The sequence below is a fragment of the Acinetobacter sp. NIPH 2100 genome, assembly GCF_000369805.1.
Classification (GTDB): domain Bacteria; phylum Pseudomonadota; class Gammaproteobacteria; order Pseudomonadales; family Moraxellaceae; genus Acinetobacter.
This window is the reverse complement of the sequence record NZ_KB850224.1, coordinates 519,042-576,712: the sequence shown is the minus strand read 5'-3', so window position 1 is coordinate 576,712 and position 57,671 is coordinate 519,042. Positions and strand designations below refer to the sequence as shown.

Annotated in this window: 54 protein-coding genes, 2 tRNA genes, 3 rRNA genes and 1 pseudogene (1 of these 60 only partly in view); 25 read left to right on the top strand and 35 right to left on the bottom strand. The window is 41.9% G+C overall.

The window, feature by feature from the left end:
- Nucleotides 1-174: 174 nt before the first annotated feature.
- The 8 genes from rrf to F887_RS15195 all read right to left on the bottom strand — a co-directional run bounded on the left by rrf (nt 175) and on the right by F887_RS15195 (nt 8,799).
- Nucleotides 175-289: ribosomal RNA gene (gene rrf, locus F887_RS15160) — 5S ribosomal RNA — on the bottom strand.
- Between the two features lie 205 nt (nt 290-494).
- A 23S ribosomal RNA gene (locus F887_RS15165) occupies nt 495-3,387 on the bottom strand.
- Nucleotides 3,388-3,777: 390 nt separating this feature from the next.
- A tRNA-Ala gene (locus tag F887_RS15170) sits at nt 3,778-3,853 on the bottom strand.
- Nucleotides 3,854-3,908: 55 nt separating this feature from the next.
- A tRNA-Ile gene (locus F887_RS15175) sits at nt 3,909-3,985 on the bottom strand.
- 59 nt (nt 3,986-4,044) lie between these two features.
- Nucleotides 4,045-5,582, bottom strand: a 16S ribosomal RNA gene (locus F887_RS15180).
- Together the 16S, 23S and 5S rRNA genes with 2 tRNA genes alongside form the textbook arrangement of a ribosomal RNA operon.
- A 409-nt stretch (nt 5,583-5,991) precedes the next feature.
- Nucleotides 5,992-7,053, bottom strand: a complete 1,062-nt coding sequence (locus tag F887_RS15185) for a DUF6670 family protein (RefSeq protein WP_005291653.1) — start codon at nt 7,051-7,053, stop codon at nt 5,992-5,994.
- 16 nt (nt 7,054-7,069) lie between these two features.
- Nucleotides 7,070-7,903 (bottom strand): CDP-diacylglycerol--serine O-phosphatidyltransferase, encoded by an 834-nt coding sequence (pssA, locus tag F887_RS15190; RefSeq protein WP_005291652.1) that lies wholly within the window; start codon nt 7,901-7,903, stop codon nt 7,070-7,072.
- A gap of 38 nt (nt 7,904-7,941) precedes the next feature.
- Nucleotides 7,942-8,799, bottom strand: coding sequence for a 23S rRNA (adenine(2030)-N(6))-methyltransferase RlmJ (locus F887_RS15195; protein ID WP_005291651.1), 858 nt, complete (start codon nt 8,797-8,799; stop codon nt 7,942-7,944).
- A gap of 442 nt (nt 8,800-9,241) precedes the next feature.
- Between F887_RS15195 and F887_RS15200 the strand changes: the two genes are divergently transcribed.
- Complete coding sequence (locus F887_RS15200) at nt 9,242-9,859, top strand: 2OG-Fe(II) oxygenase (RefSeq protein ID WP_005291650.1); 618 nt, start codon at nt 9,242-9,244, stop codon at nt 9,857-9,859.
- Between the two features lie 78 nt (nt 9,860-9,937).
- On the top strand, nt 9,938-10,465 hold the full coding sequence (locus F887_RS15205) for a hypothetical protein (protein WP_005291649.1): 528 nt from the start codon (nt 9,938-9,940) through the stop codon (nt 10,463-10,465).
- Nucleotides 10,466-10,488: 23 nt separating this feature from the next.
- On the opposite strand, the gene F887_RS15210 is transcribed toward F887_RS15205, so the two are convergent.
- The 4 genes from F887_RS15210 to F887_RS15225 form a co-directional block, all read right to left on the bottom strand.
- Nucleotides 10,489-10,731 (bottom strand): DUF2789 family protein, encoded by a 243-nt coding sequence (locus F887_RS15210; protein ID WP_005291648.1) that lies wholly within the window; start codon nt 10,729-10,731, stop codon nt 10,489-10,491.
- 156 nt (nt 10,732-10,887) lie between these two features.
- Nucleotides 10,888-11,874 carry a malate dehydrogenase gene (locus F887_RS15215; RefSeq protein WP_004668635.1) on the bottom strand — a complete coding sequence of 329 codons (987 nt, stop codon included), beginning with the start codon at nt 11,872-11,874 and terminating at the stop codon, nt 10,888-10,890.
- Between the two features lie 167 nt (nt 11,875-12,041).
- Nucleotides 12,042-12,710, bottom strand: a complete 669-nt coding sequence (locus tag F887_RS15220) for a ribonuclease T2 family protein (protein WP_032862737.1) — start codon at nt 12,708-12,710, stop codon at nt 12,042-12,044.
- Nucleotides 12,711-12,755: 45 nt separating this feature from the next.
- Nucleotides 12,756-14,663, bottom strand: coding sequence for a lytic transglycosylase domain-containing protein (locus tag F887_RS15225; protein ID WP_171067424.1), 1,908 nt, complete (start codon nt 14,661-14,663; stop codon nt 12,756-12,758).
- Between the two features lie 300 nt (nt 14,664-14,963).
- On the opposite strand from F887_RS15225, the gene miaB reads away from it, so the two are divergent.
- The 4 genes from miaB (at nt 14,964) to F887_RS15245 (ending at nt 18,398) form a co-directional block, all read left to right on the top strand.
- A complete protein-coding gene (miaB, locus tag F887_RS15230) occupies nt 14,964-16,415 on the top strand; it encodes a tRNA (N6-isopentenyl adenosine(37)-C2)-methylthiotransferase MiaB (protein WP_005291646.1) in 1,452 nt (483 codons plus the stop codon).
- Nucleotides 16,416-16,455: 40 nt separating this feature from the next.
- The gene (locus tag F887_RS15235) at nt 16,456-17,532 is read left to right on the top strand and encodes a PhoH family protein (protein ID WP_032857438.1); all 1,077 of its coding nucleotides are present in this window, start codon (nt 16,456-16,458) and stop codon (nt 17,530-17,532) included.
- Nucleotides 17,533-17,599: 67 nt separating this feature from the next.
- Entirely contained in the window at nt 17,600-18,085 is a 486-nt protein-coding gene (gene ybeY, locus F887_RS15240) for an rRNA maturation RNase YbeY (RefSeq protein WP_005291644.1), read from the top strand.
- 13 nt (nt 18,086-18,098) lie between these two features.
- Complete coding sequence (locus tag F887_RS15245; protein WP_005291642.1) at nt 18,099-18,398, top strand: antibiotic biosynthesis monooxygenase family protein; 300 nt, start codon at nt 18,099-18,101, stop codon at nt 18,396-18,398.
- Between the two features lie 70 nt (nt 18,399-18,468).
- Here F887_RS15245 and fhuE read toward each other — a convergent pair whose 3' ends face one another.
- Both fhuE and F887_RS15255 read right to left on the bottom strand, forming a co-directional pair.
- Nucleotides 18,469-20,628, bottom strand: a complete 2,160-nt coding sequence (gene fhuE / locus F887_RS15250; RefSeq protein WP_005291641.1) for a ferric-rhodotorulic acid/ferric-coprogen receptor FhuE — start codon at nt 20,626-20,628, stop codon at nt 18,469-18,471.
- Nucleotides 20,629-20,918: 290 nt separating this feature from the next.
- Entirely contained in the window at nt 20,919-21,806 is an 888-nt protein-coding gene (locus F887_RS15255; RefSeq protein ID WP_005291640.1) for an energy transducer TonB, read from the bottom strand.
- A 243-nt stretch (nt 21,807-22,049) separates the two neighbouring features.
- On the opposite strand from F887_RS15255, the gene F887_RS15260 reads away from it, so the two are divergent.
- The 3 genes from F887_RS15260 (at nt 22,050) to F887_RS15270 (ending at nt 24,288) form a co-directional block, all read left to right on the top strand.
- Nucleotides 22,050-22,730 (top strand): hypothetical protein, encoded by a 681-nt coding sequence (locus F887_RS15260; protein WP_005291638.1) that lies wholly within the window; start codon nt 22,050-22,052, stop codon nt 22,728-22,730.
- Between the two features lie 189 nt (nt 22,731-22,919).
- Nucleotides 22,920-23,624 (top strand): DUF3108 domain-containing protein, encoded by a 705-nt coding sequence (locus tag F887_RS15265; protein WP_005291637.1) that lies wholly within the window; start codon nt 22,920-22,922, stop codon nt 23,622-23,624.
- An 88-nt stretch (nt 23,625-23,712) separates the two neighbouring features.
- Nucleotides 23,713-24,288, top strand: coding sequence for a xanthine phosphoribosyltransferase (locus F887_RS15270; protein ID WP_005291636.1), 576 nt, complete (start codon nt 23,713-23,715; stop codon nt 24,286-24,288).
- Between the two features lie 49 nt (nt 24,289-24,337).
- Here the strand turns inward: F887_RS15270 and F887_RS15275 are convergent, their stop codons facing one another.
- Nucleotides 24,338-25,162: a YwqG family protein gene (locus tag F887_RS15275; protein ID WP_005291634.1), complete on the bottom strand. Its 825-nt coding sequence runs from the start codon at nt 25,160-25,162 to the stop codon at nt 24,338-24,340.
- Between the two features lie 171 nt (nt 25,163-25,333).
- Between F887_RS15275 and thyA the strand changes: the two genes are divergently transcribed.
- From thyA to msrA, 5 genes are all read left to right on the top strand, one after another.
- Nucleotides 25,334-26,176: a thymidylate synthase gene (gene thyA / locus F887_RS15280; protein WP_005291632.1), complete on the top strand. Its 843-nt coding sequence runs from the start codon at nt 25,334-25,336 to the stop codon at nt 26,174-26,176.
- A gap of 21 nt (nt 26,177-26,197) precedes the next feature.
- Nucleotides 26,198-26,707 (top strand): dihydrofolate reductase, encoded by a 510-nt coding sequence (locus F887_RS15285; RefSeq protein ID WP_005291631.1) that lies wholly within the window; start codon nt 26,198-26,200, stop codon nt 26,705-26,707.
- Between the two features lie 18 nt (nt 26,708-26,725).
- Nucleotides 26,726-27,781, top strand: a complete 1,056-nt coding sequence (locus F887_RS15290; protein ID WP_005291630.1) for an Lnb N-terminal periplasmic domain-containing protein — start codon at nt 26,726-26,728, stop codon at nt 27,779-27,781.
- Nucleotides 27,782-27,907: 126 nt separating this feature from the next.
- Nucleotides 27,908-28,384, top strand: coding sequence for an META domain-containing protein (locus F887_RS15295; protein WP_005291629.1), 477 nt, complete (start codon nt 27,908-27,910; stop codon nt 28,382-28,384).
- 106 nt (nt 28,385-28,490) lie between these two features.
- A complete protein-coding gene (gene msrA, locus F887_RS15300) occupies nt 28,491-29,015 on the top strand; it encodes a peptide-methionine (S)-S-oxide reductase MsrA (RefSeq protein ID WP_005291628.1) in 525 nt (174 codons plus the stop codon).
- Nucleotides 29,016-29,066: 51 nt separating this feature from the next.
- Here the strand turns inward: msrA and F887_RS15305 are convergent, their stop codons facing one another.
- The 5 genes from F887_RS15305 to F887_RS15325 all read right to left on the bottom strand — a co-directional run bounded on the left by F887_RS15305 (nt 29,067) and on the right by F887_RS15325 (nt 32,745).
- Entirely contained in the window at nt 29,067-29,471 is a 405-nt protein-coding gene (locus F887_RS15305; RefSeq protein ID WP_004802569.1) for an ExbD/TolR family protein, read from the bottom strand.
- 1 nt (nt 29,472) lies between these two features.
- Nucleotides 29,473-30,093: a MotA/TolQ/ExbB proton channel family protein gene (locus F887_RS15310; protein WP_005291627.1), complete on the bottom strand. Its 621-nt coding sequence runs from the start codon at nt 30,091-30,093 to the stop codon at nt 29,473-29,475.
- Nucleotides 30,094-30,135: 42 nt separating this feature from the next.
- On the bottom strand, nt 30,136-30,885 hold the full coding sequence (locus F887_RS15315; RefSeq protein WP_005291626.1) for an energy transducer TonB family protein: 750 nt from the start codon (nt 30,883-30,885) through the stop codon (nt 30,136-30,138).
- A 209-nt stretch (nt 30,886-31,094) separates the two neighbouring features.
- Complete coding sequence (gene purU, locus F887_RS15320) at nt 31,095-31,958, bottom strand: formyltetrahydrofolate deformylase (protein WP_004802565.1); 864 nt, start codon at nt 31,956-31,958, stop codon at nt 31,095-31,097.
- Between the two features lie 88 nt (nt 31,959-32,046).
- A complete protein-coding gene (locus F887_RS15325) occupies nt 32,047-32,745 on the bottom strand; it encodes a TetR/AcrR family transcriptional regulator (protein ID WP_004655980.1) in 699 nt (232 codons plus the stop codon).
- A gap of 121 nt (nt 32,746-32,866) precedes the next feature.
- Here F887_RS15325 and F887_RS15330 point away from each other — a divergent pair, with 121 nt between their 5' ends.
- From F887_RS15330 to F887_RS15345, 4 genes are all read left to right on the top strand, one after another.
- Nucleotides 32,867-34,321: a coniferyl aldehyde dehydrogenase gene (locus F887_RS15330; protein WP_005291624.1), complete on the top strand. Its 1,455-nt coding sequence runs from the start codon at nt 32,867-32,869 to the stop codon at nt 34,319-34,321.
- Nucleotides 34,322-34,521: 200 nt separating this feature from the next.
- The gene (rpmB, locus tag F887_RS15335) at nt 34,522-34,758 is read left to right on the top strand and encodes a 50S ribosomal protein L28 (RefSeq protein WP_004649871.1); all 237 of its coding nucleotides are present in this window, start codon (nt 34,522-34,524) and stop codon (nt 34,756-34,758) included.
- Nucleotides 34,759-34,770: 12 nt separating this feature from the next.
- On the top strand, nt 34,771-34,926 hold the full coding sequence (gene rpmG / locus F887_RS15340; RefSeq protein ID WP_003654787.1) for a 50S ribosomal protein L33: 156 nt from the start codon (nt 34,771-34,773) through the stop codon (nt 34,924-34,926).
- Nucleotides 34,927-35,149: 223 nt separating this feature from the next.
- Nucleotides 35,150-36,865 (top strand): cation:proton antiporter, encoded by a 1,716-nt coding sequence (locus tag F887_RS15345; RefSeq protein ID WP_005291622.1) that lies wholly within the window; start codon nt 35,150-35,152, stop codon nt 36,863-36,865.
- A gap of 55 nt (nt 36,866-36,920) precedes the next feature.
- On the opposite strand, the gene F887_RS15350 is transcribed toward F887_RS15345, so the two are convergent.
- Nucleotides 36,921-37,199 carry a hypothetical protein gene (locus F887_RS15350; protein ID WP_004802556.1) on the bottom strand — a complete coding sequence of 93 codons (279 nt, stop codon included), beginning with the start codon at nt 37,197-37,199 and terminating at the stop codon, nt 36,921-36,923.
- Between the two features lie 103 nt (nt 37,200-37,302).
- A complete protein-coding gene (locus F887_RS15355) occupies nt 37,303-37,806 on the bottom strand; it encodes a DUF6586 family protein (RefSeq protein WP_005291620.1) in 504 nt (167 codons plus the stop codon).
- Between the two features lie 84 nt (nt 37,807-37,890).
- Here F887_RS15355 and F887_RS15360 point away from each other — a divergent pair, with 84 nt between their 5' ends.
- The gene (locus F887_RS15360; protein WP_005291619.1) at nt 37,891-38,235 is read left to right on the top strand and encodes an EF-hand domain-containing protein; all 345 of its coding nucleotides are present in this window, start codon (nt 37,891-37,893) and stop codon (nt 38,233-38,235) included.
- A 12-nt stretch (nt 38,236-38,247) separates the two neighbouring features.
- Here the strand turns inward: F887_RS15360 and F887_RS0117880 are convergent.
- The 8 genes and pseudogenes from F887_RS0117880 to F887_RS15395 all read right to left on the bottom strand — a co-directional run bounded on the left by F887_RS0117880 (nt 38,248) and on the right by F887_RS15395 (nt 46,280).
- A pseudogene (locus F887_RS0117880) lies at nt 38,248-38,610 on the bottom strand (ASCH domain-containing protein).
- 6 nt (nt 38,611-38,616) lie between these two features.
- Nucleotides 38,617-38,862, bottom strand: a complete 246-nt coding sequence (locus F887_RS15365) for an RNA recognition motif domain-containing protein (RefSeq protein ID WP_004659070.1) — start codon at nt 38,860-38,862, stop codon at nt 38,617-38,619.
- Nucleotides 38,863-38,927: 65 nt separating this feature from the next.
- A complete protein-coding gene (locus F887_RS15370; protein WP_005291617.1) occupies nt 38,928-40,907 on the bottom strand; it encodes an ATP-dependent helicase in 1,980 nt (659 codons plus the stop codon).
- A 118-nt stretch (nt 40,908-41,025) separates the two neighbouring features.
- Entirely contained in the window at nt 41,026-41,598 is a 573-nt protein-coding gene (locus F887_RS15375; RefSeq protein ID WP_005291616.1) for an HdeD family acid-resistance protein, read from the bottom strand.
- 190 nt (nt 41,599-41,788) lie between these two features.
- The gene (locus tag F887_RS15380) at nt 41,789-42,547 is read right to left on the bottom strand and encodes a hypothetical protein (RefSeq protein ID WP_005291615.1); all 759 of its coding nucleotides are present in this window, start codon (nt 42,545-42,547) and stop codon (nt 41,789-41,791) included.
- An 89-nt stretch (nt 42,548-42,636) separates the two neighbouring features.
- Nucleotides 42,637-45,276, bottom strand: a complete 2,640-nt coding sequence (topA, locus tag F887_RS15385; RefSeq protein ID WP_005291614.1) for a type I DNA topoisomerase — start codon at nt 45,274-45,276, stop codon at nt 42,637-42,639.
- Nucleotides 45,277-45,309: 33 nt separating this feature from the next.
- A complete protein-coding gene (locus F887_RS15390; RefSeq protein WP_004802536.1) occupies nt 45,310-45,759 on the bottom strand; it encodes a hypothetical protein in 450 nt (149 codons plus the stop codon).
- Nucleotides 45,760-45,917: 158 nt separating this feature from the next.
- Nucleotides 45,918-46,280, bottom strand: coding sequence for a winged helix-turn-helix transcriptional regulator (locus F887_RS15395; protein ID WP_005291613.1), 363 nt, complete (start codon nt 46,278-46,280; stop codon nt 45,918-45,920).
- Nucleotides 46,281-46,379: 99 nt separating this feature from the next.
- On the opposite strand from F887_RS15395, the gene F887_RS15400 reads away from it, so the two are divergent.
- Nucleotides 46,380-47,390, top strand: coding sequence for a zinc-binding alcohol dehydrogenase family protein (locus F887_RS15400; protein WP_005291611.1), 1,011 nt, complete (start codon nt 46,380-46,382; stop codon nt 47,388-47,390).
- A gap of 58 nt (nt 47,391-47,448) precedes the next feature.
- On the opposite strand, the gene F887_RS15405 is transcribed toward F887_RS15400, so the two are convergent.
- Nucleotides 47,449-47,694, bottom strand: coding sequence for a SlyX family protein (locus tag F887_RS15405; RefSeq protein ID WP_005155133.1), 246 nt, complete (start codon nt 47,692-47,694; stop codon nt 47,449-47,451).
- Nucleotides 47,695-47,726: 32 nt separating this feature from the next.
- Between F887_RS15405 and F887_RS15410 the strand changes: the two genes are divergently transcribed.
- Nucleotides 47,727-49,622 (top strand): ATP-binding cassette domain-containing protein, encoded by a 1,896-nt coding sequence (locus F887_RS15410; RefSeq protein ID WP_005291610.1) that lies wholly within the window; start codon nt 47,727-47,729, stop codon nt 49,620-49,622.
- A 55-nt stretch (nt 49,623-49,677) separates the two neighbouring features.
- Here the strand turns inward: F887_RS15410 and F887_RS15415 are convergent, their stop codons facing one another.
- Together F887_RS15415 and F887_RS15420 are read right to left on the bottom strand one after the other, a co-directional pair.
- Nucleotides 49,678-50,208, bottom strand: coding sequence for an O-acetyl-ADP-ribose deacetylase (locus F887_RS15415; RefSeq protein ID WP_032863058.1), 531 nt, complete (start codon nt 50,206-50,208; stop codon nt 49,678-49,680).
- 102 nt (nt 50,209-50,310) lie between these two features.
- A complete protein-coding gene (locus F887_RS15420; protein WP_005291608.1) occupies nt 50,311-50,853 on the bottom strand; it encodes a DUF4334 domain-containing protein in 543 nt (180 codons plus the stop codon).
- 209 nt (nt 50,854-51,062) lie between these two features.
- Between F887_RS15420 and F887_RS15425 the strand changes: the two genes are divergently transcribed.
- Nucleotides 51,063-51,998: an LpxL/LpxP family acyltransferase gene (locus tag F887_RS15425; RefSeq protein WP_005291607.1), complete on the top strand. Its 936-nt coding sequence runs from the start codon at nt 51,063-51,065 to the stop codon at nt 51,996-51,998.
- A gap of 62 nt (nt 51,999-52,060) precedes the next feature.
- Here F887_RS15425 and F887_RS15430 read toward each other — a convergent pair whose 3' ends face one another.
- On the bottom strand, nt 52,061-53,572 hold the full coding sequence (locus F887_RS15430) for a PT dipeptide repeat lipoprotein (RefSeq protein WP_005291606.1): 1,512 nt from the start codon (nt 53,570-53,572) through the stop codon (nt 52,061-52,063).
- A 134-nt stretch (nt 53,573-53,706) separates the two neighbouring features.
- On the opposite strand from F887_RS15430, the gene F887_RS15435 reads away from it, so the two are divergent.
- Genes F887_RS15435 through F887_RS15445 form a run of 3 tightly spaced genes read left to right on the top strand, consistent with a single transcriptional unit; the run spans nt 53,707 to nt 56,579 of the window.
- Nucleotides 53,707-54,948, top strand: a complete 1,242-nt coding sequence (locus F887_RS15435; RefSeq protein WP_005291605.1) for a cupin-like domain-containing protein — start codon at nt 53,707-53,709, stop codon at nt 54,946-54,948.
- A gap of 36 nt (nt 54,949-54,984) precedes the next feature.
- Nucleotides 54,985-55,866: a DUF6502 family protein gene (locus F887_RS15440; protein ID WP_005291604.1), complete on the top strand. Its 882-nt coding sequence runs from the start codon at nt 54,985-54,987 to the stop codon at nt 55,864-55,866.
- 2 nt (nt 55,867-55,868) lie between these two features.
- Complete coding sequence (locus F887_RS15445) at nt 55,869-56,579, top strand: hypothetical protein (RefSeq protein ID WP_005291603.1); 711 nt, start codon at nt 55,869-55,871, stop codon at nt 56,577-56,579.
- A gap of 315 nt (nt 56,580-56,894) precedes the next feature.
- Here the strand turns inward: F887_RS15445 and F887_RS15450 are convergent, their stop codons facing one another.
- Nucleotides 56,895-57,671, bottom strand: the 3' portion of a protein-coding gene (locus F887_RS15450) for an endonuclease/exonuclease/phosphatase family protein (protein WP_005291602.1). It continues 348 nt past the right edge of the window; the window shows 777 of its 1,125 coding nt (coding positions 349-1,125); the start codon falls outside the window, past its right edge; the stop codon is at nt 56,895-56,897.

Genomic DNA, 57,671 nt, shown 5'->3' with positions numbered 1-57,671 from the left:
GAATAGGAAAAAGTTATTTATATAGAAATTTAAAACCAAGGAATTAAAAATAGATCTTAAAGAAATAAACCTATAGATCATTGTATTTTAATAATTAGTATTGAGATATAAAGTAAATATTACCCAATAAAAAACACCCCCTCTGCGTTAGCGGAGGGGGTGTTAGTATTTAAAAGCTGGCGATGACTTACTCTCACATGGCAAGTGCCACACTACCATCAGCGCTAAGAGGTTTCACTTCTGAGTTCGGGAAGGGATCAGGTGGTTCACTCTTGCTATTGTCGCCAGCAAACTGTTGTGGTGCTTTCGGGTCTTATTTGTAGTGTATTCACCACATGCCTTACTTACGATCCAAAGAGTTATTAACGGATTAGATTATTGAGTCGAAGTTTATTGCTTAGCAATCACTAAATCAAGTTCTTTGTTCAAGATCAGGTTCAACTGATCTTTTATGAATCGATTATCAGCTTTACATACAACTGCTTGGGTGTTGTATAGTCAAGCCTCACGAGCAATTAGTATTGGTCAGCTTCACACGTCACCGTGCTTCCACACCCAACCTATCAACGTCCTAGTCTCGAACGGCTCTTTAGAGGAATAAATTCCTAGGGAAATCTTATCTTGAGGTAGGCTTCCCGCTTAGATGCTTTCAGCGGTTATCCCTTCCGAACATAGCTACCCGGCGATGCGACTGGCGTCACAACCGGTACACCAGAGGTTCGTCCACTCTGGTCCTCTCGTACTAGGAGCAGATCCTCTCAAATTTCCAGCGCCCACGGTAGATAGGGACCGAACTGTCTCACGACGTTCTAAACCCAGCTCGCGTACCTCTTTAAATGGCGAACAGCCATACCCTTGGGACCTGCTTCAGCCCCAGGATGAGATGAGCCGACATCGAGGTGCCAAACACCGCCGTCGATATGAACTCTTGGGCGGTATCAGCCTGTTATCCCCAGAGTACCTTTTATCCGTTGAGCGATGGCCCTTCCATACAGAACCACCGGATCACTAAGACCTACTTTCGTACCTGCTCGACTTGTGGGTCTCGCAGTTAAGCGCGCTTTTGCCTTTATACTCTACGCGTGATTTCCGACCACGCTGAGCGCACCTTCGTACTCCTCCGTTACTCTTTAGGAGGAGACCGCCCCAGTCAAACTACCCACCAGACATGGTCCTCGCCCCGGATTACGGGGCAGAGTTAGAACCTCAACATTACCAGGGTGGTATTTCAAGGACGGCTCCATTGGAACTAGCGTTCCAACTTCAAAGCCTCCCACCTATCCTACACAAGTAAGGTCAAAGTTCAATGTCAAGCTGCAGTAAAGGTTCACGGGGTCTTTCCGTCTAGCCGCGGGTACACCGCATCTTCACGGCGAATTCGATTTCACTGAGCCTCTGCTGGAGACAGCGCCGCCATCATTATGCCATTCGTGCAGGTCGGAACTTACCCGACAAGGAATTTCGCTACCTTAGGACCGTTATAGTTACGGCCGCCGTTTACTGGGGCTTCGATCAAGAGCTTCGCTTACGCTAACCCCATCAATTAACCTTCCAGCACCGGGCAGGCATCACACCCTATACGTCCACTTTCGTGTTTGCAGAGTGCTATGTTTTTAATAAACAGTTGCAGCGGCCTGGTTTCTGTGGCTGCCAATAGCTCAGGGAGCAAGTCCCATCACCGTCAGCAGCGTACCTTCTCCCGAAGTTACGGTACCATTTTGCCTAGTTCCTTCAGCAGAGTTCTCTCAAGCGCTTTGGTCTACTCGACCTGACCACCTGTGTCGGTTTCGGGTACGATTCCTGTGTAACTGAAGCTTAGAGACTTTTCCTGGAAGCATGGTATCAGCCACTTCACTGTACAAGTACAGCTTGCTATCAGCTCTCAGCATAGAGCACCCCGGATTTGCCTAAGATGCATGCCTACTGCCTTCCACCTGGACAACCAACGCCAGGCTGACTTAACCTTCTCCGTCCTCTCATCGCATTACACAGAAGTATTGGAATATTAACCAATTTCCCATCGACTACGCCTCTCGGCCTCGCCTTAGGGGTCGACTCACCCAGCCCCGATTAACGTTGGACTGGAACCCTTGGTCTTTCAGCGAACGGGTTTTTCACCCGTTTTGTCGTTACTCACGTCAGCATTCGCACTTCTGATACCTCCAGCATACTTCTCAATACACCTTCATCGGCTTACAGAACGCTCCCCTACCACTTACGCTAATGCGTAAATCCGCAGCTTCGGCACATAGTTTTAGCCCCGTTACATCTTCCGCGCAGGCCGACTCGACTAGTGAGCTATTACGCTTTCTTTAAAGGGTGGCTGCTTCTAAGCCAACCTCCTAGCTGTCTATGCCTTCCCACATCGTTTCCCACTTAACTATGATTTTGGGGCCTTAGCTGGCGGTCTGGATTGTTTTCCTCTTGACTACGGACGTTAGCACCCGCAGTCTGTCTCCCGGATAGTACTCATTGGTATTCGGAGTTTGCATCGGTTTGGTAAGTCGGGATGACCCCCTAGCCGAAACAGTGCTCTACCCCCAATGGTATTCGTCCGAGGCGCTACCTAAATAGCTTTCGGGGAGAACCAGCTATCACCAGGCTTGATTAGCCTTTCACCCCTATCCACAAGTCATCCCCTGGCTTTTCAACGACAGTGGGTTCGGTCCTCCAGTTAGTGTTACCCAACCTTCAACCTGCTCATGGATAGATCGCCTGGTTTCGGGTCTATACCCAGCAACTAAACGCCCTATTAAGACTCGATTTCTCTACGGCTCCCCTATTCGGTTAACCTCGCTACTGAATATAAGTCGCTGACCCATTATACAAAAGGTACGCAGTCACCGAACAAGTCGGCTCCCACTGCTTGTATGCATGCGGTTTCAGGATCTATTTCACTCCCCTCACAGGGGTTCTTTTCGCCTTTCCCTCACGGTACTGGTTCACTATCGGTCAGTCAGGAGTATTTAGCCTTGGAGGATGGTCCCCCCATATTCAGACAAGGTTTCACGTGCCTCGCCCTACTCGTCATCATTGTGTGTGCCCTTTCGTGTACGGGAATATCACCCTCTACGTTCGCACTTCCCAGAGCGTTCCACTAGAACACACACAACTTAATGGGCTGCTCCCCGTTCGCTCGCCGCTACTAAGGGAATCTCAATTGATTTCTTTTCCTAAGGGTACTGAGATGTTTCACTTCCCCTCGTTCGCTTCATAAGCCTATGTATTCAGCTTATGATACCCGCCTTATAGCGGGTGGGTTCCCCCATTCAGAAATCTCCGGATCAAAGGATATTTGCCGCCTCCCCGGAGCTTATCGCAGGCTATTACGTCTTTCATCGCCTCTGACTGCCAAGGCATCCACCACATGCACTTAATTACTTGACTATACAACCCCAAACAGTCGTTAACACATACAAGTGAGTGTTATCGTTGCAAACTTAATTGCTACTATCTGTTGTCCTGTGAATTTAATCACCGTACAGCTTCAATCTAATTCATATACCAAAACGCTTGATTCAGTTAATTTGCTAGTTCTCAGATTAAATATGTTCTTAACAATTACTTGTTAAGCTTATATCTAATCGAGTTTGAACAATTTATTTCAGACTCAATTTTCTAATCTGTTAATGATTAACTACCACCTCGTCGGTGCGTAGTAAACTGTGATAAATCACAGAACTTAATAAACCAAGACCATGCGATCTTCTTGTTTACTAAATTCTATAAGCTATCTTTGGAATTTAACTTTAGTTTCTTACATTACTTCGTAATGTGTGGTGGAGACTAGGAGAGTCGAACTCCTGACCTCCTGCGTGCAAAGCAGGCGCTCTACCAACTAAGCTAAGTCCCCAGCTTATCATTTAATGAACGATATATCTTTCAATCTAAGCTACTGCAATCAGATTTGGTGGGTCTGACAAGACTTGAACTTGTGACCCCACGCTTATCAAGCGTGTGCTCTAACCAACTGAGCTACAGACCCTCAGATACATCTTCGAAGAACAACTTGTTGTGGATTCTTACCGGTCACCAATCTTTCGTTAAGGAGGTGATCCAGCCGCAGGTTCCCCTACGGCTACCTTGTTACGACTTCACCCCAGTCATCGGCCACACCGTGGTAAGCGTCCTCCTTGCGGTTAGACTACCTACTTCTGGTGCAACAAACTCCCATGGTGTGACGGGCGGTGTGTACAAGGCCCGGGAACGTATTCACCGCGGCATTCTGATCCGCGATTACTAGCGATTCCGACTTCATGGAGTCGAGTTGCAGACTCCAATCCGGACTACGATCGGCTTTTTGAGATTAGCATCCTATCGCTAGGTAGCAACCCTTTGTACCGACCATTGTAGCACGTGTGTAGCCCTGGCCGTAAGGGCCATGATGACTTGACGTCGTCCCCGCCTTCCTCCAGTTTGTCACTGGCAGTATCCTTAAAGTTCCCGACATTACTCGCTGGCAAATAAGGAAAAGGGTTGCGCTCGTTGCGGGACTTAACCCAACATCTCACGACACGAGCTGACGACAGCCATGCAGCACCTGTATCTAGATTCCCGAAGGCACCAATCCATCTCTGGAAAGTTTCTAGTATGTCAAGGCCAGGTAAGGTTCTTCGCGTTGCATCGAATTAAACCACATGCTCCACCGCTTGTGCGGGCCCCCGTCAATTCATTTGAGTTTTAGTCTTGCGACCGTACTCCCCAGGCGGTCTACTTATCGCGTTAGCTGCGCCACTAAAGCCTCAAAGGCCCCAACGGCTAGTAGACATCGTTTACGGCATGGACTACCAGGGTATCTAATCCTGTTTGCTCCCCATGCTTTCGTACCTCAGCGTCAGTATTAGGCCAGATGGCTGCCTTCGCCATCGGTATTCCTCCAGATCTCTACGCATTTCACCGCTACACCTGGAATTCTACCATCCTCTCCCATACTCTAGCTGACCAGTATCGAATGCAATTCCTAAGTTAAGCTCAGGGATTTCACATCCGACTTAATCAGCCGCCTACGCACGCTTTACGCCCAGTAAATCCGATTAACGCTCGCACCCTCTGTATTACCGCGGCTGCTGGCACAGAGTTAGCCGGTGCTTATTCTGCGAGTAACGTCCACTATCCTAGAGTATTAATCTAGGTAGCCTCCTCCTCGCTTAAAGTGCTTTACAACCAAAAGGCCTTCTTCACACACGCGGCATGGCTGGATCAGGCTTCCGCCCATTGTCCAATATTCCCCACTGCTGCCTCCCGTAGGAGTCTGGGCCGTGTCTCAGTCCCAGTGTGGCGGATCATCCTCTCAGACCCGCTACAGATCGTCGCCTTGGTAGGCCTTTACCCCACCAACTAGCTAATCCGACTTAGGCTCATCATTTAGCGCAAGGTCCGAAGATCCCCTGCTTTCTCCCGTAGGACGTATGCGGTATTAGCATTCCTTTCGGAATGTTGTCCCCCACTAAATGGCAGATTCCTAAGCATTACTCACCCGTCCGCCGCTAAGTGATAGTGCAAGCACCATCACTCCGCTCGACTTGCATGTGTTAAGCCTGCCGCCAGCGTTCAATCTGAGCCATGATCAAACTCTTCAGTTTAAAATCATTAGTAGCTTATGGCTACAAATCTTGGCTCATCAATTTTCTGACTAAAAATTCGCTCAAATAAACTTCGAGAAATTTCTACCATTCAATCAATGAAATATTTTCGATTGATCAACCAGTAAAAATCCACACAAGTTGTTCTTCTATTCTCTTAATGATCTTCTCGATGATTCGTCATCATCAAGCTAGGTCGGCTATATTACTCTAAATTTCTTTAAAGTCAACAGGTAATTTAGATATTTTCAAAACTTATTCTCAAACCCAAAAATTTAACCCTTAAGCCAAATCCTTGTTTCTCAACAAGTTTTTATCTGCATCACCGCCGATGGATGTGCATTCTACAGCATTTCCAACCAGACACAACCCCATTTTTCAAATAATCTTAAATTATTAATCCAAGCGACTATTTTTTACACAAATAAGGCTGAAAATGTGGTATTTGGTCCATTATTTGTTCAGTTTTACTTTTTTCTTGCCAATGAAGAGGTCGACAGTCGATATATTCACAATATCCAGAACCCTCATAGCTCTGGTTATTCCATAATAGCTGGTAGTTAAAACTCCCCACGTAACCTGCGGCTAAGCCAAATTTATAGTCACCGCGGCTTTGCGCCTGTAATTGGAAAACAACCTCATCATTTTCTTGATATTGCCAAACAAATGCCCGTGGCAAATACATTTCACGTCCATTAGGTGTCTGTACTTTCGGGTAAACACGGGTAACATCCAAAATTACTTGATGATCATAAAGAATCGATTGCTGTTCATTTGACTGAATTTCGATTCTAGAAAAAATAATGTTATTCCATTGATTTCTAAGTTCAGACAAAATGATCTGAAAGTCCGCATTAACCTGAATGATTTGATAAGTAAAAAAATGAAAAGCGATAAAAGGTAAATAGATGGCTCTGGCGTGTTTGAGTATCCCTTGCGCCTCGATTTGATATTTTTGTTTTTTATAAATGATTTCGCCTTCGCATTGGCAGCGAACATACCAATAATCCCCAACACCCCATTGTAAGGCTGAATGATTTTCTATTTCAGTCCCAATATTCACTTTGAGTTGGCAACTGAGTTCCTCATCATCACGCTTAAAATAATAGTTTGGGAAATCAACCTGGATCTGATCTATATCTAAAAACTGATAGCGGTCTTGCTCTAATTGACACTGCTCTTTGGCACTATAACTTTTGAGATGCCCGGTAGTTGAAACACTACTCCCTACCAAAACTGTCGCAGTATCAATTGCCGTCGTAGCAATAGCACTGGCGTTATAGCAAATAGGGATACGAGGTTGCCCAATCAGGCTGATGAAATTTAAATAATGAAAAGGTTCAGGCAAATTCGGCAGGATCAACGCCTGGTAAACAATTTTAAATAGACCTTTAGGTGGATGAAAAGTTAAAGCATCTGACTTATTGAGGTTCAGCTGCTTTAATTGATTGTTATTCATCAATATTGGCATACTGAACCTCCGTATTTTAAGTTGTTATTTTTGCATCATTCTTTTTGGCAAATAATGTCGTCACAAATCCTGAAAGTACATAGAGGATACAGACAATTAAGATCCCTACAGGAATGTTGTACGTGATTGCAGCAAAAATCAAGACTACAGGTAACATCACGACAAAAGGTACACGTTTGCGATCCATTTGTTTAAATGAATAGTATTTGATGTTGGAAATCATCAATAAACCAACCGCAACCATGACCACTGAATTGATCACTTGAATCACAATATCTTTTAAATCAAAGATAAATGGATAATCACGACCGACCCATACCAAGGAAATGACCGTCACCGCAGCGAGTGGGCTGGCAATACCAATAAAATAACGCTTATCCACAACACCAATTTGCACATTAAAACGTGCTAAACGGAAAGCTGCACAAGCGGTATAGATAAAACAACATGCCAAGCCAATACGACCCAAATCATGCAAACTCCAGCTATACATCAAGATTGCAGGCGCGACACCAAAAGCCAATAAGTCAGAAAGCGAATCGTATTGCTCACCAAATGCACTTTGTGCACCAATTGCACGTGCAACTCGCCCATCCAAACCATCAAGCAATGCCGCCAAGAAAATGGCATAAATCGCTTGATTAAAGTTGCCATTCATACTGGCAATAATGGAATAAAAACCAGAAAGAAGTGCAGCAGTTGTAATCAGGTTAGGCCACAAATAGATACCACGGCGTTTCACTTTTTGTCCTTCGTGCGTGTGTTCTTCTTCTTCTACTTCAAAAGTGATCCCGTCAAAAGAATGATCATCTTTATTTAAATCAGAATCAGGTTTAAGAGAATTTGTCATTATTTTCAATTCCTCGAGAATAGTTTGACATTGATGGGTTATTCACCCACCAACCAACGCACAGCAGCATGTCCACCATTTTCACTCATGCGTAAATGTGGAAATAACCATTGTAATGCTTGATCTGCATCTTCTGAGAATTTCCAAGGTGGGTTAATCACCAATAAACCACAACCATTCAATCCCATTGGCGTGTCATCGGGCCATACACAAATTTCACAGATGAGCTGACGACGAATACCCGTTTTAAACATTTTCTTTTCAAAACGTTCAATCATGGCGCGGTCTTTAATCGGATACCAAACGGCAAACACGCCTGTTGGCCATTTTTTATGGGCGGCTTGGAGTATTTCAACCAATTGCGGGAAATCTTTACGCTCAATTTCGTAAGGTGGATCAATCATGACCAATCCGCGCTTTTCTTTAGGTGGAATTACCCCCATCAGGCCTTCGTAAAAATCACGCTCATGCAGACCCGCACGTTTATCACGGATATTAAAATACAATTGTTGAAATACATCACGCTGCATTTCAAATATAGTCGCTTTATCAATATCACGCATGCCTTCAAGCGCAAACCAAGGTGAACCTGGATAAGCACCTTTACCAGAACCTGCACGCATATCTTCAACGATTTTAAGATATTGTTTTACACCTTCAGGTGCATTACGCTTAATCGAGTCGTCAAGCTTGACCAAACGATGGATACCCGTTAAGAATTCACCTGATTTTTGTGCTTCAGAAGTCGATAAATCATATTTACCTGCACCACCATGGGTATCTATATATCGATAAGGTTTATCTTTAGCATTTAAACGAGCGAGCAGTTGAAGCAAAAGTACATGCTTCATAACATCGGCAAAGTTACCCGCATGGAAATGGTGACGGTAATTCATGTTGACAATTATTCCTCAATTCAGCAGGTAGTTTAACATGAAAATAGGGGCCGATGACATTTCACCTTGCGAGCTCTAGCTCTCATTGCGACTGTTGACATTTTTTAGCTGATACAAGGCATGCTTTTCGAAATTTAGCATTCTAAATGAGAAAAGCATAACGCCGAAGCAGCAAAAAATGTCGTAGTCCTTGAGCTTCGCCTTGCGCTGCAACCAAAGCAATGCTTTGCTTTTGCTCAGGGTTATAGCTAAAACTACCCTAAACTTCGTTATGAAACTTGACAAGGGAATCGCCATTGCCTACGTTCCATGCCTCGTTTATGCCGTTTTAGCTTATAACGCAAGGCATGGTTAAAATATCAACGCCCCCTCAACTATTCTTTAGCCTTGATGTGATCGACTAAAATTGCACTGTAATCAAACCAATGTTCAATGGAGCGCTATGCAACAACCCTCTCAATCTTTAAATCTCCAATCATGGAATTTAGATAAAATTCTGGACGATTTAAATGAATTTGGCTTTGCTCTGATTGATGATGTCTATTCTATTGAGTATGTCCAATCACTGGTGCAGGAATGTAGCTCGCATTTGGCTGAGTTTAGAGCCGCAGGTGTGCAAAATGGTGTCGTCAGCCATATTCGTAGTGATCATATTTTATGGATTGATGGGCAACTGCCGATTGCACAACGACATATTCAAGCTTTGGAATACTTATCTCAGACCTTAAACCAAGCGTTTTATCTTGGGATAAAAGAAGTTGAAGCACATTTTGCCTGCTATAACGCAGGTGAATTTTATGCCTTGCACCGTGATAACCCTCAACAGAAAAATGATCGGATCATATCAACCGTTTTCTATCTACATGAGCACTGGCAAGAAGATTGGGGGGGCCAATTACGCTTACAAGACAAAAATAATCAATGGCATATCATCCAGCCTTTGTCGAACCGTCTCGCCATCTTTCAAAGTGATTTAATGCATGAGGTTCTTCTGTCAAAGCAACAGCGTTTATCCATTACCGCGTGGTTACGTGGCGGGAACTCGATCTGGAATAACTAGGCTCTATTTACTTTCCAGCCTTTAAATTCGTAAAAACAACCTTATATATCACGCATAACTGACGATTTTGGATCAATAATGTCGAATGAAACTCAACAAGTGATTGCTCGAATTGGTGAAACAGACCAACTCTATTTAGACAGCAATACCCCCGAACTTGCTTTAGAACGTGCTGACCTACGTTTGCAATTGGTGGTACTGAGCCATATTCGTCAGGAACAATTGCATTTCTTACAAGAAGCAATCGTACTGCTTGAACAAGCTCGTGTTGAATATGATGAAATGCCATTAAGCTTGTATTTGAATTTGTCTTTATGTTTAGCCAAAGCCTATATGATTTACTTTGAGCTCACTAAAGAGCAGCGTTTTGCTTTAATTACACAGCAAATTCTTAAACCTTTAGCATATACAGAACACTTAGAGATTTATTTCTTCTTGGCTTACGCTTCAGCTGCTAAGCAAGAACTAGCATTAACACGGCATTGGCTAACGAAATACGTATCTTGCTTGGATCATGATTTAGAGTTATTACAACTGCATCCTACTTTTAACTCTGTACGCCAAGAAGATTGGTTTAAAGCATTGATTCACAAAAAAGCTCACTGATGTGAGCTTTCTTTATCGCTTCATTACTTTGTACTGTCGAGATGTAATTGCTGATTAAGCTCATCGATCACAATGGCCCACTCATCATCTTTATCCCAATGACTTTTTAGAAAATCTCGCTGTCCCGCACTCCAAAACTCAGCTTCATGTAATTTTTGATCGGCAGGTAACTGATGGGCTTTGACAAAACTTTCAATTGCAGCATCATCAGCCCCAAGCCCGAGTTGCTCAAATAAAAGTTCCAGTGTCGGTTGCTGTTCAAACATTGTTATTCTCCAAATCATCTCTCTTATAAAAATAATTTAACAGTAAATACCATTATCATGCAGATGTATGTCTATATTTTCTTGTTGTTTTTTGTTCGTTATCTCATAAAAAAAGCACTCTCTAGGAGAGTGCTTTCAATTTATCAAAAAGATAAATTATTTTAACATGTCAGCAATCGCTGCACGCTCATCTTCAAGTTCTTGAAGCGTGATGTTCATGCGCTCACGGCTGAATTCATCAATTTCAAGACCTTCAACACGTGTGTATTCGCCATTTTCACAAGTCACTGGCACACCGTACATTACGCCTTCTGGAATACCATAAGAACCGTCAGATGGGATACCCATAGTTACCCATTTGCCGTTTGTACCCAACGCCCAGTCACGCATATGGTCGATTGCAGCATTCGCAGCTGAAGCAGCTGAAGACAAACCACGCGCTTCGATGATCGCAGCACCACGTTTACCAACAGTTGGAAGGAACGTATCTTTGTTCCATTCTGCATCGTTGATTTTGTCTTTTAAGCTTTCGCCATTTGCAGTTGCAAAACGGTAGTCAGCATACATTGTTGGAGAGTGGTTACCCCAAACCGTTAATTTCTCGATATCAGAAACTGCAACACCCGCTTTTTGAGCAATTTGAGTTAACGCACGGTTGTGGTCAAGACGTAACATTGCTGTAAAGTTTTTCGCTGGAAGATCTGGCGCAGATTTCATTGCGATATAGGCATTGGTATTTGCAGGGTTTCCTACAACCAATACTTTAACATCACGGCTAGCAACTTCGTTAAGTGCTTGGCCTTGACCAATGAAAATTTCACCGTTGACTTTCAACAAGTCAGCACGTTCCATACCAGGACCACGTGGACGTGAACCTACCAACAATGCATAGTCAGCATCTTTAAATGCAACTTTAGGATCATCAGTCCCGATCATACCTGCCAATAATGGGAAAGCACAGTCGTCAAGTTCCATCATTACGCCTTTAAGCGCTTGTTGAGCTTTCTCAAAAGGAACTTCAAGCAATTGTAAAATTACTGGTTGATCTTTACCGAGCATTTCACCGCTTGCGATACGGAATAATAAGCTATAACCAATTTGACCAGCAGCGCCTGTAACGGCTACACGAACGGGTTGCTTCATGTGATATTCTCCAATGAGATGCGTTTGCACGATTGAACGCTATTATTATTCAATCGAATTATCATAAACGGCAAAGATTGTACTCTAAAGCGAATACAGATGCATGTAAAAGAGAATGAATTTCAACAAAAGTCTAATAGAAAATACAAATCAAACTAGGTAAATCTCTAATAACTTCCTTTAATTGTAAACTCACTTGGGCAGCCCGTCACAATATGGCTTGCACATTGTTTATATTGACCATTTTTCTGATAACAGACGCGAATTTCAGTTAAAACCGTATCAAATCTTGATGACTGGCAAGTAAAGCGAATCCCGTTGGGCGGTAAAGATGGATTGAGCTTGGTAAATTGCTGTCTCAAATTTTCTTTTTGAACTTCAATCGTATTTGGACTGGTCAAATCGGCTGGTATTTTCAAACGCTCAGCGAAGTTAATCACTGTTCTAAAATATTGACTGGCATTCATGGGCATACATCCACCGACATCCTGCCACAGTTGCACACGTGCATTTTCATCAGGCATTACCCGCGCAACCACTTTGGCTTGTAATGGTGAGAGTTTGGCAGAGGTTTTGGTTGAACAATCCCGATTTAAAGGCACTTCAGGCAATAAGCTTGCAATGGTCAGTGAGTAACCTTCCAAACATTTACGTTGTTTTTGTCGTGATGAATCAAAGGCACACGCTGCTGGTGTCATTTGTACATGCATGACATATCCCGCCACATCTTGATCACTTGCAGCATGTAAGGGTGCAGTAAAAGACAAGACCGAATAACAGATCAACACCTGTAGAGATCTCATCAACTGCCCTTTGAGTAATTGGACGGGTTTCATCAAATGCAAAAACTTCATTGTTTCACTTAAACATCTTGCTGTGTCTTAAGGCCCACTGCGTACAGGAATCGTGCTCATTCGTTTTTCTAACGACTGCGCCCCTTGCCCTAATACCACACCATAATGCGTGGCATTGGTCATGACATGTTTTACATAGTCACGTGTTTCCAGTAACGGAATGGTTTCAGTGTATTGATCCGCTGCCATGGTCTGAACATCAGGCTGCCAACGGCGCGCACGATTCGGACCAGCGTTATAACCCGCAGTTGCCAATACAGAACTACCGCTCAATTGACTTTGGATCATTGAAAGGTAATAAGTCCCGTAACGAATATTGGTATTCATTTCACTTAATGCCGCAGGGTTATAAGTTTCACCCATTTGTCGTGCAATCAGTTTTGCTGTATTTGGCATGATCTGCATTAAGCCACCCGCCCCAACATGTGAACGTGCAGAAGTCACAAAACGGCTTTCTTGGCGCATTAAACCATACGCCCAAGCAGGATCAATACCAGCATTGTAACTATGGCTGGTTACATTGCTACGATGTGGTGTCGCATAACGGTAAGTATCATTATGGCGAGATGTGGTACGGTCCGCGGCATAAATAGCGCGATCATACCAACCTACATCATGGGCACGTTTTGCTGCTGCGAGAAGCAGACCATCGTCGTGTTGTAAATATGCTTGGCGAACTGCCCAGTTCCACTCACGATTAGTATAGTTGGCTGGGGCATTGACATCTCTTAATGCAAAAGCACGTCTAAAATGAATATTTTGATTGAGGCGCTGTGTATCTTGGGCACTTGGTTGTTCATTATAAGGCTGATGATTATAGCGTTCGCCTAAACGATCTTTGGCGAGCAGGTTGTGATAGTCATCACCACTTTGTGCAAGCTTGCGATAAATCTGCTGTGCTGCTTGTTTTGACCCGCTATCCGAACGTTGCTCCGATGCACGTGCTAACCAATACTGCCAACGATCTTCCTGTTTTTGGGTCACAGACATCGCATCAATGGCACGAACTAAACTTTCCCAAGCACCAAAACGAATCGCCTGACGGGCATAAATCTCTGCTTCTTCTGGACTCAATGGGTAACCATAGCTTTGATCAAAAGCATTTAAGACTTCACGATTAAAACCATTCTTCATCACGGTGGTACCACCCACATAACCAATGGTACGGTACAAATATTTCTGTACAGGTTGTGGCGTATCTTGTGCAACTCGCTGGATATTACCCAATGCATTGGTTAAATCGCTATCTGCAACACGCCCTAATGCAAAAATCAAATAAGCATAATCCGCATCATTTGCTTTTGGCGCACTCCACAAATACCCTAATGGATTGGCTTGAATTTGATTGAACTGCGCTAAAGAAAGGTTCAAACCCATGGTTTGAGCTGTCGCAATTGCGGGTCCAGATTGACCTGCACGGAGTTGCCCCCATAATCTTTGCTGGCGATCTTGAGCAGTCAGCAGTGGACTAGACAACATCAAACGGCCTAAACCATTACATGATTCAGGCTGAGAATTGGTGGTGAGCCAAATATCTTTATATTCGGCAAAAACCAGACTATCGCCTGTTTTTGCGCGTACCTGTGCCACAGCACAGCTTTCTTCTTGATCTGGATTGGTCACATAACTGAGGACAGGTTTCGCATCCGCGAAGCTACCCAGTTTTACTTTTTCTTCAACAAAATCGGCAGCCAGTTTTTCTGCCATCGCAGATTGAGGGTAGCGTTGTGCAAAACTAATAATTGAGGATGCAGGTTGAAATCCCAGATTGGTATTCAATTTCCAATACTCAGGATAATAACCCAGTGCATCATTTTGCATTTCAAATTGGTATTGATCGAGCAAAGCAGTATTACTTGCATTGGCAGCGCGCAACGCGTCATTAAATTGTTCATCTAAAGCATAGACAGCGGAGCAAGCAATCATGCCGCCCATTGCGATAAAACAACGGAGGCTGTTCTTGTTATTCAATTTATGACTTTCGGTTGTTCTAAAATCACGCTGCTTTTTCATCTTCATCAATATATATGCCCAATTTCGCCCTGCCATTATAGTGTAATAAGTCTAGCCTTCTACTATTGTTGTGTTATGTAAATTACTGATTCATATTCATTAAAATTCACGCAATTTTATTCACAAACTGTCCATTTTTGTCAGTTTTTTATTCTCTGCGTTCAGTCTAAAATACTGCTATAATCCGCCGTTTATTTAAATCCACCTTGTTTAGGAGCCTGCATGACGGTTCAAACATTCATTCCCAGTGCTGTAAAAGCTGCTTCAGAAAACACTGTTACCCAGCCAATGCACACCGCTGATGTTTCGATCAAGAAATTGTTTATTGAAACTCAAGGGTGTCAGATGAATGAGTATGACAGTCATCGTATGGCAGATTTGTTAGGTGATTCACACGGCTATGTGCTCACTGACAATCCGAATGAAGCAGATATCCTGCTCATGAATACCTGTTCAATTCGTGAAAAAGCACAAGAAAAAGTATTTAGTGGTTTAGGCCGCTGGCGCAAGCTTAAAGAAAAAAATCCTGATCTAGTGATTGGTGTAGGTGGTTGTGTCGCTTCTCAGGAAGGTGACAACATCCAAAAACGTGCACCTTATGTCGATATGGTATTTGGTCCGCAAACCTTGCACCGTTTGCCACAAATGTTAGATCAGCATAATGAGCAAGTGGAAAAGCCAAAGAAAGAAAAAATCAAATTGGTTGATATTTCTTTCCCAGATATCGAAAAGTTTGACTTTTTGCCAGAACCACGTGTGGAAGGCTTTAAAGCATTTGTTTCAATTATGGAAGGCTGCTCTAAATACTGTTCATTCTGTGTGGTTCCGTATACCCGTGGTGAGGAAGTCTCTCGTCCATTGGATGATGTATTGGCAGAAATTGCTGGCTTGGCTGAAAAAGGCGTACGTGAAATCAGCTTACTCGGTCAAAATGTGAATGGCTATCGTGGTGAAACCTTTGAAGGTGAGATTTGTACCTTCCCTGAGTTACTCCGTTTAGTCGCAGAAATCCCAGGCATCGGTCGTTTACGCTATACCACCTCTCACCCGCTTGAATTCTCTGAAGATTTAATTCAATGCTATCGTGATTTACCGCAAATGGTTTCGCATTTACATCTACCAGTACAAAGTGGCTCAAACGATGTATTGCAAGCTATGAAACGTAACCACACTATTGATGTGTACATCGATAAAATTGCTAAATTGCGTAAAGTTCGCCCAGATATGCATTTATCCAGCGACTTCATTATTGGTTTCCCTGGTGAAACCGATGCGCATTTTGCTGAAACACTGCAATTCATTAAAGATTTGGATTTCGATCATTCTTACAGTTTTGTTTACTCAAAACGTCCAGGTACGCCTGCTTCTGATTTACCAGATAGTACACCTGAACAAGTGAAAAAAGATCGTTTAGCACAAGTTCAACAAGTGATTAAACAATCAAGTATTGATAAAACTGATGCAATGCTGGGCAAAATCGAGCGTGTTCTGATTGAAAAAGTATCGGATAAAAATCCAAATGTTTTAATGGGTACAGCCGACAATACACGTTTAGTTACTTTTATTGGTGATGCCACGTGGATTGGGCGTTTCGCAGAGATTGAGATCACCGAAATTAAAACTTTAAATTTAGTTTATGGTGAACTCTTGAATCTTGAACCTGACGTGGCGTAATGTAAGGGGTATTCCTACAAAGCAACAAAAAGGGTTTATCTTGACTGCAGCGATTCGACGTACAGTAACGTTCCCTGAGATTTCAATGGAACGTTTGAAAAGCATGCTCGGTGCGTATAACGGGCATTTAAAACAAATCGAACAACGTTTAGATGTCAAAATTACTCACCGTGGCGATGCCTTTTATCTCGATGGTGATATAGAAGCGGTCGAAAGAGCCGAAGCATTATTGCAACGGCTCTATCAAGAATCAGAAATTTCCTCACAAATCAGTGCCGATGCGATCCATTTGATGATCCAAGGTTCACAGACAGACCGTGAACTGATGGATGATTCAGATCAAGAACACACGGGTTTAGATAATGTTTGGTTGCAGACCCGCAAAGGGCGTATCAACCCACGTGGCGCCAATCAAAAGCGTTATGTACAGCGTATTTTACAAAGCGATATTTCATTCGGTGTTGGTCCAGCAGGTACGGGTAAAACCTATCTTGCTGTTGCAGCAGCGGTAGATATGCTGGAGCGTAATGAAATCCAACGGATCTTATTGGTTCGTCCTGCCGTAGAAGCAGGTGAAAAACTCGGTTTCTTACCAGGCGATCTCACTCAAAAGATTGATCCTTATTTACGTCCACTTTACGATGCGTTATATGAAATGCTTGGCTTTGAAAAAGTCGCCAAACTGATCGAGCGCCAAGTGATTGAGGTTGCTCCTCTTGCTTATATGCGTGGACGAACACTCAATCATTCCTTTGTAATTTTAGACGAAGCGCAAAACACCACCCCTGAACAGATGAAAATGTTCCTCACTCGTTTAGGTTTTGGTTCGCGTGCGGTGATTACAGGTGATGTCACCCAAGTTGACTTACCTCGCGGACAGCAATCGGGCTTGGCACATGCCTTACGTGTCATTGAAAATGTGCATGAAATTCATATTACCCGCTTCCATTCTCGAGATGTCGTCCGTCACCAATTGGTACAAAAAATTGTAGAAGCTTACGAAGGTTGGGACAGCGAACAGCAACGTTTGTCTGCTGAAGCCCGCGCCGAACGCAAAGCTCGACAAGAAGCACTCGTTGCAGAAAATGATTCTGCAGCGGATGCGCAACACTTTTAGAAAAATCCCCCTCACTCCCCCTACGATGCTTTAGTCGTGTCGTAGGGGGCGATTTTAAGGATCTATTTTGAAAATCAATTTAAGTCTTCAACAAGACTTTCAAGCTGCTGAACTGCCACTGAAACGTGGTCAAATTAAAAAACAAATTGAAACTGCACTGCGTCATGTCGGTTTCGATGTCAATTGTGAAATTGGGATTGCCTGTGTTGATCTCGCTGAAAGCCATGAGCTCAATCTGCAATATCGCGAAAAAGACAAACCCACCAATGTGCTGTCCTTCCCAAGTGATATCCCTGAGGAAATGCTCAGCTTACTCGATGCAGAACCTCTCGGTGATTTGGTGATTTGCATTCCTATCGTATTGCAAGAAGCTACCGAGCAGCAGAAAACACCAACTGATCATTTCGTCCATTTACTGGTTCATGGCGTTCTCCATTTGCTTGGCTACGATCATGAAACCAGTGAGTCTGAGGCTGAAGAAATGGAAGCTTTGGAGATTGAGATTCTGAAAAAATTAGGTATCGCCAATCCTTATCAAGCCGATGAGCAGTAAATAATAGGGCGCTATGTATATCGTTATTTTTAAAGCCACGATCAAACAACTTGATACGACTTATTCAGAAATGGCACAAATGCTGAGAAATAAAGCATTGGGCACATACAACTGCCTAAAGTTTGAAGCATGTAGTGAAAATGGTTTTGAAATTGCGCTGTCCTACTGGAACAGTCTTGAAGATATCAAACATTGGCAACAAGATGCAGAACATCTAGTTGCTCAACGTTTAGGTAAAGAAAAATGGTATCAAGATTTTAGCGTCGAAATCTGCAAAGTTGAACGTGCTTATTCGACTCAAAATGGCTTGTGAATAACCCTAAACTTATCCACATCTTCAATAAAAAACGGCTGAATTCAGCCGTTTTTTTATTTATTAAATTTTAGAATTGATAGCGTAAAGCTAAAGTGGCATTCCTTGGAGCTCCCCAAGTTGTTTGGCCATAAGCAGGGAAAATTCCGTAATACTCTTTATCAAATAAATTATTGATATTTAGCTGTGCGGAGAAGTCTTTGGTTAATTGATAGCGAGCCATTAAGTTCACTAGTGCATATGAGCCCTGCTCAACCTTTTCAGTCACTTTCAGTGGATTCACGGCTTTAACATAAGTACTGCTTTGCCAGTTTACACCTCCACCAACTGTGAAGGCGCTGAACGTACCTGGTAATTTATAGGTTGTAAAAGTCTGTATCATTTTACGAGGTAGTTCAGAGTTAATATCATCTCCATTAACATCAGTCGCCTTAAACTGACTATAACCTGCTGTTAACTTCCAGTCTGGTAAAATCTCACCACTCAACTCTAACTCAAATCCTTTACTCTCAGTTCCTTTCGCAGCGCGATAATAAATGTCTTTATTGTCATGAACACCTGCCTGCTGCGCTAAATTATCTTGTTCAATTTTGAACAAAGCGAGTGTTCCATTTAAGCGCCCATCAAACCAGCCTGATTTTAAACCGATTTCGGTACTGTTACCTTCGATAGGATCAAGGACTTTACCATTAATATCTTGCTCAGCCTGAGGTTGGAAGATACTGGTATAACTTGCATAGGCTGAAATTGCATCATTAATATCATATATAACACCAGCATAAGGCGTAAATTCGTTGTCATGTTTAATGTCGTAAGCTGGTGTCCAAAGCCCATTTCCTGTTTTTTGGAAATCAGTTAAACGGCCACCTAAAATCAGCTTTAATGGGTCTAACAGGGTCCAACGTGTTGCAACATAAACCGCATCTTGTTTGGTCTTGCTTTTCTCATAAAAGCTCGCACTCTCCCATTCAGGTGCAGGATATGAACCATTCCAGTTATTAAAATTTATAACAGGCTGTGTTACGTATTTTGCATTTCGACTATCAGAATTAAAGTCCTGTGTAGAATGAACATAACCAAGGGTTAAATCATGCTGTTTACCTAATAAATCAAACTTACCATTCACTTGCAAACTAATATCATCTTGCTTCGTATTGGTAATATAAGAGCCAGCAAATGCCCCTAAACCTAGACCCGTATTTTTATCTGGGCTGCCAGACAAGTACAATAATTTCGAGTCACCATTACGGTCCCCTCGACTATATGACAATTTGGCATTCCAATTTTCATTAAAACGGTGGGTTATATCTGCAAATAAATTGGTGTAATCGCTATCCCACTGTGCCCAATTTGTGCTTGTTGTTTTACTACGATTCCATTTGGCACGACTGCCATCGCTATACCATACAGGTAAGCCTCCCCACATTGGACTATCGCCTTTATTTTCTTGATAACTCACACCTGCTGACAATATCGTATTCTCAGTCAGATCAGCTTCTCCAGTAAGCAAGGCAGTCAATGCTTGTTTATTGAGTAAATCAATATAACTATCGCCCTGTTCATACTGGGCAACGGCACGACCTCGTACTGAGCCTGATTCGTTTAAACTATTAGAAACATCTCCCACAACACGATAATTGTTCCAGCTACCGCCACTCACCTCTAAATTACCTGTTGGGACTTTGCTGTTCGCTCGCTTACGAATCATATTAATTGCTGCTGAAGGATTCCCTGGCCCTGTCATTAAGCCTGTTGCCCCGCGTACAACTTCGATACGATCAAATAGAACTGCACTTGTTGCCGTTTCACCCGAACTCCAAGGTTGTTCATAGCGCGTTGGAACGCCATCTATTTGATAATTATCAATTTGAAAACCACGCGCATGTAAACTATTACGATTAGTTTCATAACGTTGAGCATTAATCCCTGTTACATTTTCAGCAACATCTACTAGGCTGGTAAGCCCCTGATCTTTCATTCTCTGCTCTGTAACAATAGAAACTGATTGGGGTGTTTCCTTCACAGATAATCCTAATGGCACTGCTGTTGTTGTTTTTTTTACGGTATAAGCTGTTTTCTCTTTGTTTTGATCATCCGCTTTTACTGTAATCGTTGGCAACTTTGCATTTTCATCATTTTCCGCAAACGCGAATGAAGGTAACAGGATCGCAGCCATCGCCAATACAAGCGGGCGCGCTTTAAACACATTTAAAGTTGGATTTTGATACATGAAATATGTCCTTATTGCAAGGGAATGGTTTTGAAAATATGCACCTCATTCCCCCCGAAAAATTTTAAAGAAGGATGCATTCATTTCCAAAAGGAGAATTAACCAAAAATACATTGCAAATGATAATCGTTTTTATTATCAATTCAAGTTTGGATCGATAAATTTAGTCATTTGTTTTAATTAAACTTAAAAGAAGACTTACCGTTATTAAAAAACAATTAAATGATTTTTCTCAATATTTAATTTTCAATTTATACATCATTATTTTCTAATAAGAAGTGCAGCTTTGATTAGTGCACTTCAAATTCTGCATCGACTGGATCAAACCGCCATGTACGAATGATACGTAACTCAGAAATATCTTTTTTCATCTTGGCATCAAAAGGGCCAAATGGTGCACCACGGCGCACTGAGGCTTTTGCTGCTTCATCCAAAATTGCATGCCCAGAACTTTCGATGAGACGAATGGCTCGAATTCCACCTTCAGCATTTAAAATCACCATTAAACGGACTTCACCCGCCAAATGCTGTTGTTTGGCTTGATCGGGATAATAACGGTTGCCATATAACTCAACTTTCTGACGGAACTTATCTAAGTAAGTCGCAGATGCATCTTGTTTGGCCTGAATTCCATCAATGGTTTTAATCCGCTGCTTACGGCTAAAATTTTGTTGGCGTTGTAAATATTGCGCTTCCAAACTTGCCACCATCGCTGCTTTGGCTTGGAATTGGCTCTGTAAGTCATCTAAAGTCTTTTTACGTTCGCTTTGTTCAGCCTGTTTCTGCCAGCTCAAAACCGTCATTAATACTTTTTCTTCGAATTTTAATTCACGTTTTTGTTGAACTTTTTCCAGACTTTCTAACTCTTTTTCGCCTGTTGTTGCATCCGCCTGCATTGGCGAAGGCATATCACTCGACATGCGATGTGCTTCGCGGAAATCTCCAGAACCCTTTTGATCTGCTTGCGCCAAAAAATCAGCATCCTTGACGGAGTCTTGGCTTGGACGAACCGTTATCGCAATTTCTTTGGTTGACGTGTCAGAAGGTGATGGCATCGTAAAGTGAATAGCCAACACCGCGCCATGCAGAAGCATCGCCAAAGCCACTGCCCCAACAAAAATTGGATCTTGCCACCAATAAGGAGACAGTTCAGAACGAAAATTTATTTTATTCCACATGGTATTTAAGCGACAAAAAATGTCCCATCCCCAACGGTATAACCGTATAAAAACCAAACCAATATTCAAAATTTTACAAAAATGTGATCCACTTATAGTTACAGTGTTTCCATACCATCATTTTATGAAAATGTAGCAATTAATTTTGCTACACTGCAAGTCAGAAATTTATTTTTATTTTTTAGTTAATACAAAGATCGTGGCATTGCTTGACCTATCAATTCACTTTCTGGAACAACTTTTATGCAAACGCTAATTTCATCCGTTGTTAAACGTCTACGTAAAGTTTACCAAAAAGCCGAAGAATTCATCGAAGAAGAAAGAGAGTTTTCGCTTTCACAAGTTTTTGTGAATGCGACTATGGAACGTTACGTCACAGAAAATGTCGAGATTATGCAAGACCTGCATGCCGACCTCTATGATGGTTGGTTACGTTTATATACGACCTTAGATGTGAAAGGTTTGCATACCACCCTATCTGTAGATTTAAAACTGATTCAAATGGAAATGAATCAAGACGTACAACTGATGGTATTCGAGCAAATCAGTAACACCCAAGTGATTGAAGCCAAATTTAAAAACATCTTTCAGAAATGGGGCTTTTATGTCGCGATCTGGTACTACCAGAAATTCCGTGAAGAAGATCCACTGGGTAAAATCTTAGAGCACTTTGAAGTGGTCAAGGTCAAAGATGATTTACTTTATCTCGATCTCAATCGTTGGTTAGGTAAGAAACCAAGTATTATTGAGACCCTGAGTAAAGTGCATGTTAACCGTGCCCGTGTCCGCCCTGCTGAACTGATTGTCTGGGGCAATGTCAATCTGGCTGCGATTCTATATCCATCGAATGATGATGATTTTGACGCCGATGGTCTAGAAGATACTGAGGTCACGCCGATTCAGCAAAAAGACAGTAAAAAATAGTCACTCTTCGTTGTGGTATAACTGTTTGGCGTTATACCACTGAAATACATATCTTCATGATTTATACGAAAAATTAACAAGTACCTCATAAAAAGCCTGATCTTTTCTTCATAATTTACGAGCATAATAGCCTTAAATGGTAAAGAAAATGGGTGATGACTGATTGCATCGCTCAAAGGATATAGTGTTATGACAAAGAAATTATTGAAAGTACTCGGTATGACGTCAGCTACTCTGCTAAGTGTAAGCCTGTCTAGTCATGCGCTGGCCATGGCACCGTTTCAGGCAAGCTATCAGTTTAGCTACAACAATAAGAACTTAGGCTCTGCCACACGTACCCTTTCACAGCAAGGTAATAACTGGACTTATAAATTCAATGCCAAAGCGGGTGCAATCGCCTCTGCATCTGAAACCAGTCAATTTAGCTTTGCTGATAATAAAATTACCTCGCAAAATTTTAGTCGTAGCAGCAAAGTGTTGATCCACAACAACACAATGAGTATCAACTTCAACCCTAACAGTAAAGTTGTAGAGACCAAGAAAGATAATACTGCCCGCTCATTCGCATGGCAGGCAGGTGCTTTGGATGAACTCAATGCTGAATTGCAAATCCGTGAGGATTTAAAAAACAATTCGTTGAAAACCAAATATCTGATTGCAGATGCGAAAGCGTTAGACGAACGTCGTTTTGTCAAACAAGGTAACGAAAGTATCAAAACCCCTTATGGCACATTCAATACCATTAAAGTGGTGATGCAGCACGATAAACCTGAGCGTAATACCGTGTTCTGGTTAGCACCTAAACTGGATTACTTACCAGTAAAAATGGCACACAATGATGGAAAAGCATCATATGGTCTGTTATTAACGGGGTATTCAGGTAAAACAAACTAAGCATCTGGTCAATTTTGGCTTGCATTTTTTTAGATGCTTTTTAAAATATGCCTTTGCTTGAACAAGCATCCGTTTAGAGGATTCTCCCGTGTACGCTTTAGAACAGAAAATCTTAAATGAAGGTATCGTTCTATCTGATCAGGTTTTGAAAGTTGATGCTTTCTTAAACCACCAAATCGATCCGGTGTTAATGCAACTGATTGGTAAAGAGTTTGCCGCTCGCTTTAAAGATGCAGGTATTACTAAAATTATTACCATTGAGGCTTCAGGTATTGCACCTGCAATCATGGCAGGTTTAGAACTTGGTGTTCCTGTTATTTTTGCGCGTAAATATCAGTCATTAACATTAAAAGACGACCTTTACCGTTCTAAAGTGTTCTCGTTCACCAAACAAACTGAAAGCACCATTGCGATTTCAAACAAGCACATCAATTCAAGCGACAAAGCGCTTGTCATTGATGACTTCTTGGCAAATGGTCAAGCGGCACTTGGTCTCATCGACTTGATTCACCAAGCCAAAGCTGAAGTGGTGGGTGTTGGTATTGTGATTGAAAAATCTTTTCAACCAGGTCGTGATGTGTTGCTTGAAAAAGGCTATCGCGTTGAATCGCTGGCACGTGTTAAATCTTTAGAAGATGGTAAAGTTACTTTTATCACTGAATAAGATTAAAGACCCAGAAAAAAGCGGATGAATGTTCATCCGCTTTTTTTATTTAGCAACAATCCCAGTTATATAGCACTTTAGAGAAATCTCGTTTCTTTAAGTCGTCTGGGTGAATAAAGAAATTACCCACACCTGAATCGCCCCACATAATATCGTTCTCAACATCATCGGTATCGAGTTGGAAAAGCAAAATATAATCTTGAACTTTTTCATTATATTGACGTGGATCAGTTTGGGTAAAATAAGGATAACCGCCTAAACGATGTCCACTTGCGGAAGCCAATTCATCATAAGGCTCGATAAAATCATCTTCGAAATCCCCACCTTCAAATTGATCTTCAAAATCATACAATTCATCGACGCCTAAAATCTTTGGTGCAAAGGCAAAATCACCGAGGCTAATTGGCTGAGAAGTAAGGCTAAATTCAATCGAATATTGTCCCGTAAATGGCAAATAATCATCTTCACTCAACTGAACTTCAGAAAAGTCCTGTTTTAATTGTGAAGCATCTTCAATAATCTGCTCGAAATACAACACTTTAAATCCAGATTGCTGTTGTTGGTCATCGAAATTCATGCCATATAAATCATCAGCCGCGATATAGAACTGCAAAATGCCCTTGTCTGGAAAATGAGGCAAATTTGGAATTTCAGCACAATTAAACTGTGCCAACAAAGCCAATGGATTACCTTCTGAGTCGACAGGATACGTGACATCTAGCGGTAAATAAGGTTGCCCTCCAATCTTACTTTGCCATAAAGTTAGTGTGTCATCAGACTTAAGCTGTAGAGCTACACTCGGCAAAATTGTTGCTGAGATTTTTTCTAGGTATGGGTGTAAAGTGTGCGGTAAATTTTCAGGTTGAAGATCCATTATGTTGATTGTCTCTGTTGTTATTTATAGAACTTAATATAAAACAAGCAGCTAAATTAAAATAGAGAACAAAGTCTATACTACGACAATTAATGACGCTCAATTGACCCATTATTTATCACCTAAATTCTGATAAGATGAGCCCGATAAAATTTGCGATTAGGAATCACGATGCGCACTTACTTAGACCTTTTACAACATATCCTCGACAATGGCGGCGACAAAGGCGACCGTACTGGCACAGGTACACGTTCAGTATTTGGTCATCAAATGCGCTTTGATCTTTCCAAAGGCTTTCCGATGTTAACCACCAAGAAAGTCCATTTTCGCTCTATTGCCATTGAATTACTTTGGTTCCTCAAAGGCGATACCAATGTTCAATATCTCAAAGACAACAAAGTTTCAATTTGGGATGAATGGGCAACAGCGGAACAAACAGCACGCTTCGGTCGTCCTGAAAGTGAACTTGGCCCTGTTTATGGTCACCAATGGCGTAACTTTGGCGCGACTCAAAACGAAGATGGCAGCTATCAGCAAGATGGCTTTGACCAGATCAAATGGTTAATCAATGAAATTAAAACCAATCCAAATTCACGCCGTTTGATTGTTTCAGGCTGGAACCCGAATGAAGCGGGTAAAGTCGCATTACCGCCTTGCCACACCTTGTTCCAATTCTTTGTTCAAGACAACAAACTGTCATGCCAACTGTATCAGCGTAGTGCTGATGTGTTTTTAGGTGTGCCATTTAATATTGCCAGTTATGCCCTACTGACCCATATGATTGCGCAGGTTTGTGGTTTAGGTGTAGGTGATTTTGTCTGGACAGGTGGAGATACTCACTTATATGCCAATCACTTTGAACAGGCGCAGTTACAGCTGACTCGTGAGCCGCTACCGTTATGTCAATTAAAACTAAATCCTGAGATCACCGATATTTTCGACTTCAAATTTGAAGATATTGAAATTGTCGGATATGAATCACACCCAGCAATTAAAGCACCCGTCGCAGTTTAAGTAGAGTAGAGAGCATATAAAATGGCATGGCAAGGCACTGAAGTTGTCCACGTAGTTGCAATGGATAAAAATCACTGTATCGGTAAAGGCAATGCTTTGCCTTGGCATATCTCTGCTGACCTGAAACACTTTAAAGCCATCACCCAAGGTGGCGTGGTGATTATGGGGCGTAAAACCCTTGAATCTATGGGACGTACCCTACCCAATCGTGTCAACTGGGTGATTACGCGTGATCCTGAATGGCAGTTTGAAGGCGTTAAAGTCGCACACAGTATCGAAGATGCGCTCAACGGCGCACTTACAGATGTACAACACGCTGAAAAAGCATCCTTATTTATTATTGGGGGTGGAGAGATTTTTACCCAAACGCTCGCCATTGCTGATCGTTTAGAGTTAACTCATGTTGACCTAGATGTCCAAGGTGATGCGCATTATCCAAAAATCTCTGAAGATTTCCGTAAAGTAGATTCAGAACCACATACTGATGAGAAATCAGGTATTACTTTTGAGTTTGCGACTTATCAAAAATAAAAATGGATTGCATTTGCCATGCAGAATATTGGATCACGTGAGTTTTTCATCGCTTTAGGCATTGGGCTTTTACATAGTCTGTTTACCTTGTGCGTGATCCTTTCAAGCATTTGGCTCTGTCTCGCATTATGGATTCAGCAGCCTTTAGGTCCGTTTTTCAGCCGCATCGCCATCATTCTGTGGAGCTTGTTTGCGCTGAGCCTGATTGGTGTCTATGTCAGTGGTCATCTTTTTAGCCGACGTACTGATATCATTATTTATTGTTTGGCATTTGCCTGCTCACTGGTCTGGTATTTTTCATTAGATGCAAGACAGGACCGTAACTGGAACCCAGAAGTCGCTGAACAGCTTCATTATGAAAAACAAGGCGACATGGTGCAGTTGCATAACGTACGCAATTTTGACTGGCATGCGGATGGAAGCTATGACATTCGCTGGGAAGATCGCAGTATTGATCTGAATAAGATTACTGGCATCAATGTCATCACCTCCTACTGGATGGGCCCACAGATTGCACATACGTTGGTGAGTTTCAATTTTTCCGACCAAAAGCCTTTGGTGTTCTCCATTGAAATCCGCAAAGAAAAAGATGAAGAATTTTCCGCAATTGGTGGCTTTTTTCGTAAATATGAACTGAGCCTCGTCGCTTCAGATGAAAAAGATCTGATTTATACACGTAGTAATGTTCGCCATGAACAAGTCTATATCTTCCCGATCAGAATGCCTGCACCTGAACGTAAAGCCCTCTTTATTGAGTATCTGCACAAAGCAGATGAACTCCGTGCAGAAGCCAAATGGTACAACACACTGACCAGTAACTGCACCACGCTGGTATTTGATATGGTACAAGCGATTAATCCACAACGCTTGCCCAAGGATTATCGATTGCTAGCTTCTGGCTATTTGCCGAATTATCTCTATGACTTGAAAGCACTCAACCAGAGCTACAGTATGAAAGAATGGTATCGCTTGGCGCATATCAATCCACGTGCAGAGCAATATGAACAACAAGCCAATCAAAGCAGTGAATACTTTTCACAGATCATTCGCTCAGGCCTACCCAAAACTGAGTGATTTTTCCACTAATTTCATTAAAAACATCTGAACATTTACAAAAGGATACCGAATATCCCGTTCAACTCCACGTTGTTTTATTTTAATTCCATCTATAGAAACACAATGATTCGGATTTAAAATCTTATGTTAAAGCCTTTTTTAACGTCTTGTACTTTGGCAATTGCCGTAGCAATGACAGGTTGTGCGACCACAGAATCTCTGCAAACCTCACCGAATGCATCTCACAAAGAAAGCATCGGACTGTATAACCGCAACTGGATCGCTACACAGATCAATGGTGTAGAGATTAAAAGCAATGATCTTTCTGGCAAGCGCCCTGCAATTCAATTTGATGCGAAAGGCAAACGCTTCTTCGGTGCAGATGGTTGTAACCAGATTCAAGGCAGCTTTGAAAGCCAAGGTGCGATCTTACGCTTAGGTCCGATTGCTTCGACCATGATGGCGTGTATCGGTCAAGACAATAGTGCGCTTTCTCGCCAATATAGCAACGCTTTGGCAAGCACAACCAATTACGAGCTGAAAGGCCATGAGCTTAACTTCATGGATGCATCTGGTCAAGTTTTAGTAAGTTTTGTAACGGTGATTCAACCGCTTCCATAATTCTTTATCGTAAAAAAGTAAAAGCTCGTTTCGAACACGGGCTTTTACTTTTTCAATACTTCGTTTACTTTAGTAGCATTCTTAAAATTAAAAATTGGGGAGTCTCATGCAACAAGCACTCGTTGGTGGTGGATGTTTTTGGTGTGTAGAAGCAGTATTTCTACAGCTTAAAGGTGTAGAAAAAGTCGTCAGTGGCTATGCTGGCGGGATTAGCCAAAACCCGACCTATGAGCAAGTCTGCCAAGGTACAACGCAGCACGCAGAAGTGATTTTGATTGATTTTGATGAACAGCAAATCACCTACTCACAACTACTGAATGTGTTTTTTACGACGCATGACCCAACCACGCTAAACCGCCAAGGTAATGATATTGGCACGCAATACCGCTCTGTTATTTATTACTTTGATGAGGAACAAAAGCAGCAAGCTGAACAGATTATTCATGATCTGGAAGATGAAGGTCTAAATATTGTGACTGAGCTTAGCCCAGCACCAACCTTCTACCCTGCGGAGGAATATCACCAAAACTTCTTTGCACGTAACCCATCACAAGGTTACTGCAACTTCAGCATTCCGCCCAAGCTTTCTAAACTACGCGCTAAATATCTCGATCTACTCAAAACTGAATAGACATAAAAAAAGCAACTCTAAGAGTTGCTTTTTTCTTGGTATCACATTGTTTTAGTTTTCACTGACAAACGCAATATCGCTTAAACCTGCTTCGCTGGCACGAGACATCACTTGTGCAACTGTATCGTATTTTGATTCTTTGTCCGCACGTAACTGTACAGTCGGTTTGGTCGCAGCCTGACCCGCCTCTTGGAAACGCTTCTCTAGCTCTTCTAAGCTAATAATCTGCGCATCCCAAGCCACCTCACCTTTGTCATTAATACTAATAGTGATCGCTTTTGGTGGTGGATCTACAATTTCAGCAGTGGTTTTTGGTAAACTTAATGGAATTGATGGGTTAGCAACCGTTGCTGTGACTAAAAAGATAATCATCAATACCAACATAATGTCGATCAGAGGAATGAGGTTCATCTCATTCATGCCACTGTCGTGGTCTTCACCCAATTGAAAGCCCATTTTAAGCTTGACCTCCAACTAAACTTTGTTGAGTCGCTTTAGTTTCTGTCTTTGCTACACTGTCTTGCTGCAACATGGTATCGATTAACAAGCTATGCGCTTGGTCTTGTAAATCATGTGCCAAGCCACGATTGAAACGTACACAGATGTTATACGCCATCACCGCAGGAATCGCGACTGCAAGACCAAGACCTGTCATGATCAATGCCTCACCCACTGGGGTTGCGACTTGAGCTAAACCAGCTTGACCACTTTTACCCACTGCCACAAGCGCGTGGAAAATCCCCCATACTGTACCGAATAAACCCACAAACGGTGCAAGTGAAGCGATTGTTCCAAGAACTGATACACCTTTTTCTGCTTGAGATTTTTCAGCAGAGATTTGGCGAAGCAATGCTTGCTCAGCAACGGCTTTACGCTGTTCAAACGATAAAGGCTGTAACTTTGATTTAAGCGTAGCCAAAGCTTGAACAAGTTGAGTATAAGCTTGTTGTTTTAATTGGCGTGTTCCTAATAGGCGCAGAATGAAAATAGTCCACGTCGCAATCGACATTGCTAAAAGGATGAAATACAGTGTCTTACTTACTGCATCTGCATGTTGCCAATAAACTGAAAAGTTCATATACGAACTCCTGATTTAATCTGTCGCAAGGACTCAAATTTATTAAGGACTAAGATCAAACGGCTGCTCTGCTCGAATCGGGTAAGCAACACCATTTTCCATATACGGTTTAAATTTCGCACTTCTTACAGCACGTAAAACTTTTTCATCGAGATTCGGTATACCACTACTACGTGTAACACGCGCATTGGTAATTCTACCCTTCTCATCAGCTTCAATCAGTACCATCACTGAGCGTGTTTGGTTATCTAAATCTTTTGCTGTCACAGATAATTTCGGTGAACGACTCCATTGAACCCCTGAACCGCCAATCGATACACGTTTTGGTGATGGATCAGCAGCAGGTTGAGGTTTCGCGACTTCCTGAACAGGTTGCGGTTTTTCAACCACTTTTTCAGTTACAGTGGTCACGACTTTGGTCTCAACCTTAGGTTCGATTTTTTGTTCGGTTTTTTGAAGAACAGGTTTTGGTGCCTCTTTTACCTGTTGAACCTTTTCAATCTTTTTCGGTGGAGGTAAAGGTTTTTCAACGACTTTAACTTCCTTCACTTCTTTTTTAGGTTCAGGTTTTGGCTGTTCTTTTGGTTTAGGCGGTTCTGGTTTAGGTGGTTCCTTAATTTTAACGAACTTCACCTTAAGCGGTTCTTTTTCGATTGGTCTTAACTCAATCGTTTTCATGTGGCTAACCGCCCACAAAACTCCTACATGTCCAATCACAACGGCAGCTAATGCAGTGATGATTTTCTTTTTCATCGGGTGTGGCGTATTGAATGTGGCAGGAGATTGACTCATAAGAATCTAAGTACCAGTATAGATGGTCAAACCTTTAAAAAAACGATTTCACTCATCGGATAGAACAATGAAAGTGCCGTAATAATAAATGAGAAGTGTTTTCATTTGCAACTGTTTTTTTATTGTATATTCGCTAACCATTGAAAAATAGGCATAAAAAAACATGCCTTTCGACATGTTCTCTTTACATACTGAAACAATACGATGATTTAGAACACCACTGTTTTGTTTCCATCAACAATAATACGGTCTTCTAAATGCCATTTCACAGCACGTGCCAATACATTACGTTCAACGTCTTCGCCTAACTCACGTAACTGCTCTACATTGTAATCATGGCTGACACGTTCGACATCTTGTTCAATAATTGGACCTTGATCCAAATCAGCAGTCACATAGTGTGCTGTTGCACCAATCAGTTTCACCCCTTTCTCATAGGCTTGCTTATATGGATTCGCACCCACAAAAGCTGGTAGGAAAGAGTGGTGAATATTGATGATCTTCATTTCCCACTTAGCAACAAAGTCTTCACTCAAAATCTGCATATAACGCGCTAAGATCAACAGATCATTGCCCTGCATCATTTCATCAATTTGAGCATAAGCTTCAACTTTATTGTCTTTATTGACGGGCACGACATGGAATGGAATACCAAAATTTTCAACCGATTCACGTAAATCTGGATGGTTCGAAATAACTTGGGTAATCTCACATGGCAATGAACCACGCGCATGACGCCATAACAATTCCAATAAAGCATGGTCCACTTTAGAAACTAAAATACCGACCTTTTTCAACTCGCCAACAAAAGTAAGCTTCCATTGCATCTCATAACGTTCTGCAACATTGGCAGCAAAGGTTTGCATCAATGCTTCTTTACGAGATTGCAAATGATCAATTTCAAACTCAACACGCATGAAATAACGCCCGCCTTGAGCTTCTGTTGCGTACTGATCAAGTGCGGTAATGTTTGCTCCCTGATGATACAAAAAGCTCGATACGGCTTGCACGATCCCCGGCTTGTCTTCACAAGTAATCAGTAATCGCGCTGTGTGGGCTGTAGTCGTGTTCATTTGGTTAATATCACTTATTCGAATCAAATTAAAATCAAGCCGAGCATTCTAACCCTTTTTTGCTATTGACTAAATAGCTGCTGACGATCTATTCGTCATCATTTTTAAGATTAGACAAACTCGCGAACAAGTCTGATGGTCCAAGTGATTTAAGTAACTGTTCATAGGTTTGGCGACTTTCACCCATTAAATACGGGCCTTCTAAGAACACCATTTGTCGCAATGCTTGCCAAACCCACTTTTCTTCCAGACGATTGTTATCGCTGATATGGCCTGACATATATAAGAAGTTAGTCCAGTTGGTCAGCACAATCCACAAGTTGATAATCAAGGCTTCAATTTCTGAATCAGTCATTTTCATCAGGCCTGCATCCACGAAGGCACGATAAATTTTTTGCCCCTGTTGCATCACCTGTCCAGCAAAACGCGGATAGATTTTTCTGAAGTCTTCATTATTTTCGACCAGATGATAGACATCACGATGAATAAAGCGATATGCCCACAACTGATTGCTGAGTACTTGGAAATAACTAATTTTATCATTGGCATTCAATGGACGATCCGTTGGTAATGCCAGCATTTCCAAGGTTTCTGCCTGATATTGTTGTGCCAGTTCTTTGATAATTTCCTGTTTGTTACGGAAATGATAATACAAGTTGCCTGGGCTAATCCCGAGTTCAGCCGCGATGTGATTGGTTGTGACCGAACGCTCTCCACGCTCATTAAACAACTGCAAACTGATTTGCAGAATTCGATCTTTTGTTTTATTCGGTTTAGCGTGCGACATTGATTTTAACCATCTATAACATAATCAATAGGTTATAAAACAAACCTATAAAGCGACTTGACACTTTAGAGTATTTACTCTAAAAATTAAAAAATAATAAGCTTTCTTTTGGTCCACTCCTATGAACAGTCAAACAAAAACAACCGCTATGACACCTCATGTTGATGTGAAACGGCTACATGATTTGCTTGAGCAGCAAAAAGCAGCTTACCAACGCCATCCTGTGCCAAGCGCCAAAGAACGTATTGAACGCTTAGCTCGACTTAAAAATATCTTGATAAAGTATCAAGATCAATTTGCTAACGCAATTAGTCAAGATTATGGCAACCGCGCCATTATGGAAACCAAAATTGGCGAAGTTCTGACTTGTCTAGAACATATCAAATACTACAGCAAAAACTTAACTGAATGGATGAAACCATCTAAACGCCATATCAGCATGTTACACCAACCAGCAAAAGGCTGGGTAGAATATCAACCACTGGGTGTAATCGGGGTGATTGCGCCATGGAACTACCCTTTATTACTTTCAGTCGGCCCATTGATCTGTGCTTTGGCTGCGGGTAACCATACCATGATCAAAATTTCGAGTGCTTCTTCAAATTTTGGTTATGTGCTTGAAAATGCACTTTCAGAAGCATTTCCACAAGAGTTGGTTGCTGTCGTGAATGGTGGTGGCGTTATTTCAGATGCATTCAGTCACCTCGCGTTTGATAAGATGATTTTCACAGGCTCAACCTCTGTCGGTAAAACTGTCATGGCGGCGGCGGCAGAAAATCTTGTTCCAGTGATTTTAGAGCTCGGCGGCAAATCACCTGCCTTGGTCCATTCAGCGATGAATATTCGTGATGTGGCACAACGTATTGCTGTTGGTAAGTTATGGAATGCGGGTCAAACCTGTGTTGCCCCAGACTATATGTTCCTACCTAAAGGTAAAACAGCTGAATTCACCAAGCACTACAACGACTTTGTGAACACCATGTATCCAAGCTTGCGTGACAATAAAGACTACACCTCAATTGTGAATGATAAACAATACAACCGTCTGCAAGGTTATTTGGAAGATGCTCGTGATCAAGGTGCCAATATTGTTGAACTCAATGCCAAGAATGAGTCTTTAACTGAAGTTCGTAAAATTGCGCCGACCTTATTAACTGGCGTGACCACTGAAATGGAAATTATGAAGAATGAGATCTTTGGTCCAATTCTGCCTATTTTAGAATACGATCATATCGACGATGCACTTCAGTTCATTAATAGTCGCCCACGTCCATTGGCTTTCTATTACTTCGATATCGATACTGCACGCGCTGATTATGTGGCTGGACGTACCCATTCAGGGCATTTTGGTATCAACCAAGTGCTTACCCATGTGGCACAGGATGATCTGCCATTTGGTGGCATTGGTGCATCAGGTATGGGCAAATATCATGGTAAAGAAGGTTTCTTTAGCTTCTCACATGAACGTTCTATGATGTCAAACCCAGTGAGCCCTAAACTTTACAGTTTGAAATTCATCCTACCGCCTTATAATAAAGCAACGCATAAGCTGCTTTTAAAAACACTATTTCGCTAGAAAGGGGCTGTTGACATATCAACACACCCTCACTTGGTTAAGGCATGAGCTATCACACTAGATCATGTCTTGTTTTTACCAAATTCGCTTGTCTTTTAATCGTATTTTTGGTATAAAACGCCCCTTGAATGATTTCATCCGTTTACTTGAATGGCTAGTTGCACGAAACGGTGCTGTATAAACTAGCAATGGAGTTCACCATGTCTAAGGTTTGCCAAGTTACCGGCAAGCGTCCAATCGTTGGTAACAACGTATCGCACGCAAACAACAAAACCAAACGCCGGTTCGAGCCGAACCTGCACCACCACCGTTTTTGGTTAGAAAGCGAAAAGCGTTTTGTACGTCTTCGTCTAACCACTAAAGGTATGCGTATTATTGATAAATTGGGTATTGAGAAAGTTGTTGCTGATCTCCGTGCTCAAGGTCAAAAGATTTAAGGAGTCTGAACAATGCGTGATAAGATTCGCCTAGTTTCTACAGCTGGTACAGGTTATTTCTATACCACTACTAAGAACAAACGTACTATGCCGGAAAAAATGGAAATCAAAAAATTTGATCCAAAAATCCGTCAACACGTAATCTTCAAAGAAGCTAAAATTAAATAATTTTAGTTCTTTAAAAAAACGACTTCATTTGAGGTCGTTTTTTTTGCCTAAAAAATGTATGTTGATTAGATAAAAGCATAAACGACTTACATGATTTTTTTTGATAATTAAAAAAATTGTCATCAACAAATTCGATTTTACTTGTTACAATTTATTCGCTGTTTTCTTGGCATGTTTTATGCTCAGTTATTTCTACCTTAACCGCAACGATTAAGGAGTTTCGATGCCACATGATGTTGATTTAATTATATTACTTGCTGTTGGTTTTGGTATGGCCCTTATTTTTGGCTATATCGCAGCACGTCTACGCCTCCCTCCTTTAATTGGTTATCTAGTTGCCGGCATCATTATTAGTCCAAATACGCCTGGTGTGGTCGGTGATATACAGCTTGCCAATCAACTTGCCGAACTTGGGGTCATGTTTTTAATGTTCGGTGTAGGGATGCACTTCTCCCTCAAGGATTTACTACAAGTCCGCCGTATTGCCTTACCAGGTGCAATTTTGCAGATTGCCGTTGCAACCTTACTCGGTATTGCTGTTTCCATGTTCTGGGGCTGGAGCTTTGGTTCAGCACTGATCTTCGGTTTAAGCTTATCCTGTGCCAGTACAGTGGTATTACTCAAGGCTTTGGGAGATCGCGGCTTACTGGACTCTGTTAACGGAAAAATTGCCGTTGGCTGGCTCTTGGTTGAAGATCTGGTGATGGTGTTAGCCTTGGTGCTTTTACCTGCAACAGCGGTATTACTCGGCGGGAAAGCACTACCTGGAACAGATACATCGCAAAGTATCTGGATCACTATCGGCATTACCCTACTTAAAGTCACGGGCTTTATTGCATTCATGCTGATTATTGGTAAACGTCTTGTGCCAATGATTATGCAATTTGTCGCACGTTTAGGTTCTCGTGAACTGTTCACGCTCACCGTCGTGGCTGCTGCGGTTTCAATTGCCTACGGTTCTTATGCGGTGTTTGGTGTTTCCATGGCACTTGGCGCATTCTTTGCGGGAATGGTAGTGAAAGAATCTGACTTCAGTCATCGTGCTGAAGAAGAAACTTTGCCCTTACGCGAAATCTTCTCGATTCTCTTCTTCGTTTCGGTCGGTATGCTGTTCGACCCAAGCATCTTGGTTGAAGCACCATTAAAGATTTTAGCGGTTGTTGCCATTATCATGGTGGGTAAGACCTTAGCAGCGATGGCTTTGGTGTTATTCTTCCGTTATCCAATTAATACCGCTTTAACCGTCGGTGCCAGTTTGGCGCAAATTGGCGAGTTCTCCTTTATCTTGGCGACACTGGGTTTATCCCTCGGTTTACTCACACCTGATGCACAAAACCTGATTCTTGCAGGAGCATTATTTTCGATTACCCTAAATTCATTTGTGTTCTCTGCAATCGAGCCTGTGCAACGCTGGATTCGTGAGCGCTCGCATTTGGCACGTATGTTAGAACGTAGTGGTGACCCACTGGCCATGTTGCCAGATGAGGTAGATCAAGCTTATCTGCGCGATCAGGTGGTGATTATTGGCTATGGTGGCGTTGGACGTCGCATCAGCGAAAATCTGATGCAACAAAATATCAAAGTCGTGATTGCAGAAGAAAATCGTGAAATTGTTGAAAAACTACGTGCTCAAGGCATTGCTGCTGTCAGTGGTGAAGCAACCGAACCGAATGTATTGATCCAAGCGCATATTCAACATGCCCGTCTGTTGGTCATTTCACCGATGGATATTCTAGATATTCATCGTATCGTGGATATCTCCAAACAGCTCAATCCTGAGATTCAGGTCCTTATTTGTGCAGAAAGCAAAGAGGAAGCGGTGGTGATTCGTGAAGAAAATATTGGTGAAGTGTTCTATGCCAAAGAAGAAATGGCAAAAAATATGAGCCATCATATTCTTAGTCAAATCGAACTGGCGCATCAGTCCGAAGCTCACTAAATATTTCCAGAATAAAAAAAGCGTACTTTAAGTACGCTTTTTTTATTCTGTGAGATTAGCTCAAATGTTGAGGTTGCTCATCAACTACTTCTGCTTGCCACTCATTCATCTGCTTCTCTAACAAACCAAATAAAGCGGCTTGAATCATATGTTGTGCGACAGTTGCTGTTTGATCGCCAAGGATGGCTTTGACCTCGTCACTAAACTGTATCTTAACTAAAGGCTCATTTTCAGAACCCGCATTGCGCAAAGCAAGCTCACCACCTTCGAGTTGAACCAACTCAAGAACTGCTTCCTGATTACCAAATAATTCTTTTAACTGTTGCATTGACATAAATTTTCTCCATGCTTCAACATGGTGGCAAAGTATTTTGCGCTCACGTCTTATTTATATAAGTGCTGTTGGCCTAGATTTCAAGTCGACTTAAACATTCGACTTAGAACTCCACCATTTCATTACGGAAACCATCAATTAAATGACTCAATTCACGGTGCCATTCACGTAAAATTTTGGCATCAGGTAACCAAGCCTGTGGGCTTTGTGTGACTTTAATAATGAGATTTGAAGAGGTCTCGTTTTCAGGTTCTGGTGCCGTTGGCTCAGGTGCATATTGGCACATACGGTAAGCACGCTTCAACTCTGCCACAAAACCATCTTTTGCGAGCTGTTGTAACACTAAAATTTCTGGAGAAACCTGCCCTTTATCCGCCATCTGCTCCTCAATCGATTTAAAGGTCGGCTGTAGGTCATTTAAGCGGTAGTAACGTACCAGTTCTTGCAAGAATGCTAAAAGCGCCCCATGCAGATGAAACACTGCCCCTTCACGATATGCTTGTGCTTGCTGAATATGTTCGGTTTGCTCAGCTTGTTGGCATGCAAGTCGGGCAAAATACAGTTTTTGATTGGTACGATCTGCATGATAACGAGCAACACGGGACATAATATTTTCCTTAAAGATCCTTTCTCTTGGATAGCTTAAGATTAAATGCTTTAATGATAAAATCAATATCTTTTGAGCCTGCCCATGCGTCATATTCAACAAGCCATACTGAGCTTAATATGCTGTATGGTCATCTCAACCTCTTATAGCTGTGAGCCAGCAGGTTTAGACTGGGAAAAACTCTATTCAGATTACGACTCTAATCGCGATCAAATGATCGATCAAAATGAATGGAAAAAACTGATCCTTTTACAAGGTCAACCCGTTTCCTGGCAGAAACAGATTCTTGCCATCGATTCCAAAAAAATAAAAATCTTTAAAGCCTTAGATCTCAATCGCAATGGTCTAATTGATCAACAAGAGATCATCAATATTTACCAATACTTTTCCAATCCCTGTCAGGGTTGGGGTTCAACCTGGGGCAAATAAGCCGAAGACGAATTACCCAATATCCAGCTCAAGCAGATAGAGTTTTCGCTTGGCCATAACTTGAATCGGTGGATCAATCGGTCGGATATTCCGAATAACCCAAGCCAAATACCCTTCAGTCCAATCCGTCGCACAAGCAGCATCAACTTCATCAGATTGCCACGGATGCACTGATTCAATATCTACAAGTGCAACTGCAAAACCAGTTTCTTCATCACCATCTTTCAAAAGAAAATTTTGATTCTCTACAATCATCAAATCTTTCAGTGGCAACATTTCAGGTTACCATGAGCGAACTTCAAGTGTTTTAATTTTCTTGGCTATTCGCTCAGCATTTGGCGCAACCATTGATAAAGCAGTATATTGCTTTAACATCAATAATTAAGCTTTGTCATCCGCAGCTTTGACACGAATGCCTTGGCTTTTTACTTTCAAGGTGTTTAAACCTTTAATTGCTTTAATCGCTTCACGAGGGTTTGGCATTTCAACAAAACCGAAACCTTTCGATTTACCTGTTCCTTCATCTTTGACCACGACACAAGACTCAACTTTTCCATATGCTTTGAATAAGTCGAGAATTTCCGCATCAGTCACATTACGGTCTAAATTACGAACTAAAATTTTCATGCTAAAACCTAAAAGATGATTCATCTGTTTAATCAATGAATCAAAAGAAATTGAATCTGCCTAGTTTAATCGAAATCAATCCCAAAACCTAAATTGATTGCAGCAGCGCGAGGACGATTGCTTTGACCATAGGCACGAGGAATATCTCGATGAATCTGAACATCGACTAAATGTTGAGGTAAATCATTGAGGAAGTAGCTTTCTATTTTTCTTCCTAACTCATCATATTGATCTTGTGACCATAAATTTAAATTCTGTTTGGTCAAAATCAATTCATCCTCTGCACGTGTTAAGGCCACATAAAGTACGCGACGCTCTTCTTCGACGTCACCAAAATCACCTTGTGCCCGTGCATGAGGATATTGATTCGGAGAAACATGCGGGACATAACAGACTTTTTGTTCAGCACCCTTTGCTGAATGGATGGTAATCAGCGTCACTAAGTCTTGATCTGGGGTTTTATCAATTTCTGAAACAGAAATTGGATCAAGCACATATTCCTCTAAGAACTCACCAAGAGCGCTATGTTTACGTGCCAATTGCTTGACCAAGTCAAAATCTTTGACACGGCGCGACCAATCTTTGGTTTTATAATTATTTTCTAGCTGTTCATTCAATGCATCCATTGCCAGACCGATGCAGGCTTCGACATGTTGCTGCAACACATCCAGCTGCATCAAAATTAAAATCGCTTGTTGTGGTACTTTGCCGTGTCGTTCCAGACGTTGGCAACGTGCTTCGATATCAGAAAGCTGAATTAACTCCTGTGCCAACTTACTGGCACCGACATCACCCACCCCATCCCAAAGCGTCAGAAAGCGCATCCACGCTAAATCATCCTGAGGGTTAACACTCACCCGCAGTAAGCTCAATACATCTTTAACATGCGCAGATTCAAGCAGTTTTACCCCACCAATAAAGCGATAAGGAATATTCGCAGCAATCAATGCACCTTCCAGATAACGTCCACTAAAACCAGAACGTAGTAGCACCATGTGCTCTGCCCAAGCAGCACCTTGCATATGACGACGATTCAAATCTTGGATAATCCAATTGGCTTCTTCAAACTCATTACTCAAGATATGCAGTTGTGGCTTTAAACCTTTACCGCGATAAGCCTGTAAATGCTTGTCATATTCAATTTGGCTCTGCTCCAGCAGCCAATTGGATAAATCTAAAATACCTTGGGTCGAACGATAATTCATTTCCAAAGTCAGCACTTCAGCATCAGGCACACGTTCTTTAAAATGATGAATATTTTCAAAATCTGCGCCACGAAAGCCATAAATCGACTGCGCATCATCGCCAACACAAAACAATTTGACCTTGCCCACCAGCGGCTGTAACAAAGCCCATTGCAGTGGATTGGTATCCTGCATTTCATCTACCAATAAGGCAGAGCAAAAACCAGTGACCCACTTCACCAACTCAGGTGAACTTTGTAAATGCACCACGACAATCGCCAGAATATCGTCATAATCCAAGAAATTACGTTCTTGCTTACGCTGCTCATACGCTTTCATCAATTCAGTAATTTGAGCTTTATACTCGACCGCTTGAGGCAACTGCTCAACTAAAGCATCCGACAGTTTGGTTTTGGTATTACGAGCATAGGAATAGAGATCACACAATTCGGCCGCTTTCGGCAACACATTACCCTTGTCTTTACCGCGTAACAAACGGAACATCAGCAATTGATCATCCCGATCAATAATACTGAACTGGGTCAGACCAAATGCACGTGGATTACGGCGTAGTAGATACATACAAAAGGTATGGAATGTTGATGCGCGTAAGCCTTTGGCCTGCACCCCCATATGCTGTTCTACACGCGTCACGATTTCGCTTGCTGCACGACGAGTAAAGGTCAGAATCTGGATCTGTTGTGCTGGCAAACCTTGATCAATTAAATATGCGGCTCTCGCCACAATCGTCTTGGTTTTACCGCAACCAGCTCCTGCCAAAACCAGACAATTTTGTGCCACTGTTGTGGCTGCCTGTCTTTGTTGCGGATTCAGTTCATCAATTAGCTTGGCAAGCGTCATAGAATTGGTCAATTAGAAATGAAGCGCTATTTTAACAGACTAAAGCAGTCGAGATGTTTTCTGCTACAAAAACAAAAAGAGCATGTATGACACATGCTCTTACTTCTAGCTTGGTTACTTAAACTGTGGTTGAACTATGCGGCAACTGCTTAATTGCACCCGCAAAAGTCAGGTAATTAATCCCTTGGAACAAAATATCAATAGCAAGGAACATCCCCAAGACCCAAAACGGTGAATCAGGTGATGAAAGAATCAAAATCCCTGTTAACAGGGTCAATATACCCGAAAAAAGTACCCAGCCCCAGCCTGAAATTGGTCGTAAAATAAAGGCATTTACACTACGAATAATCCCCGCAATAATGAGGGCAACAGCCAAGAAACTGGTGAGCACCACTGCGGTAATCACGGGTGTGGTAAAAGCAAAATAACCCGCCGCCAAATACAGCACACCAAACAAGGCCCACAACCAACGTGTGCCCCCTTTAAACACCATAAATGCTGCAACAAAATGCAAAATACCACCCAACATCATCAACACACCAAACAACAAGACGGCAGATAATGTTGCGAACGGTAAAGCTGCTAAAAGAACCAGGCCAAAAATAACCAATAACACACCCAATAACAGATACCATTTACGATCAGCGTGTAGCTGATTGCGAATCAGATCGTTACCCACTGTTTTCATCATTATTTACTCTTTTATCATCAATGTTATATCTCCATTCTGAGCGAATTTTCCGCTCAGTTCTGTATAAGGCATGTTGATAATTAATGATGTAATGTCAGGAAAACTCGTGTTTTATTTAAATATTCTCCAGTTAGGCCACGATTTTGTTCATCAAGATCCAGCTCTGGATAAGTCCAGACTTATCCACAATTTATTTGATCCAGCCAATTTCTTGGGCGGTCAGTACACTCAATACGGTCTGTTCTAAATTATTTGGCATTTTGCTTTTATGTTCTGAGAGTGGAATACGCCCACCCATAATTTCAGCCTCTGTTTGTGGAAATATAGGTTGTTTATCTGCTTGTGCATAACCAATAGGGAAAATAGGCTCGCCATTGCTTAAATTATATTTATCTGTCGCGCCAAAACCATGCAGTAACTCATGCACCAGTACCACATTATTTTGTTGTGCTTGTTTTGCTGAGGCAAATAAATTGACCGAACCGATTCGCCCACGCTCCAATGCCGTAGAGTGTTTCAACTCACGTGTCTGTGTTGGATCATAGAAATTTAAATATAAGGTTAGGCTCGGTGACCCATCGACCGATTGGTGCTGTTTCCATGCATAAAAGCGAAACTTTAGACTCCACAGAATATTATTCAGAATACTTGGCTGTTCAGACATCTTCGGTGGTGTTTGATTTAATTCACGTCCGATTTGAATCATAAAGTAGCTACTTTGCCCTCGATATTGCTGACTGTTTTTTTCCAGATATTGCTTCACCTCAGCAAAATCATCTTGCTGTAATTGTTGAATATACTGCTGCGTTGTGGCTAAGCCATCCGCGTTAATCGGATGAAGTAAGATATTAATGGGCTGATTCCAATCCTGATTTTGATCACGATAAGCATTGATCGCAACAATGAACAACACCAGCAATAAGCATGCAACTCGAATATTTTTCCACATGAATTTCACCCCAATCAAAAATTATTTTTTCTTGTTATTTGTTCCATAAAAAATGCCAGCAATTGCCAGCATTTTTTACACATCAATATTTAAGCTTCAACCCATTTCCCATTTTGGAAAACCAGACTCCACTTGGTTTGCTTGCCTTCTGCCGTCTCAGAGCCCACATATTGCGACTGATTCTTACGGCTAAATTTCACCACTGTTGGATTGCCTTCAGGATCTACATCTGGCGCTTCGAGCAAGAACTGATATTTCGGATCCAGTTGATCTGCAACACTGCGTAGCTCAGCCACTTTCGGTGCACGCGTTTCACGAATTTTCGGGAATTTACTTGCTGCCAAGAACAGGCCAGCCGCACCATCACGTAACACAAAGAAATCATCATGTTTGGCTGAACGTAAATGTTCCATTTTGATTGGATCAACACGCGGTGGTGCAGGTTGACCGCTCTTTAACACTTTACGGGTATTGTCACAGCTTGAGCAGGCAAAATATGGACCAAAACGACCCGTTTTCAACTGCATTTCGCCATCACATTTGTCACATGGAATGGTTGGACCATCATAGCCCTTAATCTTAAACTCGCCTTCTTCCAGTTCGTAGCCATCACAATCTGGGTTGTTACCGCAAACATGCAGTTTACGACCACCGTCCACCACATAGCTGTCCATTGCAGTACCACATTTAGGACAACGATGCTTAGACATCAAATCTGCTGTTTCGGCACCATCATCATCTGACAATGCAGCCAAAGACTCGACAGGCGTTAGATTTAATGTGCCCTTACAACGTTCTTTTGGCGGTAAGTTATAACCTGAGCATCCCAAGAATACCCCTGTTGTTCCAGTACGCACTTGCATTGGGCGCGAACATTCAGGACAAGGTACATCAGCAACTTCAACTGGCTGATTACGGCGCATACCGCTTTCACCCTGAGCATTGGTCAAACGTTTCTTGAAATCACCATAGAAGGTATCCAATAACTCTTTCCAATTACGCTCACCCGTTGCAACACGGTCTAACTGACCTTCTAAATCAGCAGTAAAGGCATAATTCATCAGGTTATTAAAACTTTCATCCAAACGGTCTGTAACAATCTCACCCATCTTCTCGGCAAAGAGACGACGGTTTTCGAGCTTCACATAACCACGTTCCTGAATGGTGGAAATAATCGCAGCGTATGTCGATGGACGACCAATGCCTTTTTTCTCTAATTCTTTCACCAACGAGGCTTCAGTAAAACGTGCAGGTGGCTTGGTAAAGTGCTGGCTCGGATCAAGTTTTTCCAACTTAAGCACTTCGCCTACTTTTACCGCTGGCAGTAAAATATCATCATCCGATTTATTGGCACCGCGAACGCGAGTAAAACCATCAAATACCAGAGTACGGCCTTTCGCCTTTAACTCAACATTTGAGGCTTCAACCGTTAAGGTCGAAGACAAGTATTCTGCTGGTGTCATTTGACAGGCAACAAATTGACGCCAAATCAAATCATATAAACGTTGCGCATCACGCTCTACGCCAGCAAGCTTATCGCCTGTCAATCCGACTTCAGATGGACGAATCGCTTCATGCGCTTCTTGCGCGCCTGCTTTATTGCCATAGCGATTTGGCTTGGCAGGGACATATTTTTCACCAAAATTTTGTTGGATATGGTTACGCACCATATTCACCGCGTCATCACTCAAAAAGGTTGAGTCAGTACGCATATAGGTAATAAAACCACCTTCATACAGACGTTGCGCCAGCATCATGGTTTTCTTTACCGAGAAACCTAAACGCGTACTTGCCGCTTGTTGTAAAGTTGAAGTGATATACGGTGCGCTTGGATTGACTTTGGTTGGTTTATCTTCGCGTAATGCAACTTTGTATTCAGCATCTTTTAATACGCTGAGTAAGGCATCAGTTTCGGCTTTATTTTTAAGCTTGAGTGTTTTACCTGCTTGCTTAACCGCTTCTAAGCGAATGTCATCTTTCTTTGACGTGGTATCTGCAAAAACCTGCCAATATTCTTCTGGAATAAATGCACGGATTTCACGTTCACGCTCAACCACCAATTTCACAGCAACTGACTGTACGCGCCCTGCTGAGAGGCCACGGGCAATTTTTTCCCACAGCAGTGGTGACACCATAAAGCCCACGACACGGTCAAGGAAACGACGTGCCTGCTGAGCATTGACACGGTTTAAATCAAGTCGTGTTGGCTGTTTAAACGCTTCTTGAATGGCATTTTTGGTAATCTCGTTAAAGACCACACGATGGTAACGGCTATCATCACCACCAATGACTTCTCTCAAATGCCAAGCAATCGCTTCCCCTTCTCTATCCAAATCCGTTGCGAGATAGATTGCATCAGCATCTTTAGCGAGTTTTTTCAGTTCGGCAACTACATTTTCTTTGCCTGGCAGCACTTCATAGTGTGCAATCCAATCATGCTCTGGGTCGACACCCATACGGTTAATCAGGGCAGATTGAGCTTTTTCAGTTTTCTGTTGTTCAGTCAGTTTAGCACGCGTTGCAGGCTTCTTTTCCGCAGACTTCGCACCGCCTCCTGTCGGTAAATCACGCACATGCCCCACAGATGACTTCACCACATACTGTGAACCCAAATATTTATTAATTGTTTTCGCTTTTGCAGGCGACTCCACAATCACTAAGGCACGTTTCTTTGCAGCAGATGCGGAAGCTGCTGTGCTTTCTGAAGCAGAGCGTGGAGTATTCGCCATAATAAATCGTTTTTCCTATGATCAATCAGAGAGTTAGCGCTGTGCTAAATCATGTAAATAAGCTTTTATCTGTTCAAGCTGTGTGGCTCTTAGGTCAGTTTCTTCATCCCAATACAGTCCGACACAGTTTGCCTGCATATCAATAGCATAAACTCCTTTTAATGCAATGGTTAAATCATTAAATTTCTGATCACCTTGCACCACCTGAAGTTTGCCATCGACCACACGCGCACGCATTAACGCCAAACGGGCATCTGGAATAAGTACACTATAATAAGCCACCATACTGGCACGTTTTTCCGAGGCCATTGGGATCTTTGTCCATTCTGGCGCAACGATTAAACGAGGATGCAATCCCATTTTACGTGCTTGGTCACGCATCATACCCAATGCTTTTTCACGCGGGCTGACACGTAAGCCAAAAATCGAACCGAGTACAAAAAGTACAATCGCGACCGTGATCCAAATTCCAATATTACTCATAAAGTAGCCCAAAACTTTCTTTTATTAGCGTTACATAAGTTGAATCCAAAAGGCAAGTTACAACGTAAAAATAATCTTGGATTCAACGGTGGCCTTTGAAGCATGCCTTTGCAGACCGCTCAAAGCCTAAAATACGAAATGCATTTAATACACTTATTTTATTCAGTAAGTGTTAATTTTCCGAATTGATCAAGATGTGCATCGCCCCAATTCTTTAATGCAACAATAATCTGCTCCAGACTATGGCCTAAATCAGTTAAACAATATTCAACTTTTGGAGGAACCTGAGGATAGACCTCTCGATGCAGCAGGCCATCTTGTTCTAATTCACGTAGCTGATTGGTCAGCATTCTCTGGGTAATACTCGGTACACGCTTGCGAATTTCGTTAAATCTCAAGGTGCCCTCATTAAATAAATGCCAGAGAATGACACACTTCCATTTACCATCAATCAAACTGATGGCTGCTTCGACGGAACAACCCGGAGAACAATCAAAACTCGAATGTCGCATTTTTGCCATTTTACAGTATCCTTTTTGACACTATGAGCGTTATTTGTCTGTAGTTACCAAAATTAAGCTTAAGTTATGCTGAGATTCCAATCAAGTGGAAGCATAACGATGAAAGCTGTGGCATATCAAAAGGCAGGCACAATTACATTAAACGATGCACTTATCGACATTGAACTCGACTCACCTATTGCACATGGATACGATTTACTCGTTCGTGTGCAAGCAATTTCTGTCAATCCAGTCGATACCAAAATTCGGAACAATAAAAGCGCGGAAGATGATCAATGGAAAGTTCTAGGCTGGGATGCGGTGGGTATTGTTGAGGCGATTGGCGAACACGTCACTCAATTCAAAATTGGTGAACACGTTTGGTATGCCGGTGCGCTCAACCGATCAGGCAGTAACAGTGAATTACAATTGGTAGACGAGCGCATTGTTGGACATAAACCCCAATCACTGGATGCAAGTGAAGCAGCAGCACTGCCTTTAACCGCAATTACCGCATGGGAAATGCTGTTTGATCGATTACAAGTACCTCAAACTGCCACTGAAAACACGTCGATCCTCGTCATTGGTGGTGCGGGTGGTGTTGGTTCTATTACCATTCAATTGCTGAAACAATTAACCAATCTGACCATCATCAGTACGGCATCTCGACCAGAGACGTCTGAGTGGGTAAAACAGTTGGGCGCAGATTATGTATTGGACCATAGCCAAGCTTTAGCGGCACAAATTCAACAGCTCGGCTTAAACGCCCCTTTATATGTATTTTCAACCACGCAAACAGATCAGCATCTCGCTGATATTGCAGAACTGATCGCAGCCCAAGGGCATTTCGGTTTAATTGATGACCCTGAACAACTCAACATTCAGCCCTTTAAATCAAAGTCTGTTTCGGTTCATTGGGAGTTTATGTTCACGCGTTCTATGTACCAGACCGAAGATATGATCAAACAGAGCCAACTGTTGAATCAGGTTGCAGGCTTAGTTGATGCTGGAAAAATAAAAACCACAGTGAGTCAGGTTCTATCACCAATCAACGCCGAAAACCTGAAACGTGCACATCAACAAATCGAAACTGGTACAACCAAAGGGAAAATTGTGCTGCATGGTTTTTAAATGCAATCATTCAAGGTAAATCTTACAGCAATGCAACTCCGCATTGCTGCATGATTTATTAATAATGAGGGGGTTTGTCATTCACAGGGTCAAAAGCGGCAATTCCTTCCGATAAATCTGAAGATTCAACGCGACGATATAAAAATTGCATTTGTTTTTTTAAATCAGCAATTTCCTGCGTTTGAATTGCGAGTTGTTGATTCAATTGTTCAACTAAATCATCTAAAAATGCAATTCGGACTTGCAAATCTTCAATGGGTGCGGAGAATGACGCGTGATTATCAAAATTTTGTGGTTTAGTCATTTCAGACCTCATCTGAACTTTTAGGAAACATTATGGCCTATATTACTTTAAGGGATGTCCATCTCGCATTTGGCGGACCTGCCCTACTCGACGGCGCGAATTTCAGCCTAGAACGTGGCGAACGAGTCTGTTTAATTGGTCGTAATGGCGAAGGTAAGTCTACTTTATTAAAACTGATTGAGGGAAGCCTGTTACCCGATAACGGTGAAGTTTCAATCCAAAATGGTTTAACTGTTTCAATGTTAGCCCAAGACGTCCCAATGGACTCAGGTAAAGTCGCCGACATCGTAGCCGATGGTGCAGGCGAAGCAGCCATTGTGCTCAAAGAATACCATGAAGCAAGCGATGCCTGCGTTTTGGGTGATATGGATGCCTGTGATCGCATGGGGATGTTGCAACATAAACTCGATCAACTCGATGGCTGGGCATTAGAAAATAAGGTCAACTCAATTCTGAGCAAAATGGGACTTGATCCCGATGCTGATTTAGCTGATTTATCAGGGGGGCGTAAACGTCGCGTATTGTTGGCGCGCGCCTTACTGACTCAACCAGATGTACTCTTACTCGACGAACCAACCAACCATTTGGACGTCGAAAGTATCGAATGGTTAGAAAAGTTTTTAATGGATCAAAATAATCTGACCCTGTTGTTTATTTCGCATGACCGTTCATTTGTCGACAGCATTGCCACCCGTATTGTCGAGCTTGACCGTGGAGTTTTGCGTAGCTACGAAGGGAACTACTCTCGCTATCTCGATCTCAAAGCTCAGCAAATGGAAGCAGAAGAAAAACAAAATGCTTTATTTGATAAAAAGTTAGCCGAGGAAGAGGCTTGGATTCGTCAAGGCATTAAAGCACGTCGTACCCGTAATGAAGGTCGTGTCCGTGCGTTGAAAGACTTACGTGAACAATCTAAAGCACGTCGTTCACAACAAGGCAAGGTCAGCATGGCAACGCAAGAAGCCAATCGCTCTGGTAAGTTGGTCTTTGAGATCGAACATCTCAGTGTCAGCTATGGTGCGCAGCCACTAATTAACGACTTCTCAGCTATCGTCCTGCGCGGTGATCGTATTGGTTTGGTTGGTGACAATGGTGTCGGCAAAACCACATTGATCAAAGCCATTTTAGGTGAAATCGAGCATGGCGGTTTGGTTAAAACGGGAACACAACTCGAAGTTGCCTATTTTGACCAGTTGCGTAATGCTTTAGACCTTGAAAAAACCGTGATGGCCAACGTTTCAGAAGGTTCTGATTTTGTTGATGTGAATGGTAACCGTCGTCATATCTATAGTTATTTACAAGACTTTTTATTCTCACCAGAACGTGCACGTACCCCAGTTAAGGCTCTTTCAGGGGGGGAAAGAAACCGTATCTTATTGGCAAAACTTCTGCTTAAACCATCAAATTTAATCGTCATGGATGAACCAACCAATGACTTGGATATGGTGACCCTTGAGCTGCTTGAAGAGATGCTGTCTGACTATAAAGGTACTTTGCTGTTGATCTCGCATGACCGTGCCTTTATGGACAATGTCGTGACTTCGACATGGGTATTTGATGGTAAAGGTAACATTGATGAATACATCGGTGGTTATCAAGACTATTTGGAACAGCGTCCAGATCAGAAGGTGGTTGATCAGAAAAGTGATGTAAAAAAAGCGCAAGCCAAAGCAGAAGCGGCCGCAGCACCTAAAAAGGTAAAACTCAGTTATAAAGACCAGCGTGAGCTTGAACAACTGCCTGCTGAGATTGAAAAACTGGAAACCGAGCAAACAGAATTGTCAGCGAAATTGGCGGATGGTTCATGGTTTGTTTCAGATGCCAATGCCGCAACCGCAGCCAGCCAACGTCTAGCTGAAATTGAAGAAGTATTGCTAGAAAAATTGGAACGCTGGGACATTTTAGAAAATATGTCGAAAGGCAACTAAATCGATGAAGCATTTACTCTTTCGAGGGTAAATGCTTCACTGCATTCGATTGAGTTTAGGCTAAATCAAAATCTTGTTTCAAAGATTGGTAAATATTAAAATTTTCATCATCAAAACAAACAAAAACAACCTCTTGTACAAACATTCCCGTTCTGAGTTGTTCAGCAATGATTTTTAACGCGATCTGTGCAGCAAGCTGTTTGGGAAAGCGATAAATCCCAGTTGAAATATTTGGAAATGCAAGGCTTTGTAGTTTCAACTCTTCTGCTAATTTAAAACTATTCCGATAGGCATTTTCCAATAATAAAGCTTCATCGTGCTGTCCATCGACCCAAGTGGGCCCAACCGTATGAATGACATATTTCGCAGGCAGATTTCCTGCGCTGGTCACGACCGCTTCACCAACTGCACAACCACCCTGCTTAGCACGGATTTTTTGACAATCTGCCAAAATCGCTGCGCCACCACGACGATGAATTGCGCCATCTACACCTCCACCGCCTAACAGTGAAGTATTGGCTGCATTCACAATTGCATCGACCATTATTTGGGTAATATCCCCTTTGATGATGCTTATAGTTTTCACCATGATCTCCTGATCGAAATAATGATTTATCTATAGACAAAAAGCATGTGCTTGATCTTACATCCAATTCTCAACAGATCAATCATCGTAGAGAGAGTTATATCACTCAAAGTCAAACGAGCTTTTATCATCCCGTTGCAGAATAAAAAAATAAGGCTGGGATTGTTGTTTTAGATCCATCCATCCCAATACGGTATTTTCATCTATCTTTCGAAAAACATCATGAATGGGCTTTTCATCATAAATCATCGTCGCCGATATTTCCCCTCGAAACTCAGTCATTCTTAAGCGAGCTTTACTGTCTTTGGTCTTTAAGAGCTTCAAACCACTGGCCAGATACTTACTATTCTTTTTTAAAAGGTTAAAATCAAGATTTAAAGGCAGCCATTTGGGATCAAGGAAAAATAGCGCTGTTTTCTTAGCGTTGAGTAAAACCAGTGGATATACCGTTTCCTGATCAATAAATAGCTTCCCATACCAGTTAGCTTGCTCCAATAAACCATTCATCGGATGACCTGTTACTACCTCAAACCCTTTCCAGCGACCATACATAAAGGGACAATCAACCCCATCTAATTGATCATAAAAGTCGATTATTTCCTGAACATCGACATTCTTTCCTTCTGACATTTCCTGAATATTCATCATCCTTTACCTTTTTTGTTTTATTGGTCCTCAACTCAATCTCGATTGAGTCAGGTGTGACCTGCATTGTATTATAGCGGAGGTAGAAGCAAAAATTTCTCATTCAATTTCCGTTGAGTAACAGCCGGACAAAAGCTTGTTCGCATATTCTCAGACTCACTTCATGTTACAATGCTCTGAAATTCAACGTTATTCATTCTACTAAGTTTATGAGTCAAAAACAGTCTTATACACCTGGCGAATTTCAATGGGAATTTCTATTACCCAAATATTGGAAAATTTGGATCGCCATTTTTTTTCTTATGTTATTGGCCATTCTCCCATGGGCAATTCAGTGGCGCTTAGCACATGGTTTAGCTGCTTTATGTTGGCGCTTGCTTCAGTCACGCCGTAAAACCACGCTTCGAAATTTAGAGCTATGTTTTCCAGAATGGTCTCCAGCTGAAGTTGAAGCTCAAGCAAAACAAGTGTTTGTCGATATGATGCTAGGCATGTTTGAAACACTGAATGCCTGGTATTGCCCAGAATGGTTTAAAGACCGTCATAGTATTGAAGGTTTAGAGCACATTACTGATGCAAAAGCACAAGGCAAAGGCGTGCTATTGCTTGGAACACACAGTACCTTGCTGGATGCAGGCGGTTATATTTGTTCGCAATATTTTGAGCCTGATGTGGTATACCGTCCACAGAACAATCCGATGCTGGATATGCTGATTTATCGTTGCCGTGCCACCATTTATCAACACCAAATTGATCATGATGATATGCGCGGATTGATTCGCCGACTCAAAGATGGCGGTGCGATTTGGTATAGCCCAGATCAAGATTTTGGATTAAAACAAGGAGTTATGGCCCCATTCTTTGGTGTTCCTGCTGCAACCGTCACTGCACATCGCCGCTTATTAAAAATCTCTAAAGCGGTTGCGATTCCCTTGTATTTCTATCGATATGGCGATGTCCGTAATCCACGATATAAAGTGCTGATTGAACCGATTGTTGAAAACATGCCAAGTGAAGATGAAGTCGATGATGCTGTTCGCGTGAATAAAATTATCGAGGCTCAACTTCGTATTGCCCCAACCCAATGGATGTGGTTCCATCGTCGCTTTAAAAACAGAGCTGAAGGTTACGATAAAATCTATTAATACAAAAAAGAGCCACTGCATAACTAAATGAGGTGGCTCTTTTCTAAAACAATAACAACAATTTAATTCGGGAATATAACCCCAGTACTTAAATCAAAATAAGTTGGCGTGTTGCTATACACTGAACCGAGTTTGACATTAATGAACCAACCTAAATTTCCCTGATCTTGTAAGCGGTTTTGGATTTCACTCGGTAGATCAAGTTTATAGATCGCATCTTCTTTAAATACTTTAGATTCAATATTGGCAGTACTAGCACTATCGCGCTCAAATAAATAGCCGCGTTTATTAAAGAAAGCGATAGCATTGTCTTTATCAATTAAATGATAACCTTCAGCTGCTTGCTGTTTCAGTAGCAGATCCAGCTTGGTTGGATTGTCATCATAGAATCCAGCTGGCGTGGTTGGCATTTCAAAGTAGCGATACGAATAAGTTCCATTGTGGGTACTACTGTTTACACAAGTTGGTACGTAGAAAGTTCCGTTGGTTGTACCATTATTGGTAAAGGTACTACCTGCAAAAATCAGCTTACAGCCTTGACCACCCAACTCGTTAAATGTTGCCAAAATACTATCACGGGTTGTATTGCTCAAGAAACGATTATCATAACTATAAGTTGCTGTTTTTTTGTTATTTTTTACAAATAGATATTTATAATTATTGCTCGGTGACTCACCTAATGATGACTTATAAGCCAAACCTGATTCACCTTGTTTTTTAATCTCAGCCAACCAGAACAAATAAACATTGGCAACCACATTAGTTTTTACATCGACAATTTTATAACTATAAGTATCAGTTGAAGCGTTATTTTTAACATATAAATTTTTAGGTTCAGGGAAATCACTATTTGGCTTCGCGACATCAACAGAATTGCTTGCTAAAGCATAGCCTTGCCCTCCTTGTTCATTGGCTTGTGCAAGGAAGTTATCAAAGGAGGTTTGATTGTCTAAAATGCGATAACTTGCCGTTGCATTCTTCACACTCGGTTTTAATAGGCTATAACCTTCGACATTGGTCCGGGTATAGCACGTCACTGTTTTCGATGGATCAACTGCGTCCATATAGGTTTGAATATCTTTTGCACTAGCCTTTTCGTTCACTGCGCACATGCCATCGCCCTTAAAGCCATATGCTGAGGCAAAGCCATTTGGTCGATGTCGATCACTATATTTCACCCGATTGACTGTAGTTGTACCACTGGTCTCTGTAGCCGAAATTTCACTAATAAGCGCATCATCCGAAGCAACATCATAGGTTTTAATCACGGCGCCCGTACAATCCTCTTTTTCGAATTGACGAGTTTCAGTGGTAAAACGAACACTCGTATCTGACGTCTTATGCACTGTTAAATTTGAACGACGTCCTTCAAAGCAAAAGCCGCCTAACCATGAACCGACAAAACGATCAGCCACGACTGGGGTCGGTGTAGGCGTTGGGGTTGGAGTCGGTGTAGGTGTTGGGGTTGGGGTCGGCGTTGGAGTCGGTGTTGAATCCGAATCGTTATCAGATCCACAGCCCACCAAGATTGCGCAAGTCACGCTCAGTGCTAATTGTGTCCATATTTTTTTCATTGCATCACCCTCTGTGTGATTTTTTCACATATTGTGTATGTGAAAATTTAACACTTTTCTGCTTGAGTGCAAATATGTTTATGCGTAAATTAATAACGAAAGGTCAAAATCATTTTTATTGATGGTTCAAATCTATGGATATGCAAGAGAATTTAGCTAGACAGTTCAGTGTCTTACCACAAGAATGGCAGCTATGGTTAGAAGAAAACCTAGAGCGAGGCTGTGCTCCAATCGACTTGGCTAATATTCTATTGCGTGAAGGATTGATTGATCTCAATAAAGATTTTTATACTCAAATACAAATCGATGAGCAGCACTATCGTGATCTCGAACACAGTGCAACAGAAAAACTAGCTCAGTTCAGCAGCGCTTTGAATCCCCAACAAAAAAAATGGTTAGCACAGGCAGTTTTAGATGGATCTGATAAAACTTATATTTATCAATCTTTGCAGCAACAGGGCTTGAGCGAAATTGAGATTGCTGTTGAATTTGTACAATTAAAACAACATCCTTATTTTCAAATTGCTCAAGAACAGCATTTTTTAGTCAAAAAACGTAATTGGTTGCTGAATACCTTAGATCGCTTTGCGCGTTTAAATCCTGAATATCAACACATCAATCGCATTGAAAAACCCGCCTTTGCCTATTTTATTCAACATTATTACAGTCGAAATTTACCTGTGATTTTGACCAATGTGGTCCAACATTGGCCAGCTCTGCAAAAATGGTCACCCCAATATTTCAAGCAAACCGTAGGTACCCAAGAGATTGAAGTTCAATTCAATCGTGAGCAAGATCCCTTATTTGAACGCAACTCGACTCAACATAAAACTCAAATGCGGATTAGTGATTTCGTCGATTTAATCGAACAGACTCAACATTCCAATAATTTTTATATGACGGCAAATAATGCCAAAGCCAGTCAGTCCAGTTTGGCCGCATTATTTCAGGATATTGACCACTTTCATGGTTATACCGACCATAGGCAGGTATATGACCGTAGTTTCATTTGGTTCGGACCGAAAGGCGCATTTACCCCATTGCACCATGATCTGACCAATAACGTTCTAGTACAAATTTATGGTCGGAAAAAAGTAACACTGATTCCTGCGCTACAAACCCCGCATCTCTATAATGATGTTGCAGTATTTAGTAAAATCGCGGATCCCCACCACCCCAATGTGCTCGAATCATTTCCAGACTTCGCTCAAAGCAGTAAACTCGAATGCATTCTCAATGAGGGTGAAGCTTTATTTATTCCTCTCGGCTGGTGGCATTGTGTTGAGAGTTTAGATATTTCCATGAGTGTCTCTTTCACTCATTTTAATATCGACAATAGCGGGGCAGAATCATTTCCCTCTCCAACTTATGCTTAAAGTAATTTATATCGAATCCATGGTTAAGGTGATTGAATGGTAAAACCAACAGAACGAGTCACGATAAGCAACGAACAATCTGGGCTTAATCTACAAGGCGTGATTCCACAAGATGCGGAAACGACATTGGAAAGTATCTTTCCAATGATGCAGCATATTGCACGTTGGCTGATTCATTCTGGTGTGGGCTATACTGATTTTGTGGCTGCCTTAAAGCCAATTTTTTATGCGCAGGCACTCACAGAATTAGATCGAATTCAACAAAACAAAACCGATTCGGCTGTCAGCTTATTGTCAGGTCTACATCGCAAAGATGTCAGTGCTTTTAGACAGCAAACCCATCAGAATGAAACCGAAACACCCAATTTTGCCATTAGCGTGCCTGCACGTGTTATTGCGCGTTGGATCGCGCTTGATCTGCCTCATCAAATCCCTGTTTCTGGTGAGGAAAATAGTTTTGAGGCGTTGGTCAGGCACATTTCAACAGAAAAGCATCCACGTTCAATCTTGTTTGAATTACAGCGTTTAGGGGTCGTTGAACAAACTGGGCAAAATGTCATTCTGCAACAAAATAGCTTTACCCCAAATAATCAAATGCAAGAAAGTAAAACCCTGTTTTCAGCCAATCTGAGTGATCATTTGGCCGCAGGAATTGATAACTTTATTAGTGAAAAACCCTTTACGCATCTCGAACAAGCCGTACATGCGGAGAAATTAACCGCTCAATCGGTTGAAGCACTTCGACAGTTAAGTATCGAACTTTGGCAAGACATGGCAAAACAACTCTTAAATGCCGCGATCCAGCATTGTGAACAAGACCAAGAAAAAGATGATGCAAATTATCAATTTCGATTTGGCGTTTACCAATACGATAGCCAGATAAAACTACAAGTACCTTATATTTTTAAGGATAAATAAAAATGAGAAGCTTACTGCTGCCCTTTGTTATTCTAATCCCTTTGGTTAACTTAACCGCTTGTGGAGAAAACTTTTCTGTTTCCAATGTCAGTCTTGGCGGAAGTGGATCTGGTACTCAGAAGCCCCTCCCTGGTGGTGACACAGGAGGAATTTCAAATCCATCCACGGGTGATAAAGATGAAGTCTATGAATATATAGTCACCATTCCACAGGAAACACAAGACACCTGCATGGGGATACAGCGTAATCTTCGCTTTATCGACTGGGAAACGAAACAGGCTTTGCCAATCGGTCGTGTTCAGCAGATTAACATCACACCCTTACAGATTGAGATTAAGAACACCACACCAAACTATGTATATCAATTGGTTCCTCTATGCAGCCCTATTGAGTTTCAGCTTGACCAAACCCCCATGGCCTTTTCTCAACCATTAAGATGTGGTGCCGATCAAGATGAACTGCAAGTACTTCGCCCATATGAAACACGTACTTATGAGCTGAACTTAACCTTTGCGGAAACTGAACTTCCATTCATCGTTAGTTACAACGCCTTTTACCAGACAGAACTACCAAGTGCTGATACCGAATGGAAAAAATGTGAGGCTGCGAAGATGGTCGTTCCTATTCATAAACGTCGTGTTCCAAAAGTAATTGGAAAAGAAGAGCCAACCGAGAGCGTCCCTGAAATCCCAAGTGGGGATACAGCAGATTAAATTTTCACTGATATTAAAAAATTAAAACCCGAGTTCTGCATCCTGCAAAACTCGGGTAAATGAGGTTGTGCTTTCACAATATTCTTATTATCCTGCGTCCATCGCATGCATCATATCCATGATGACTTTTCCATCTCAGCGTCGCTATCCGTAATCGGAATTCCATTCCTGCTTCCCTGTGCTGATGTATTTAGAATAAACCTTTTGCCGAGGTTGCACTATGCGTTACAGACTTAAATCCATGTACGAAATAACGTACATTGATTAGCGAAACTTTAAAATCAACCCACCCCCATTCAGCTCGATCAAATTTGATTAACTGTGCATCTGCTGCTTATGCGGTTGCACTAAAGGATCGACTACTTTTTTCTCTTCTTTTTCAGCCTTTTCTATCCCCTCTTGGATCGCGTCTTGAGCATCCTCTTCATCCTCAGCCGTCTGTTCCAGCGATTGTTGCTGCTGTTCAAATACTCGCCCTGTTTGTAAAACCACATAAACGGGAAAATGATCTGAACCGATATGAGATAAGCGTTTCATTTCGACTAAACCAAAATCGGTACTATGAAAAATATGATCGAGTGACCATCTTAATAAAGGATAATCCGCATGGAAGGTATTCATAAAATAGCGTCCCACCCGCGGATCAAGTAAGCCACTAATCCGCTGAAATAATCGTGTCGTTCTCGACCAAGCCACATCATTCAAATCGCCCATGACAATGCAGCTCTGATCGAGATCTTTAATTTGATCCCCCACAATTAACAATTCTGCATCTCTTAATGTGGAATCTTTCGCCTCGGTTGGACTTGGTGGTTTGGGGTGCAAACAATACAACTGAACCTGTACACCCGACTCCAAAGTCAAACACGTATGAATAGAGGGAATTTCATCACTTAAGATGAATTTAACCTCAGTATTGTTTAAAGGTAAACGGCTATACAGATGCATCCCATATAGATTTTCTAAAGGAACAGGCACGCGAAATGGATAATCCTGCTCAATCTGACCCAATGCTTGCTGCCAAGCTGTATTGGATTCAAGCGTGAGTACAAGATCAGGTTTTAAGGTCTTGATCTGCTCGATTAACAGATG

What these genes read in the sequence shown, in the direction of transcription:
- F887_RS15310 (WP_005291627.1), bottom strand. Translation starts at nt 30,093, where the DNA reads ATGAACTTTTCAGTTTATTGGCAACATGCAGATGCAGTAAGTAAGACA.
- F887_RS15430 (WP_005291606.1), bottom strand. Translation starts at nt 53,572, where the DNA reads ATGAAAAAAATATGGACACAATTAGCACTGAGCGTGACTTGCGCAATC.
- F887_RS15285 (WP_005291631.1), top strand. Translation starts at nt 26,198, where the DNA reads ATGGCATGGCAAGGCACTGAAGTTGTCCACGTAGTTGCAATGGATAAA.
- msrA (WP_005291628.1), top strand. Translation starts at nt 28,491, where the DNA reads ATGCAACAAGCACTCGTTGGTGGTGGATGTTTTTGGTGTGTAGAAGCA.
- thyA (WP_005291632.1), top strand. Translation starts at nt 25,334, where the DNA reads ATGCGCACTTACTTAGACCTTTTACAACATATCCTCGACAATGGCGGC.
- F887_RS15255 (WP_005291640.1), bottom strand. Translation starts at nt 21,806, where the DNA reads ATGTGGAATAAAATAAATTTTCGTTCTGAACTGTCTCCTTATTGGTGG.
- F887_RS15405 (WP_005155133.1), bottom strand. Translation starts at nt 47,694, where the DNA reads ATGACTAAACCACAAAATTTTGATAATCACGCGTCATTCTCCGCACCC.
- F887_RS15380 (WP_005291615.1), bottom strand. Translation starts at nt 42,547, where the DNA reads ATGTGGAAAAATATTCGAGTTGCATGCTTATTGCTGGTGTTGTTCATT.
- miaB (WP_005291646.1), top strand. Translation starts at nt 14,964, where the DNA reads ATGACGGTTCAAACATTCATTCCCAGTGCTGTAAAAGCTGCTTCAGAA.
- F887_RS15200 (WP_005291650.1), top strand. Translation starts at nt 9,242, where the DNA reads ATGCAACAACCCTCTCAATCTTTAAATCTCCAATCATGGAATTTAGAT.
- rpmB (WP_004649871.1), top strand. Translation starts at nt 34,522, where the DNA reads ATGTCTAAGGTTTGCCAAGTTACCGGCAAGCGTCCAATCGTTGGTAAC.
- F887_RS15295 (WP_005291629.1), top strand. Translation starts at nt 27,908, where the DNA reads ATGTTAAAGCCTTTTTTAACGTCTTGTACTTTGGCAATTGCCGTAGCA.
- F887_RS15400 (WP_005291611.1), top strand. Translation starts at nt 46,380, where the DNA reads ATGAAAGCTGTGGCATATCAAAAGGCAGGCACAATTACATTAAACGAT.
- F887_RS15210 (WP_005291648.1), bottom strand. Translation starts at nt 10,731, where the DNA reads ATGTTTGAACAGCAACCGACACTGGAACTTTTATTTGAGCAACTCGGG.
- F887_RS15245 (WP_005291642.1), top strand. Translation starts at nt 18,099, where the DNA reads ATGTATATCGTTATTTTTAAAGCCACGATCAAACAACTTGATACGACT.
- purU (WP_004802565.1), bottom strand. Translation starts at nt 31,958, where the DNA reads ATGAACACGACTACAGCCCACACAGCGCGATTACTGATTACTTGTGAA.
- F887_RS15195 (WP_005291651.1), bottom strand. Translation starts at nt 8,799, where the DNA reads ATGAATTACCGTCACCATTTCCATGCGGGTAACTTTGCCGATGTTATG.
- F887_RS15425 (WP_005291607.1), top strand. Translation starts at nt 51,063, where the DNA reads ATGAGTCAAAAACAGTCTTATACACCTGGCGAATTTCAATGGGAATTT.
- F887_RS15370 (WP_005291617.1), bottom strand. Translation starts at nt 40,907, where the DNA reads ATGACGCTTGCCAAGCTAATTGATGAACTGAATCCGCAACAAAGACAG.
- F887_RS15345 (WP_005291622.1), top strand. Translation starts at nt 35,150, where the DNA reads ATGCCACATGATGTTGATTTAATTATATTACTTGCTGTTGGTTTTGGT.
- F887_RS15265 (WP_005291637.1), top strand. Translation starts at nt 22,920, where the DNA reads ATGACAAAGAAATTATTGAAAGTACTCGGTATGACGTCAGCTACTCTG.
- F887_RS15355 (WP_005291620.1), bottom strand. Translation starts at nt 37,806, where the DNA reads ATGTCCCGTGTTGCTCGTTATCATGCAGATCGTACCAATCAAAAACTG.
- F887_RS15390 (WP_004802536.1), bottom strand. Translation starts at nt 45,759, where the DNA reads ATGAGTAATATTGGAATTTGGATCACGGTCGCGATTGTACTTTTTGTA.
- F887_RS15410 (WP_005291610.1), top strand. Translation starts at nt 47,727, where the DNA reads ATGGCCTATATTACTTTAAGGGATGTCCATCTCGCATTTGGCGGACCT.
- F887_RS15365 (WP_004659070.1), bottom strand. Translation starts at nt 38,862, where the DNA reads ATGAAAATTTTAGTTCGTAATTTAGACCGTAATGTGACTGATGCGGAA.
- F887_RS15290 (WP_005291630.1), top strand. Translation starts at nt 26,726, where the DNA reads ATGCAGAATATTGGATCACGTGAGTTTTTCATCGCTTTAGGCATTGGG.
- F887_RS15185 (WP_005291653.1), bottom strand. Translation starts at nt 7,053, where the DNA reads ATGCCAATATTGATGAATAACAATCAATTAAAGCAGCTGAACCTCAAT.
- F887_RS15225 (WP_171067424.1), bottom strand. Translation starts at nt 14,663, where the DNA reads ATGGGCGGCATGATTGCTTGCTCCGCTGTCTATGCTTTAGATGAACAA.
- F887_RS15360 (WP_005291619.1), top strand. Translation starts at nt 37,891, where the DNA reads ATGCGTCATATTCAACAAGCCATACTGAGCTTAATATGCTGTATGGTC.
- F887_RS15440 (WP_005291604.1), top strand. Translation starts at nt 54,985, where the DNA reads ATGGTAAAACCAACAGAACGAGTCACGATAAGCAACGAACAATCTGGG.
- F887_RS15205 (WP_005291649.1), top strand. Translation starts at nt 9,938, where the DNA reads ATGTCGAATGAAACTCAACAAGTGATTGCTCGAATTGGTGAAACAGAC.
- F887_RS15395 (WP_005291613.1), bottom strand. Translation starts at nt 46,280, where the DNA reads ATGGCAAAAATGCGACATTCGAGTTTTGATTGTTCTCCGGGTTGTTCC.
- fhuE (WP_005291641.1), bottom strand. Translation starts at nt 20,628, where the DNA reads ATGTATCAAAATCCAACTTTAAATGTGTTTAAAGCGCGCCCGCTTGTA.
- F887_RS15330 (WP_005291624.1), top strand. Translation starts at nt 32,867, where the DNA reads ATGAACAGTCAAACAAAAACAACCGCTATGACACCTCATGTTGATGTG.
- rpmG (WP_003654787.1), top strand. Translation starts at nt 34,771, where the DNA reads ATGCGTGATAAGATTCGCCTAGTTTCTACAGCTGGTACAGGTTATTTC.
- F887_RS15445 (WP_005291603.1), top strand. Translation starts at nt 55,869, where the DNA reads ATGAGAAGCTTACTGCTGCCCTTTGTTATTCTAATCCCTTTGGTTAAC.
- F887_RS15435 (WP_005291605.1), top strand. Translation starts at nt 53,707, where the DNA reads ATGGATATGCAAGAGAATTTAGCTAGACAGTTCAGTGTCTTACCACAA.
- F887_RS15215 (WP_004668635.1), bottom strand. Translation starts at nt 11,874, where the DNA reads ATGAAGCAACCCGTTCGTGTAGCCGTTACAGGCGCTGCTGGTCAAATT.
- F887_RS15275 (WP_005291634.1), bottom strand. Translation starts at nt 25,162, where the DNA reads ATGGATCTTCAACCTGAAAATTTACCGCACACTTTACACCCATACCTA.
- F887_RS15375 (WP_005291616.1), bottom strand. Translation starts at nt 41,598, where the DNA reads ATGATGAAAACAGTGGGTAACGATCTGATTCGCAATCAGCTACACGCT.
- F887_RS15220 (WP_032862737.1), bottom strand. Translation starts at nt 12,710, where the DNA reads ATGAAACCCGTCCAATTACTCAAAGGGCAGTTGATGAGATCTCTACAG.
- F887_RS15420 (WP_005291608.1), bottom strand. Translation starts at nt 50,853, where the DNA reads ATGAATATTCAGGAAATGTCAGAAGGAAAGAATGTCGATGTTCAGGAA.
- F887_RS15305 (WP_004802569.1), bottom strand. Translation starts at nt 29,471, where the DNA reads ATGGGCTTTCAATTGGGTGAAGACCACGACAGTGGCATGAATGAGATG.
- topA (WP_005291614.1), bottom strand. Translation starts at nt 45,276, where the DNA reads ATGGCGAATACTCCACGCTCTGCTTCAGAAAGCACAGCAGCTTCCGCA.
- pssA (WP_005291652.1), bottom strand. Translation starts at nt 7,903, where the DNA reads ATGACAAATTCTCTTAAACCTGATTCTGATTTAAATAAAGATGATCAT.
- F887_RS15325 (WP_004655980.1), bottom strand. Translation starts at nt 32,745, where the DNA reads ATGTCGCACGCTAAACCGAATAAAACAAAAGATCGAATTCTGCAAATC.
- F887_RS15260 (WP_005291638.1), top strand. Translation starts at nt 22,050, where the DNA reads ATGCAAACGCTAATTTCATCCGTTGTTAAACGTCTACGTAAAGTTTAC.
- F887_RS15315 (WP_005291626.1), bottom strand. Translation starts at nt 30,885, where the DNA reads ATGAGTCAATCTCCTGCCACATTCAATACGCCACACCCGATGAAAAAG.
- F887_RS15350 (WP_004802556.1), bottom strand. Translation starts at nt 37,199, where the DNA reads ATGTCAATGCAACAGTTAAAAGAATTATTTGGTAATCAGGAAGCAGTT.